Origin of the sequence: Streptomyces sp. NPDC086835 (genome assembly GCF_044745705.1) — a bacterium.
Taxonomy (GTDB): Bacteria; Actinomycetota; Actinomycetes; order Streptomycetales; family Streptomycetaceae; genus Streptomyces.
This window is the reverse complement of record NZ_JBIVAU010000015.1, coordinates 1-55,913: the sequence shown is the minus strand read 5'-3', so window position 1 is coordinate 55,913 and position 55,913 is coordinate 1. Positions and strand designations below refer to the sequence as shown.

Below are 55,913 nucleotides of genomic sequence, written 5' to 3'. Positions count from 1 at the left end.
GGTCGTGGCGGCGGCGTCAGTCCGCGGAGACCCGCTCCAGCTTATTGATCTGCTCGGTCACCAGGCTTTCCGGCAACTCGACGGACGCGCCGGTGCCACTGGCGGTGTAAAACAGCACGACGGTGGCACCGCTGCGCACGACCGCGATGGGTTCCGGTGATTTGCCCTTGGTTGTCAGCTGGAAGGCCACCGCATCGTCGCCCGCGTCAGGAGCGGTGATGGCTTCAACAGTGGTGCGTGCGGGCACACCGCCGTCGTAGGAGGTGCACTTTTCGAGAGAGGTACGGAGGTCGGAGAGAATGCGCTCGGCGTCGGACTGCTCGTAGGCCATGAGGCCAATGGTGGTGGCGGAGCCGGCCGAGGGGCCGGAGGTTGCGTAGGCCAGCTTGCCGACAACGACTTGGGGAGACGGGTCGAGGTGGGCGACACGAACGTTCTCGACCGGCTGGCAGGCGGCGGGCTCGGCGATGGAACGGCTGTCGGGCTTCGCAGGCGGCCAGTCGGTGATCTGGAAGCCGTCCGCGTCAGTGCCGGACAGCGCGGCGGACTTCAATCGGTCGGTGCTGAGGGCGTCGGCGGGGGCCTGGGTTGGGGTTTGCTTGGTCTTCGCGGATGCCTGCGGGGAGGAAGGGCTGCTCTTCGCTCCGGTGCCGTCGGCGGTGGTCCCGCCGTTGCCGCATCCGGTCAGGAGGGCCGCTGTGAGGAGCACTGACATCGTCGCCTTGACCCGCACTTGCTGACTCCTAGCTCTCGGCATTCGTTGGTTCGCTCTTACTGGGCGGGGAGAGTCGCGGTGGTATAGGTGAGACTATGTAATCTCATCGCGTAGCTCGGTGCGGGCCTGGAGAGCAACAAAGGCGGCCCGGGACGTGACACCGGTCTTGCGGTAGATCCGGGCGAGATGGGTCTCGACCGCATGGGGGCTGAGACAGAGCCGGGTGGCGATGGCGGGAGTGGTGATGCCTTCGGCGACCATGGCGGTGATCTCGCCTTCGCGCGGGAACAGGGACACGAAGCCCGGCCGGTCGCTTGCGACGGCGGACATGGAGGCGCTGATCTCGTCCGCCAGGTTGACCAGTTGCTGGGCTCCGCCTCCCACGTCGAGGTGCCGGGGGCGCTCCCACATGACAGGCGCGCTAGGGGGCGGTGACCGCAAGGGGCATCGGGGCTGCTGGCTTGTGATGACACGCTGTCACGTTCCTGTGGCCACGTCGCAATCGGTCGAGAGGCCGCTCGATGCTCAGCGGCACATCGAGGAAGCGCCCAAGCTCGGCTGATCCCGGTGAAGTCGACCGAGGGAAGGGCCTCTGCCGGGAAACAGTGGCGGGGTCGGCTCACCAAGCTGCAGCGGCCTTGACTACGGGCTGGCCGGTGCGGAGGGATTCGTAGGCGGCCAGGACGGTTCGAAGGGTGCGTAGTCCGGTCTCCCCGTCCGGATGGGCTCGCTGGCCGGTGCGGGCGGCAGTGAGGAAGCTGTCGAGCATGGCCTCGTTGAGATCGACGGCGGCGGGCTCCCAGCGGGTGGTGGCTTGGGTGGTGTCATAGCCGTCGAGGAGCGGCGGAAAGGCGTCGAACTCGACGACGGCGCGCTCCCCGACGCAGGAGAGAGTCAGGCCTCCCCAGGTGGGGTGGGAGGACGGGTGGCTCCAGCTGCAGTCGATGGTGGCCACGAGTCCGCGGGCGTAGGTGAGGGTGAGGAGGCCGGCGGATTCCACCCTTGGTTCGTCTTCGTGGTCCGGCGCGAGGTGGGTGTTGGCGACGGCGTAGACGTATGTGGGTTGTTCGCCGTCGAGGAGGACGTCCAAGAGATCCGCGATGTGCAGGGTGTGGTCCATGATCGCACCGCCGCCCGCGAGGGCCGGGTCGGCGAACCAGGGCCGTTCCAGGCCCGGGGGACGGGAGTTGTTGACGCCGTGAACACTCAGGAGGGACCCGAGGGAGCCATCGGCAAGAGTGTGGCGCAGTGCCGTGAATGCCGGGTGGAAGCGCACAGGGTATGCGGTCATGAGACTGACACCGGCCTGCTCGCAGGCGTCGATCATGGCGCGTGCGTCTGGTTCGGTGGTGGCTAGGGGCTTCTCGCACAGGATGTGTGCGCCTGCCGCGGCGGCCTGTTCGACGAGCTGCCGGTGGCGGCTGTTCTCGCTGGTGACGATGACGGCTTGGGGGCGCTCTGCGAAGACCTCGTCGTAGCCGGCCCTGTAGGTGACGCCGAGCTCATCCGCCAGTGCCTTGCCGCGCGTCGGGTCCCCGGGCGGGGCGTCGGGGTCGGTGGTGATGAGCTCGATGTCGCCACGGTCGCGCAGCAGCTCCACATACGCTGCGGCGTGCACATGAGCGAAGGACAGGACGGCGACCTTCATCAGTGGCTTCCTTCCATGAGCTTGGGCGGACAGTCGTCGTCGACCGCGACGGCCAGGCCGGTTGCTACGGACTGGCGGGCGGCTGCGGCGATGCGAACGGCTGCCACACCGTCGAGCGCGTTGACACGGGGGGCGCTGCCGCCCTGGAACGCGGCGGCGAACTCGCGGATCTGAGTGGCGAACGGGTCTTCACCGAAGTCGCCGGTGGGTACCCCGGCGGCTTCGGCGCCGGCTTGGCCGATCAGTCGCAGCGACGGGTGGGCGAGGGAGTCGTGGGTGAGGGTGCCGTTGGAGCCGGCGACGTGGAACGTGTAGCGGAACGGGGTCGCGGGCGGGCCCCATACGCCCAGGACCTGGGAGATCACGCCGGATGCGTGGGTGAGGGTGGCGCTGCCGGTGGCCACGGGCCCTTCGGAGGCGGAGGCGGGCGCGGTGAGGTGGCCGCGCTGGGTGGCGTGGATGGAGACGACGTCCCCGAAGAGCCACCTGGCGATGTCCATGTCGTGGAGCATCTGGTCGGTCACGATTCCGCCGGAGAGCGCTGGGTCCGAGAACCACGGACTCCATGTCGGATAGCGACCGGTACGGGTGAAACGGGCCACCGCGACGCGGCCCAGCGCACCGGAGTTGACGGCGTCGCGGAGCCGGACGTAGGCGGGGAAGAACCGTACGACGTGCCCGGGGTACAGCTGACGTCCCGCTTTGTCTGCGGCGTACGCCATCTCCAGGGCATCTGCCGGGGCGAGGGCCAGCGGTTTCTCGCACAGTACGTCCGCCCCCGCCTCGAAGGCGGCCAGAGCGATGTCGCGATGGGTGGCGGTGGGAGTGCAGATGTCCACGACCGTGGCCCACTCCAGCGCTTCCTCGAGGGTGGAGGCCTCGGTGACTCCGAAGTCTTCGGCGAGACGGGCGGCCTGGCCGTCCGTCGAGAAGACGCGCACCCGCGCGCCGAGGGCGATCCAGGCCGGCAAGTGGGTGCGTGCGATGAAGCCGGCGCCGATCATGGCTACGTCGAGTCTCTTCACGTTTTGGCCTTCTTGTCGTTGCTTTCCCGGGCCGTCTGTTCGGCGTTGATGGATCTGCGTACGTGAAGTAGGTGTCGGGGGGTGAGATCGGGAACTGTCCAACGCGCTCCGGCGCGGGTGAGATCGGCTGCGTCGGCGGTTGTGGTGACACCGACGATGTCCCGGACACCCGCGGCGGTGAGAGCTTGGATTCCCGAGGGCGAGTCCTCGAAGGCGAGGCAGTGCTCAGGCCGTGCCCGCAAGGCCGCGCAGGCCCTCAGATAGCCCTCGGGTGACGGCTTGCCGCAGGTGATCTCCTCCGAGGTGATGACGAAGTCCACCAGGTGGCGCACGCCGAGGACATCTTCAAGGAGGTGCTGGGCCCACTGCGCTCCGGCGCTGGTGACTACGGCCAAGGGGTACTTGATACGCAGTTGTCGGATGAGAGCGGCGGCGCCGCGCACGACCTTCACACTGTCGGCGTGCTCCAGGGTGAAGGCGGTCATGGTGGCGAGGGCGGCAGCCGGGTCCGTTCCTGTCCAGGGCCCTGGCACGCCCGTGATGATGTCGCTGGGCCGCCGTCCCATGTAGCGCTGTTCGTAGTCGGCGTCGGTCACCTCCACGCCCCATGTGTCGAAGAACGCCTGCCAAGCACGGCGGTGCACGTCTTCACTGAGTACCAGAGTGCCGTCCAGGTCCAGGAGGACCGCCTCACAGGGAGAGCTGGTGTCGAACGTCTGTCGCGAGCCCACGTCGGGGCGGGTCATGACGCAGCCCAGTTGAACATGAGTGCACCGGCCTGGATCGGACCGGTAACAGCCGGCGGCTGCGCCGATCCGGGCGGGCCGTCGAGCACGACCACAGGGCATATCGCCGACAGGCCGTGCGCTCGGACCGCGGCGGGGTCGAAGGTGATCACGCCATGGCCGACCTCGACCCGGTCTCCTTCCACGACATGCGTGCGGAAACCTGTTCCCTTGAGCCGCACGGTGTCGATGCCCACATGCACCAGAACGCCGATCCCGCCGGCGGTCTGAATGACGAACGCGTGCGGGTGCAGTTTGACCACTGCACCGGCGACAGGTGCCACGACATCGACGGGTCCTGTGCCAGAGAAGGGTTCCACCGCCAGTCCCGGGCCCACCATCTGAGCTGCGAAGACCGGGTCGGGCACCTTGCCGAGTACTGCAAGATCGCCGGACAGCGGGGCATGGACGGCGAGTCTCACAGCAGCTCCTTGATGTCTTCGGCCAGGCCGTCCGCCTCGGCGCCGACGACGACCTGCACGATGCCGGCCGAGACGAGGACCCCGAGAGCCCCTGCCTTCTTGAGGGCAGCGACATCCACGGCGGCCGAGTCGTTCACCTCGGTGCGGAGTCTGGTGATGCAAGCCTCGATGTCGGCGATGTTGCCGGCCCCGCCGAGGCCTTCGACGATCAACCGTGCTTTTGACATGGGTCCCCTCCAAATGGATCACCTTGGGAATGCATGCCCGACAGGGGGCAGACTGGTCATGACCAGATATAACCAGAAGGTACTTCGTCAGGCGTCCATCGCGCAACGACGACTCCGAGAATGTCGTGGACATGTCAAATCATTCGTGGATGTGTGCCCTTCCGCCCGGGGAGGGTCAAATCACCTGTCGGTGAGCGTCATGTGCAGCTGGTACCGGTCGGCACGGAACCATGAGAAGGCGTGCTCGATGGGCTGCTCGCCGCTGTAGGCGATCCGGTCGAAGGTCATGACGGCGGCGCCTGTGCGAACGCCCAGCAACGCTGCTGTCTCGGAAGAGGCCGGCCCGGCTCCGACCGTCTGCTCCGCGCGGGAGATGGGATGCCCGAAGCGCGTGGCCAAGGTGTCGTAGATCGAGGCGGTGAAGTCCACGCTGTCCAGCTCTGGAAGGGTCTCGGCGCTGTACCACGCATCCTCGACGGAGATAGGTGTCGCGTCGGCCAGTCGGAGGCGGCGGACATGCCATGCCTGCTGACCCTCGGCCATCTGCAGTGCCGTAACAGATGCGGGGGGAGGGGTGTCCTGGCCGATGGACAGGACGACGGTGCCCGGCTCCAGGCCGAGGCGGCGCATGTCCTCGTGGAACGAGGCCAGGCGCAGTTCGGAGCGGTAGGCCCGCTCGGCCACGAAGGTCCCGCGCCCGTGGACGCGGACGGCCAGGCCCTCGCTCACGAGCTGGCTGAGTGCTTCGCGTACCGTGACGCGGCTGACGCCGTGGTCGATGCACAACTGCCGCTCGCTGGGGAGTGCGTCCCCGGGTGACAGCTGATTGGTGCACATGTCGACCAGGATCGCGCGCAGCTGTGCGTGCTTCGGCACCATGCCCTTGGTGACAATCTGCTGTCCGGCCACTGCGACCCCGCTTTCCGTCCAGGGCGACGCGCCCCTACTGGTTATTACCAGTATGCATCATGCCTTCACCTTACCCCCGCCTCCGGCCGGACCGGACGGGGGAGTGGGCGAGCCCCGGCGGCAGTGCTGTCGTTCGCTCCGATAACGAGCGCCCCAGGCATTGACACCCGCGTGGCGGCGAGGTCATGCTGAAACTACTGGTCATAACCAGATGGTACCGGTCCTGTCCACTGACCGTTTCTGCCGTGCCGGGTTTCCGCCCGTCCCATCGGCTCCCTTCCTCCTGCACACCCCTTGAGGTCGTCATGAGCACCAGCACAACCCCGTCCACCGGCCGCCGACCTGGCTTGGCGGGCCTGCAGAAGCTGGGCCGCAGCCTGATGCTGCCGATCGCCACGCTCCCCGCCGCAGGTCTCCTGCTGCGGCTGGGGCAGGACGATGTCCTTGGCCGCTTCCCCGCCCTGCAGGACACCGCGCACGTCATTTCCGCTGCCGGCGGGGCGCTCTTCACTCACCTGCCCCTGATCTTCGCTGTCGGCATCGCCATCGGATTCGCGAAGAAGGCGGACGGTTCCACCGCACTGGCCGCCGTGGTCGGGTATCTCGTCCTGGAGGGCGTCTTCGAAGCGATGTCGCCGGTCGTTCTCGAAGGACAGAAGGACCCTGCCGGAGAGCAGGCCCTGGTCAACTTCGGGGTCCTGGGCGGCATCGTCATCGGTCTGCTGGCGGCGATGCTGTGGCAGCGCTTCTACCGCACCGCGCTTCCGCCCTATCTGGGCTTCTTCAGCGGACGCCGGCTGGTGCCCATCCTGACGGCCGTGACCGCTCTCGGCGTCGGCGTTCTGATGAGCTTGATCTACCCCCTGTTCAATGACGGTCTGACCTCGGTCGGCGAGGCCGTCGACAACAACAGCATCGTGGGCGGCGGAATCTACGGCACGGCGAACAAGCTGCTGATCCCCCTCGGCCTGCACCACATCCTCAACTCCGTCGTGTGGTTCATCCTTGGCGACTACAACGGTGTCCAGGGCGACCTGAACCGCTTCTTCGCGGGCGATCCCGAAGCCGGCATCTTCATGACCGGCTTCTACCCGATCATGATGTTCGCCCTCCCTGCCGCAGCCCTGGCGATCTGGCGCGAAGCCCGTCCCGAGCACCGCAAGGCCGTCGGCGGCATCATGCTCTCGGCCGGACTCACCAGCTTCCTCACCGGCATCACCGAGCCGATCGAGTTCTCCTTCCTCTTCGTCGCCTGGCCCCTCTACCTCGTGCACGCCGTGCTGACCGGCACCTCCCTCGCCCTGGTCAACGCTCTGGACATCCACCACGGATTCACCTTCTCCTCCGGGCTCATCGATTACGTCCTCAACTGGGGCAAGGCCACGAACCCCCTCCTGCTGATCCCCATCGGCCTGGCCTACGCCGCCCTCTACTACGTCCTGTTCCGGTTCGTCATCCGCCGCTGGAACCTGCGCACTCCCGGACGAGAGGAAGAGAACCCGGATTCCGCGCAGGAGCGACAGCCCGAACCTGCGGCCTGACGTCAGCCGCATACATCCCTGAGAACCGTCGAAAGGAACCGTCCATGGCGCAGCGCGTCGTCTCCATCGGCTCACGCAGCGGACTGCACGCCCGGCCCGCCGCCACCTTCGTCCAGGCCGCCGCCCAGGTACCGGTCCCCGTGACCATTGCCGCCGACGGCAAGCCCCCGGTCCCCGCCAACAGCCTGCTGGGCGTCATGACCCTCGGCGCCGGCTACGGCGACCAGGTCACCCTCACCGCAGAGGGGGACCAGGCGGAGGCCGTCCTGGAAGAGCTGGCAACCCTGCTGAGCGAGGAGCTCGACGCGTGAGCGCCGCCTCCACCACGATGACCGGCTACGGCGTCAGCCCGGGGCTGGCATGCGCCCCACTGATCCGCATGGCGCCGCCGGTCGTCACCGACCCCGCCGAAGCCCCCGGCGACGATCCGGCGCACGAAGTACAGCGCGTGTGGCAGGCCCTGGCCGAAGTCGCCGAGCAGTTGTCCGCGATCGGGGCGAGCGGAACGGGCGGCGCCATTCTGGAGGCCGGCGCCGCCATGGCCAGCGACGTTGCTCTGGTCCAGGCCGCCGCCCGGCACATCTGCGACGGCGTACCCACCGCCCACAGCCTCACCCTCGCCGTCGACGACTACTGCGGCCAGTTGGAGGGACTCGGCGGCTACATGGCCGAACGCGCCGCTGACCTGCGCGACGTCCGCAACCGGGCGGTCGCACTCCTTCTGGGCGTACCCATGCCCGGCATCCCCTGCCCCGGACACCCCTTCATCCTGGCGGCCGAAGACCTCTCGCCGGCCGACACCGTTGGCCTGGCCGACAGCGACGCGGTGGGACTGCTCACCGAGCGAGGAGGCCCGACCAGTCACACGGCCATTCTCGCGCGCAGCCTTGGTCTGCCCGCCGTGGTGGGATGTGCCGAGGCCGCCGCTCTGCCGGGCGGCACGCCTGTCATCCTCGACGGCCGGGCCGGGACCGTCGAAGCGCATCCCACCCCCGAACGCCGACAGCAGGCCCTGGAAGAACAGGCTCGAGTCCGGCAGCAGCGCCGCGCACACGGACCTGGACGCACGGCCGACCAGCACGCTGTCGCCCTTCTTGCGAACATCGGCACACTCGGCGACGCCTCCAGGGCAGCCCAGGAGGACAACGAGGGCGTGGGGCTGTTCCGGACGGAATTTCTGTTCCTGGACCGCAGCGAGCCCCCCACCATCGATGAACAGATCCACGCCTACACGCAGGTTTTCACCGCATTCGAGGGCCGCGCCGTGACCGTCCGCACCCTTGACGCCGGCTCCGACAAGCCCCTGCCGTTCCTGCGCCTTCCGCCCGAGGACAACCCGGCGCTGGGCGTTCGGGGCCTGCGCACCTCCACGGTCGTGCCCGGCATCCTCGAGACCCAGCTCAAGGCCCTCGTCGCAGCCCAACAACGCACCGGCGTGCAGATGAGGGTCATGGCACCCATGGTCTCCACCGTGCAGGAGGCCGCCGAGTTCGCCGACCTGGCCCGCAGCTACGGAGTACAGACCGTCGGCATCATGATCGAAGTACCAGCAGCAGCCTTGCTCGCGAACGATCTGCTGCAGCACGTCGACTTTGCCAGCATCGGCACCAACGACCTTGCCCAGTACACACTCGCCGCCGACCGCACCGCCCACACCCTCGCTCACCTCCTGGACCCGTGGCAGCCGGCCCTGCTCACCCTCATTGCCCAGGTGTGCAGCGCCGCCACGGCACTCGGCCGCCCCGTGGGCCTCTGCGGTGAAGCCGCAGCCGACCCGCTCCTCGCCCCCGTCCTGGTCGGGCTGGGCGTGAGCAGCCTGTCCATGGCCACACCGGCCGTCGCCGCGGTCCGTGACGCACTCACCCAGCTCACCTTGCAGGACTGCAAAGACCTGGCCGCGAGCGCGCTCTGCGCCAGAGAACCGGCCGCAGCACGCGCCACCGTGCTGCGGATGAGTGACGCCTTCCCCGCCACAGCGAGCGAACGGCAGGAGGCCTGACATGGAGGTGGTGCTCCTCCCCGACGCCGACGGGGCCGCCCGCACTGTCGCGGGCATCATCGAGCGCGCGATCGTCGACGGTGTGAAGACTCTGGGGCTGGCCGCAGGCTCCTCGCCGCTGAGCGTCTACCGGGACCTGATCCGCCGCCACCGGCACCAGGGGCTGGGCTTCGCAGGTATCGACGCCTTCCTGCTCGACGAGTACGTGGGACTCCCGCCCTCCCATCCCCAGTCCTACGCCCAGGTGATACGCCGCGAGCTGGTCGACCACATCGACCTCGACCCCACCCGGGTACACGCCCCGCAGGGCACGGCATCGGACCTGCAGCAAGAGGCCCGCCGTTTCGAGCGCGCACTCACCGCGGCGGGACCGGTCGGCGTGCAGATCCTCGGGGTCGGCGTCAACGGCCACATCGGCTTCAACGAGCCGGGCTCCTCCCTCGCCTCACGCACCCGGCTCAAAACCCTCACCGACGACACCCGCCGCGACAACGCGCGCTTCTTCGGCGGAATCGACCAGGTGCCCCGGCACGTCATCACCCAGGGGCTGGCCACGATCGGGGCGGCATCCCACCTCGTGCTGATCGCCACCGGTCCGCACAAGGCCCATGCGGTGGCCGCCGCCGTCGAAGGACCCGTCACCGCGCAGTGCCCCGCATCGATCCTTCAACTGCATCCGCACGTCACGGTTGTGGTGGACGAGCTCGCCGCCGCCCGACTGGAACAGCAGCCCTACTACCGCTACATCGCCCGACACAAGCCCCCCGGTCAGGGGTACTGATGAGCCGCCCCGCCAATGTCGTCGCCGTCGACCTCGGCGGCACCACCATCAAGGCCGCGCGGTTTAACCCTCAGGGGGTGGCCGAGGAGTCCCTGCGGCTGGCCACCCCGTCCTGCGAAGGGCCCGCAGCGGTTGTCGCTGCCGTTGTGCGGACCGCCGCTGCTCTCGTCCGTCCCGGTACCGCAGCCGTCGGCCTGTGTGCCCCAGGGCTGATCGACGCCGATGCGGGTGTCGTCCGGTACGCCTCGAATCTCGGCTTGCACAAGACGCCTCTCGCCGCAGCCGTGAGGGACAGGCTGCACCTGCCCGTCACGCTCGAGCACGACGTCCGCGCAGCGTGCCTGGCCGAGCAACGCCTCGGACTCGGCGCCGGCGTACAGGACCTGCTCGTCGTCGTCCTCGGCACCGGCGTCGCTGCCGGAATCGTCAGCAACGGCCGGATCGTACGAGGCGCCCAGGGTTTCGCCGGCGAATTCGGCCACATCCCCGTCCATGCCGACGGTGAGCTCTGCGCCTGCGGCCAGCACGGATGCCTGGAGGCCTACGTGTCAGCCAGTGCCCTGGTCCGCCGCTACCGCCGCACCGGGAACACCGCGCAGAACGCGGCCGACATCACCGCACGGCTGGACACCGACCCGCATGCCGCACGGCTGTGGGCCGAGGGAACCGACGCTCTCGGCAGGGCGCTCGTCACCTCGACCGTGCTCCTGGACCACCAGCACATCGTCCTGGCCGGCGGCATGAGCGCGGCCGGAGAAGCACTCACCGCCCCCGTCCGACGCACCCTGCGGCGCGGACTCACCTGGCGCGCCGCGCCGTCCGTCGACATCTCGCCACTGGGCGCGGATGCGGGCCTTCTCGGAGCGGCCTTGCTGGCCGCAGACCTCAGGGCTCCCGCCCTCCCGCAATGGACACATTGAAGCCACCACGCCGGGACAGCACACGCCGAGGATCGTCCTGCGGCCGGCAGCAATGGCGTCGCCACCGGCACGTGGACGGCGCATGAAAGGAGCAGGTCACGGTGTGGCCTCGAAAACGAAGCCAGCGGCCTCCCCAGCGGCTGCAGCCCGAGCTCGATGACTGGCCGCTGATCCGCGCCCTGACACATCTGGAAGCGCAGATCGCGGCCCAGGGCAACAACTTGGCCGAGTGCAACGACCGTGGCGCCCTCACCTACCCGATAGAGCAGGCACTGCGCGATCCGGGAGAGGACTGGGACCGGCGGATGCACCGCCTGCTCATCTTCACCACGCTTCCCGACGCGCACGTCCTGGCAGGCCAATGGCGCGCCTGGAATCCTGCCAGTGCCGACGCAATGCTTCTACAGGCCTTTGCCGACATCACCCGGGCACGAGCCGGCGGCGCCGGCAGCGATCTGGGCGCCACGGTCTCCCTGTGCCGGGATGCCGCTGAGCTGGCGCCGGCGGACCCTGCCCCCTGGGTCGGGCTGCTGAGCTACTACCGACTCCTGCGGGCACCCTGGGCCCTCGTTCACCCCATATGGACGGCCGTGAAGACGCGTGATCCGTGGAATCGCGAGGCTCACTGGCAGATGCTGCACTACGTCTCTCCGGAGGAATGCGGGTCCAACGTCCTGACTGTCCAGTTCACCGACTCGGTCGTTGCCTCTGCACCCTCGAGCTCCCCCGTAGCGGCTCTGAGCCTCACTGCCAGCCTCAACCGGTACCGCAGGGCTCTGGCAGCCGGAGGAATCACCGCGCTGACCGCCCGCAGGCACTGGGACCAGCCCCACGAACGCGTCCTCGTCGACCAGGCGCTGGCAACCTGGCCCCGGCCTGGCTTCCTGAAGCACGCAGCCGCACTCGCCGACCTGAACCTTCTGGCCTACGTGCTGACGAAAGCCGCACGCGTGCGGGACGCCTGGCCGGTCTTCGAAGCAACCGCGGCGATCGCCACCTCCTGGCCCTGGGAACTGGACGGCGATCCGCTGAAGGAGGTCCGGGAGTGGCACTCACGGGCACTACGAACCAGGAACCAGCGGTGACTCCGGTGACCAGTCCAAGCCGCTGGCAGGAAGGCCACAGGCGAGAACAGCCCCAAAATCGGCCGTGACCGCTGAATCCGCAAAGATTCCGCGCATTTAGTGCGATATCGAAATTGACAACCTCGCGCTGCGAGCTCAAACTGGTCATATCTGGTTATAACCAGTTGAGCCATCGGTCAGCGGACGTGACGACCACTTGTCTCATCCGCGGAAACGAGGTCGTGATGACTGCTCAAGCACTCCCTGAACTGGCCGAGCCGGTGCGACAGCTCACACCGAACGCATCCTGCAGGGCCACTGCCACCGACCAGCTCGGCGAAAGCCCTTGGCACGCCACAGCCGACTCGCGAGATCGACACCTCGCCCTGGGGAGTGCTGATGCCAAAGATGTCAGTCGAATTCGCCGCCTTGCGAAGGAATTCCTCGATGACCTGACAATGTCCCTGACAGCACTCGACGACGCCCTGCTCATCATCTCCGAACTCGTCACCAACGCAGTGCTCCACGCCGTTCCGCCGACCACGCTGCGCCTGCGCTGCACCCAGGAACACCTCCTACGGATCGAAGTCACCGACGGCGGCCCACGCCCCACCCCACCGGCGACAGCCGATCAGCAAGAGGAGCACGGCCGGGGCATGATCATTGTTGACGCCGTGGCAGTTCGATACGGAACGATTGCACACCTGGGCGGATCCACCTGTTGGGCGGAGCTGAACCTCTGATGGCGGTCGGTCCCGGCCTGCGTACCGCATTCACCGAGTTCCCGGTGAACTCCGAGCGCGCGAAGCGCACCACTGGCCTGCCCTCGACGAAAGCGGGCGGCTCGCTGGTACGGGTGCGGCGTGGTCCAGTGCCCGAGAGGTCAGCCCATTGGGCTGTGGGGGGTCAAAGCCCATCCCAGGACATAGCCCTCGAGTCGGCATCCCGCTACGGGCGCCCGTAGCCGACCTGCTGCCAGCAGCACGTGGGAGAGCCGGGCGCGCGGGGTGACCCCCGAGCGGGTCCTCACCGACAACGGCTCGGCCTACCGCTCCCGACCCTGGACCCAGGCCTGCACCGAGCTCGCGATCACTCCGAAGAAGACCCGGCCCTACCGGCCACAGACAAACGGCAAGGTCGAACGCTTCCACCGCCCCCACACCGCAACCGGCGGCAAACCGCCCGTCACCAGGTTGACCAACCTCCCTGGGCAGTAGAACTAGTTCACGGCGTTGCGCAGCAGGTTCCGCAGTTGCAGCGCCGTCGGCAAGGGGGTGGCAGGCAGCGCGATGTGCAGAGTGCGGCGCAAGGCGGGGTCGGTGAGGGGGCACAGGACGAGTTCCTCAGGCACCGCCCAGGCGGCCAGCGACGGCACCAGCGCCACTCCCAGCCCGGCGGCCACGTAGCCGAACTTCCCGGTCCACTCCGCGATGCGGATGATCCTCCTGGGAGCGAAGCCCGCCCGCGCGCAGGCGTCGGCGAGCATCGTGGGACGGTCGCCGTACGCGTTTTGCAGCCAGGCTTCGTCGCGCAGTTCGCGGAGGTCGATCGCCCCGGCGCCGGTCAGGCGGTGCCCACGCGGGAGGGCGACGAACAGTTCGTCCTCGCACAGCACGGTGGTCGTGACCCCGTCGGCCGACGGAAGCCCGTACGGATAGTCGCTGACGACGGCGATGTCCAGTGCCCCGTCCGTGAGCCGCCGCATCAGCGTGTCGGTCGGGCCCTCGACCGCGACGACCTCGACATCCGGCGTCGCCTCCTGAAGCGCCCGCAGGGCGGCCGGCAGCAGCGAGATGTTCGCCGTGGCGAACGCTCCTGCGTGCAGCAGCCCGCCGCGTCCCGCGCGCAGCACGGCCAGTTCCCGCTCCGCACGTGCCAGTCGGTCGAGCACCTCCACGGCGTGACGGTGCAGCGTCCGCCCCGCGGCATTGAGCCGTACACCCCGCGGCAGCCGTTCGAACAGCGGCCCGCCCGCCTGCTGTTCCAGCGTGGCGATCCGGCGGGACACCGCGGACTGCGTGTAGTTGAGCCGGACCGCCGCCTTGGTGAACGACCCCGTCTCGGCCACCGCCACGAGCAGCCGCAGCGCGTCGTTCTCGAACACGTTCCTCCCGCCGCCAGGGCCTTTCTCCGGCCCTGGACATCGTCCCCGACACATGCCTGCGACGCATGGATTCCATGCAATCCAGTCGCTGGTGACATTCCTTGCCGCGCCCTAGCGTCGTTCGTGCGGCGGCGCTGCGGAGGAGGCGGGCGCACGGCCGCTCCACCGACACGTGTGATCCGAGGGGGAGATGCGTGATGTTGCGACGAGGTGAAGAGGTGGGGCCGGTGGGATCTGTTGACCGGGGGGCCGCGCTCCAATTGCCGGTGATGCTCGCTGATCTGAAGGAGCTCGTCCGGTGCGAGTCCTTCTCGGGCGACCACGCCGCGGTGGCGCGCAGTGCCGAGGTGGTCGGCGCCATCGGTACGAGGTTGCTGGGAGCCGAGCCGGAGACGATAGTGATCGACGGGGTGACCCATCTGCGGTGGGCCTTCGGCACCCCGCGCGTGCTGCTGGTGGGACATCACGACACGGTGTGGCCCATCGGCTCGCTCAGGTCCCGTCCTTGGTCGGTGGCCGGCGGGATCGCCCGCGGCCCCGGGGTCCTGGACATGAAGGCGGGCCTGGTGCAGATGTTCCACGCGCTGGCCTTGCTTCCTTCCCCGGACGGGGTGTGCATCCTGGTCAACGGGGACGAGGAGGTCGGCTCCCCGACCTCCCGGCACCTGATCGAGGAAACCGCCCAGGGGTGCGTCGCCGCCTTTGTGCTGGAGGCGGCCGCGGACGCGAGGGGCGCGCTCAAGACCGCCCGCAAGGGCACCTCACGGTACGAAGTCGTGGTCCACGGCAGGGCCGCCCACGCGGGTCAGGAACCGCACAAGGGGATCAACGCCGCCGTGGAGGCCGCTCACCAGGTACTGGCCCTCGCCGGCATCGGGGCAGTCGCGGGCACAGCTCACCCCCTCATGGGCGCCGCGACCGTCACGCCCACCCTGCTGTCGGCCGGCAGCGCGTGCAACACGGTGCCCGCGACGGCAAGGGTGTCGGTGGACGTACGCGTACCGACCGCGGCGGCACAGGACCGGATCGACGGGCTCGTACGAGAACTCATCCCCCGAACGCCCGGTGCCCGGCTGGAGATTCTGGGCGGCCCCGGGCGGCCGCCCATGGAACCGGAGTCCAGCGCCGATCTGTTCGCCCTCGCCTCTCGCGTCGCCTCGGAACTGGGCCAGGCGCCCCTGAGCGCAGCCGCCGTCGGTGGCGCCTCGGACGGCAACCACATCGCGGCGTCGGGCTGTCCGACCCTGGACGGCTTGGGCGCCGTGGGTGATGGAGCCCACGCGGACACCGAGTACGTGGAGGTCGCACAGATGGTCCCCCGCGCCCGCCTGTTGGCCGAGCTGATGAGGAGGACCTTGCGATGAAGCAACCGACACGACACCTCGCGCTGGTGTTCACCGCGCTCACAGCCGCGGTGACCCTGGCCGCCTGTTCCACCGCTCCCGGTACGGCACCGGCCACTGAACCGACACCCACGGACACCACCACGACGATCGACGACCTGCTGACGCCGACGGAGAGCACCCCACCGACGCACTACCCGTCCGCCACCACTTCCGCGCGGACCGCCGCCAATGTTGCGCTCTGGTACGGGTCCGGAGGTGAGGAGCAGATCACCGGCGTGCACCGCCTGGCCGAGGAGGTCCACTCCCACCATGACGAGGAGATGTGGGTCATCGACTTCACCTGGTTCTTCGATGGCGTCCGCGAGGCCCAGGAGTACCCTCCCATCCCCGACCCGAAGACCCAGGCCGCCTGGTCGGCCGCCCTCAAGGACATCAGCGAGGGTGGCGGCGCCGTGTACGACGCGACGCGGCTCGGCACCGGAGACAGCAGCCAGAGCGCCGAGGAGGCCAGGCAGGTGGAGCGGGGCTGGAAGGAACTCGCCAAGGGCATCAAAGGCCTCAAGGCGGTCGAAGAACGGCTCGGCCGGACCTTCGGACTCGAACCGCTGACGGCTCCCTGAGAGGTCGCGCCTATCAAGCGGCAGGAGGACGGCCGACGACAAGGGACGCCGCAGTCGAACGGCGGTTCCGGAACCGCCAATTCACAGTCACGGTGATGACCTGCCCGAACAAACCGCCCTGGAGGTTGCCAACCGGTACCGGCCCGCGCAGGCAGGGGTGGGCGGGGACTGGTTCGACGTCATCCCCCTTCCCGGGGCACGGGTCTCCCTGGTGGTCGGTGACGTGGTCGGCCATGGGCTGCACGCGGCGGCCACCATGGGCCGACTGCGCACCGCCGTCCACAACTGCCCCCTGGGACTGGGACTGGGCGGGGAGCCCTTCGAGACTGCCGAGCTGCAGCTGACGGAGGAGGGATCCAGCCTGGTGCTTTACACCGACGGGCTGGTCGAAGACCGCAGCCGCGTCCATCTCGCCGCGCTCCCGCAGCCGCGCCAGGTGCCCCGGTGCCACCAGGTCGGTGCGCGCGGCAACGAGCAGCTGCACCGTCGGCGGCAGCCCGTCCACGTCGAGGCCGGTGATGCGCTCGGGCTGAAATGTCAGCCCGCACATGTCCACCAGCCGGTGCGGTGGCGCCTCGTCCGCCGGAACTCTGCTGTTACCGCCACCTGCGCCGACGCCAGCGGAGCCATGCGCCGTCGGATACGGTCCCCAGCTCCTGTGGCGCCACCATCCCCGCGCCCTCGTCCGACAGGAGCTGAGGCTCGAGCATCCGCCGGGCCTGGTCCTCGTCAACGTCGCTCTCCCGAGCCCACCGTTCAACGATCGAGGCGAGCTGCGCCTCGTACGCCTGGGGGTCCGACATCTGCATGCCCCGCCCTGTCCGGGCGAACACCGCCCAGTGATCCGCGTCGAAAGCCTCCGCGAGCCGCCAGAACGGCTCCGCGACCTCCCACGCAGGCGAACAAGCGATCCCGCCAGAACACACCAGAGTCGTGGCACGCGGGGGCCGCACATTCCGCTGCACCAGCCGATAGCCCAACGCGTTCGCTTCAGCCCTCCCCGCCCCATGTGCCGCCCGTGACCACGTCGAACCGACGCGGATCCGCTGTGTGATTCGCATCTCCACACTCTCGAGCCCAGGAAATGCACAAATTCAACGTATCAGCGGTAATGGCACGGGCCCTCGCTGCTGAGCCGAGCTCACCTGGGCGAACCTGGGGGCGCGACGGCAGTACCCTCATGGCGCCGACGCCCACCCGAAAGGATCAACGCCATGTCCGGGCCCCAGTCCGTGGACCGAGCGCTGGCCCTGCTGGACGCTGTGGCCGATGCGCCGGGACCGCTGAGCGCGAAAGCACTCGCACGGCGTGTGGGGTGTTCACTGTCGACCGTGTACCACCTGCTGGGACCGCTGACGGCGCGCGGGTATCTGATCCGGGGACCGGAAGGGTACGCGCCCGGGCCGCGCGTTCCCTTTCTGCACCGGTCCTTCCAGCGGCACCTGGGTGCCGGCACCGCGGTCGCCGCGCTGCTGCCGCACGTGCGACGTACCACCGGTGCCGAGGCCTACTTCACCGCATACCGCGGCGGATGCATCACCGTCATCGACACCACCGCCCCTCTCACCGACAGCCAGAACCCCTTCGTGCCCGGCCTGGAGACCCGGGCGCACGCCACGGCCCACGGCAAGGCCCTGCTTGCCTCGCTTTCCCGAACCGAACGGCGGCGCTACTTCGCCGGCCACGGGATGGCCCGCCTCACCGAACGGACGATCACCGACGAGGAACGCTTCGAGGCAGAGCTCGCGAGCGTCCGGCAGCGAGGTCTGGCGGTCTCCGTGGGTGAGGCGGACCCGGCCTACGCCTGTCTCGCCGTACCGCTGCCCCGCCGTCCGGACCATGTCCTGTCGGCCTCCCTTCCCCTCGCGGACTTCCAGCGCCGCCGGGGCGAGATCAGTTCCCTCCTCACGCTGGCCGCGGCTGCGTTTCCGGCAGCGTCGGAATGAGCCCGCCCGCAACTGGCCGCTGACGGTCGTGCGCCGCATCGTGGAGCCATGATTTTCATCGCCGTACGCTTTACCGTCCGTCCAGAGCACGCGGACGAGTGGCTGTCTCTCGTGGGTCCCTTCACCGAGGCGACCCGCGCCGAACCGGGCAACCTCTTCTTCGACTGGTCCCGCAGTGTCGACGACCCGAACAGGTTCACGCTGCTGGAGGCGTTCGCAGATGACGCCGCCGCAGCCGCCCACGTACAGTCCGGCCACTTCAACGCCGGGCTGGCCACGATGGCCGCCGCCATCGCCGAGACACCCGAGATCATCAATGTGACCATCCCCGACCAGCACGGTTGGGGCCCCATGGCCGAGCTTGCCCCGCAGGCGTAGCCCGGGCTCCTGGCGAAGGTGGAGCGCGGCAGCCGAGCGGACGAACGCAACGGTGGCATCGGCAGAGACTCGGCCCGGCACCGACCGGGCCAGGAACCCGAGCACCCCGTGAGCAGATCGGTTCCCCCTGTGCACGACCTGTTCGTCGGCGAACAGGTCGTGCACAGCCTCCACCTTCTCCTGGTCGGGGGAGCCCCTCCGGGCGGACAGCGGCTATCGGGCCAGATCACCCGCATACCGCCAGAAATGAAATACGACGCACGTCATGGCTCAGGAACGACCGGCCGCACACAGTGCCCACGGCACCCCACCATGTGCCGGCACCCAAACCACCGCCCCCGATCCCCCCGCCAGACCTCAACCGCCGCAGCGGTAGAGCTCGAGCAGCAGCGGGGAGGGGTGACCGCCCCTCACACCCCGCTGGAGTTCGTCCCGTCCCTCACGGCGACGCAGGCCGCCCCTCGCACCCGTCCGTGTCGTTGTTCGAGGCCGATTACCTGATCGGTGAACGCGCAGAAATCTATGTCGGCCGGAGTAGACATTGGGTGGTGGTGTGGTTATGGTTTCTCCCGTAACCAAGAAAGACCGCAGGGCCCGGCAGAGACGAACTGCCGGGCCAGCAGCACACGCAGTTGCAGTTCGCAGGACGGTGCGGTGACGGAGTTTCGAAGCCAGGGTTGTTGCAGGACGGCGACGGGACTGGTGACCGGACCGGGCGGCCCGCAGTGATCAGGGGCCGCCGTGAGCAGTACCGCAGTTAACGCAGTGGCAGTACCCGTAGTAAGTGCAGTTGGCAGTACCCAGCAGTGAGATCAGTGAGTGGTACCTCGGTGAAGGCGTCGGCTGCGGGCGCGCGCACCGGGAGGTTCGGCAGTGGGGTTCTGAGCCAGAGCAGATGCAGGATGGGCGACGGGGCTGGCTGCCGAAGTGGCGCTGTGAGAGGCCACCAGCAGTACAAGCAGTTCGCAGTAACAGCAGTTCGTAGTTCCCGTTTGGTAAGTGATTGATCCAGAGGGAAGAACGGAGGAGCCAAGCGCCATCAGGATCGCCCGGGTGAGCAGTACGAGGCCCGGGTACCGCAGGACATCGATAGCGAGGTGGTCTCCGGTCACGCATCCGCGATCCCCGCACCCCCGACAGCATCTCGGTCGGGTTTGCGGAAACAGTAGGCCGGCGCAGCATCAGGGCCGGCAGATGGTGTAGCAGTTCCTTCGGGGCCCGGGTGCCAGTACGGCACCCGGGCCCCTCCACGCGTTCACCAGAGAGGTGCAATGACAGCAGACGACACGTACGGCCGTCTCGATGACGACGATTACCCCGCCTACACGATGGGCCGGGCCGCCGAGATGCTCGGCACCACCCAGGGCTTCCTCCGCGCCATCGGCGAACACCGCCTGATCACACCGCTGCGCTCGACGGGCGGACACCGCCGGTACTCCCGCTACCAGCTGCGCATCGCCGCCCGTGCTCGGGAACTCGTCGATCAGGGGACGCCCATCGAGGCGGCCTGCCGGATCGTCATCCTCGAGGATCAGCTCGAGGAGGCACAGCGCATCAACACCGAATCCCGCCGCGTAGCCGAATCAACGAATCCAACGGCCGCGGCTTGAGTTGGGGCCGCGCATGCGGGCCTGCGGCGGATAGGCGCGCACCTGGTCCAAGGCGCGACGTGTACAGATTTGCTGTGGTGACAGCAGGTGCGGACGTGTACCGTCTGGGTCAGCTGTCGTGGTTCGGAAGTTCCCTTTGCCCACGCCTCGGCGTGGGCGTTTTGCTGTGCCGTGCCGCAGGAACCAGGGCGATCACCTCCGCCTTCCGCACGGTGTGGGAGGCGTTCATCGACTGGAAGGCATCAGACATGGCTACGGGAACTGTGAAGTGGTTCAACGCGGAGAAGGGCTTCGGCTTCATCGCCCAGGACGGTGGCGGCCCGGACGTCTTCGCCCACTACTCCGCGATCAACTCCTCGGGCTTCCGTGAGCTCCAGGAAGGCCAGGTCGTCACGTTCGACGTCACCCAGGGCCAGAAGGGCCCCCAGGCCGAGAACATCAACCCGGCCTGACCGCTCGCCGCAGCCGGCGGGATCCGAGGCGTACCGAAACAGGGTTGCGCAGCTGTTGCTGCGCGGCCCTGACCTGTGTCGAGAGTGGAGTCCGGCCAACGCACCCCGCGATAGGTCGACAGCAGTCGCATCGTTGCGCTCGCTACGTCTGCCGCATCCCGACCTCGGACAGTTGCTCGATCCGATCCGGCGTCAGCTCCGGCACGTTCATCACGCCTTCGTGCAGAGGTACGAAAAGCTGAACATCCCCGTTCTGTCCCTCGAGCCTGAGTTGTACGCGGGAACGGGCATCACCCCGCTGAATCCCACCTGACACGTCGCATCCAGACGCCGGCTCGCAGGAACGGCGGCGGCCGTTTCCACTGGGAACGGCCGCCGTTTGCATTCTCAGCGCGCGTTGCGCAGGTACTCGCGCCGGGCGGTGACCAGCGCCCGCCATCGGATGCGGGTGGCCTGCTCGCCGTCCAGCCACCGTGCCGCGGAGGGGACATCGAGGGCGAGACCGGCCATGAAGTGGGCGAGGTCGACGTAGTAGGCGTAGTTGCCGGACTGGGTGAGGTGGCGGAGTCGCGCAATGGCGGCCGCCAGTTCGTTGTGTGCGTTTCGGGCGGCGTGGTGGAAGCACGCGGCCAGTTCAAGGGTGGTTTCCACGGATGAGAGGCCAGCGATGCTGATCTCGGTGCGCAGGTGCGCGGCGCGGTCTTCCCAGTCCGCGTGCCTGCCGGCGTCGCGTACGAGCGCGGCGATCTGAGCGTTGATGCGCGACGCGCGAATGTTGACTCCTGACAGGAGCTGTTCTGCGAATTCAAGTTCGTCGTCGGTCTCGTCCGGATCGAGGAATGCGAGGGCAAGGGCGCGCATCGACTGAGCGGTGGCCGCCTCACCTGCTATCGAGTGCTGCTCCGCTTCGATGCGGCCGGCTTGGTAGGCGGCAGCCGCCCGTGCCATCTCACCCTGTACCCACCACACTTCCGCCCGTACCCGGTGGTGCCGCCCTTCCCAGCCGAGGGTCCGAGCAGCTTCGATGACGGTGGGAAAGTCGCCGACGAGGCGGCTGAGGTGGGCAAGGCCACGCTTGGCGGCCGGTGCCAGTGGGCCGCCCCCGGCAATGACGCGCTGCATGCCGAGGCGTGAGTCCTCGGTCCGTCCGAGGTCACGCTGGGCCTTGGCCAGGTAGTAGACGGCCATCTCGTGCAGGTCGGCGGGCAGCAGCCCGGTGGCTGCGACCGCGGCGAGCCGGTCGGCGGTGCGTTCCCGGTGCTCGTGCTGTCGCCGGGCGAGCGCGCTGAGCAATTCGACCAGGGCATCAGCGGCCGTCTCCAACGTGCTGGCGGAGTCAGTCCGGGTGGGTGGGGCGAGCGGCTCCCATACGGAGTCGCTCACGTAGCCCCACGCTGCCTCCGCGAGCCACCCCAGGCCGAGGCGGAAGTCGCGGGCGAGCAGCAGGCCTTGGCGTAGGCAGCTGACGAGCAGCATTCGGTCCCGTCCGGTACCCGTGGCCCACTGCTCGCCGAGCGCGGCGAGGGCACGTGTCGCGGCCTGGTGCCAGTCGCGCGGGGACCAGCGGTCGTCAGCCTGGTCGTCGGCGTTGCGCACGGAGGAGCGGATCAGGCCGTGCAAGTGGTAGGGCCACAGCCCGAAGGCGTTTTCGCGGACGAAGGGCCTCTCGATCAGCCGCATTGCCGGTGCCTCGTGGGTCATGCCCGCGACTCGGGTCGCCAGAGGGAGGTCGAAGGCATCCAGCAGGGCGACGGAGCGCAGGACGTGCCGCTCCTCGGGAGTCAGATCGGACAGAGTACGGGTGATCAGGGCGCCGAAGTCATGGTCGAAGTCGGCCGGGACCGGCTCACGGCCGGTGCGGCGGATCTCGAGAAAACGCATTACCGACAGGTCGAGGTAGAGCGGTAGGCCGTGGGAGCGGTCGGCGATGACCTGGCGGATCTCAGCGTTGATGAGGGGCTGGCCGTCGCGGGCGAGCCGGCGGACGAGGTAGTCGTCGCAGTCCTCGGGGGAGAAGTCCCCCACCAGCACCTGCCGGCCGCCGCTCCGTGCGACCCCGGTCGCCGCAGTACGGGCGGTCGGCACGACGGCGGAGGCGGCCAGACCGGGCCAGGCCGCCGGTCCGGTGTAGTCGAGCTGGCCCTGCAACCCAGGCTCGGCCCACTGCAGCCGGGAACGGCCGGTGACGATGAAGAACGCGTTGGGCATCAGCCACACGACCCGCTGGATGAGGCGCTCCAGGTCACGGTGGGTGCGGTCGCCGACGTCCTCGAAGGTGTCCAGCAGGATCACCGGCGTGACGCTCTTGTCCGCGGGGAGCTGGGCGAGCTCCCAGGCCAGCAGGTGCGGATAGAAGGACAGCGCCTCCAGATCGGGATCTGCCTCCAGCAGATCGGCGAGCCTCGCACACCCGGAGAGCGCGCGGACAGTCTGCCGCCGCTCCCGCAGCGCCCTCGTGAGGGAGCCGGCCACCGCACCAACCGCCGTACCCACACTTCCCGGCAGCAGCAGTGCCTGGGCGACGTCCGCCAGCGCGGCCTGCACCTGCTGCGGCATCGCCTTGCCGAACCGGCCGATCAGTCCGCCGCGGCGCAGGTACTCCTCCAACGACTCCCCAGGGTGCTGCTGCTCCCAGTAGCGCCGCAGCGCCAGGTCGAAAGCGGGCAGCGGGCGGCCTAGTTCGGCGAGCGCGGCCCGGATCGTCAGCACGAGCTGCTCGAAATCCGTGTTCGCGGAGCGGGCCAGGTCGATGCGTACGGGCAGGATCCGCTCGCCGCTCCAGGTGGGTTCGCCCCACTGAGCGGGCCGGTGCTCGGCGCCGGCGAGCGCGTTCTCGAGTTTGCGGGAGAGCGTGGTCTTGCCGATGCCGCCGACTCCGTGGAACACGATCAGGTTGTTGCGCGGGGCTTCGAGGTCCTCGACGTCGAAGCCTCGATCGGCGGTGTGCCGCAGGTGCTCGGCGAGCGCGGCCGCGATCAATTCCCACTGCAGTTGGCGGTTGGTGAACGCCTCCGCAGTGGCCATGCCCCGGTCGTTGCTGCTGAACAGCGCTCGCAGATCTCTTCCCGCCACGCCAACCCCCGCTAGATGATCAACCGGCCCCAACCTACGTCCTGCGGCGGGTCCTTCGGGGACAGCATCCCCTGACTGGGCGGCGCGTCACAGCGCGGCTTCCCGCCCTTCGCGTGGCCACTGGCCACGCTGCCCTGGGGGAGACGCCGGTAGGACAATGGCGAGTTCCCTTGCAAGATCAAATAAGGAGAGTGGTCGCCGTGTCCGACCCCGATATCCCCGACTTCTCCGGCCTGGAAGGCGTGACGAGCAGCAGGCCGCGGACATCGTCCGGGACGTGGTGCTCTGGTACACCACCCAGCTGGCTACTGAACGCAGGGCGCCGGTTCCCGACGAGGACCGGATCGAGGAGCTCAAACAGGCCCGGCAGGCCGCGCTAGCCGACCAATCGCAGCTGGCGACCGCCGACCCACAGGAGGCGGCCCGGAGGCGGCGGTACGGGCGGAGCCGCCGAGCGGCCCCGACCGCGTCGGCGGACGCCCCACCGGGGAGTGGCTGGACGTGCGTCAGGGCCCGGGCGGGCCGGTCAGTCGAGGGTGCCGGCGAAGCCTCCGCTTTCGGCCTCTACCGCCGTCAGCTGCAGCGTGCCGCGGTGCGACACCTCGACCTTGTAGAAGTCGGACCCCTTCGGCACGCCCTGGACGACGATGGCGAACTCGCACGTCTCGGTGATGCCGTACGTGTCGCCGTCCTCCCGCAGCAGGGTGGACGTGCCGAGTTCCCCGGTCGCGATCGTCTTCCCGGCCGCGTCGGACACGGTGACCGACGTGCCGGTGGCGATGTCGCCGGTGCCGTAGCAGGTGGAGTCGTCGAGGCTTCCCACGCTCCCACTGTCTGTGAGCTCGAACGTGCCGGTGAGGTCGAACGTCCCCGGTCCGTCGGGCTCCTGATTGGCGGTAATGGCCCACACGGCGCCGACGATCGCAGCTCCGGCTATAGCGCCCCCCGAGGGCGGCGAGCCAGGTTCGTGAGCGGTATGTCGTCTCAATCTGATTGACGTAGTCGCCCAGGTCATAGCTCTCTGAGCTGCGGTTCTTCATGGACTGAGAAGATGATCTTTATCGGTTGTAGGCAGGTTGCGCCATGGCGCGGGGCCTGTGACCTGCAGTTGACCGGCGAGGCGGGCTGCTCCAGCAGCTGACCAAGCGGCTGCTGGAGTCCGCCCTGGAGGGCGAGATCACCGACCATCTCGGCTATGACAAGCACGATCCCGCGGGGAAGGACGGCGGCAAGTCCCGCAACGGCACGCGCTCCAAGACGGTCCTGACCGAGGTCGGGCCGGTGGAGATAGCCGTGCCCCGCGACCGGGACGGCTCCTTCGAGCCGAAGATCGTCAAGAAGCGGCAGAAGCGCCTGACCGGTGTCGACGAGATGGTCATCTCGCTGGCCGCGAAGGGCCTGACCACCGGTGAGGTCCAGGCCCATCTCACGGAGGTCTATGGCGCCGAGGTGTCCCGGCAGACCATCTCCACGATTACCGACAAGGTCCTCGAGGGCATGGCCGAATGGCAGAACCGGCCTCTCGACGTCGTATATCCGGTGGTCTTCATCGACGTCATTCACGTGAGATCCGTGACGGTGCGGTCGCCAACCGGCCCATCTACGTGGCGCTGGCTGTTACGGTCGAAGGCCGGCGAGAGATTCTTGGGCTGTGGGCGGGCGACGGCGGCGAAGGTGCCAAGCACTGGCTGCACATCCACCGAAATCAAGAACCGCTGCGTCCAAGACGTGCTGATGCTGGTCTGCGACGGGCTCAAGGGCCTGCCCGAGGCAGTGGAGACGGTCTGGCCGAAGACGATCGTGCAGACCTGCGTGGTGCACCTGCTGAGAAACTCCTTCCGCTATGCCGCCCGCCAGGACTGGGACAAGATCGCCAAACTCCTCAAGCCCGTCCATACGGCCCCGACCGAGGAGGCCGCCCTCGAACGGTTCGCCGAGCTCGCCGACGCCTGGGGCAGGAAGTATCCAGCGATCGTGAAACTGTGGGAGAACGCGTGGGAGGAGTTCACTCCGTTCCTGCGGTTCGACACCGAGATCCGCCGCATCGTCTGCACGACCAACGCGATCGAGTCGGTGAACGCGCGGATCCGGCGGGCGGTCAAGGCCCGCGGACACTTCCCGAACGAGCAGGCCGCCCTGAAGTGTGTCTACATGGCGATCATGTCGCTCGATCCCACAGGCAAGGGCCAGGCCCGCTGGAGCATGCGCTGGAAGACCGCATTGAACGCCTTCGACATCACCTTCGACGGCCGGCTCTCAGCGGCCCGTCAGTAACCATCAACCACCCCAGTTACACCGCTCGTTTGACAGACCCGTTCGACCCTGAGCTGGGCAGAACGCTCTCCTCAGGATCGCAAACAGGCACCTCACTCATACGTGTGGGCGTGTCGGCCGCTCAGGAAACCGGGCAGCCGTGACGATCGCTTGGCAACGCCCGACGCGGGCCTTCTCCCGCGCCGCACGAAGGAGAACAGCACGATGGCTACCGGCACGGTGAAGTGGTTCAACCCGGAGAAGGGCTTCGGCTTCATTGCCCAGGACGGCGGCGGCCCGGACGTGTTCGTCCACTACTCGGCCATCAGCGCGACGGGATTCCGCGAGCTCACCGAGGGGCAGAAGGTGCAATTCGAGGTCACCCAAGGACCCAAGGGACCCCAGGCCGAGAACGTCACCCCCGCCTGACCCCTCCTGCGCCGACGCCCACGATCCAGCGACGCGGGGCGCCCGCACGGGCCCGCGCCGGGCCGTCAGCGGCCGGTCCGCCGGCATACCCCGCGCACGAGATCGCATCCCCCGTAGGAGGCGCCCACGGTCCTTGCCCCTCACGCGGAGACAGGGCCCACGCGCCGGCGAGGCTGGCCCGCTGTTCCCTGCGGGCGGAGGGCTGTAACTTCCCCGTCCGGCTACTGCCTTGAGCGGGGGCCCCTGGTCGAACCGGCTGGGTCCCGCCTCTCGTACGGGCCTGTGCCGGTCGGCAGGCTCAGTGGGTGGTGGGCAGCCGCGCGTCGAGGAGTTGCTCGGCCAGCTGGATCATATGGTCACCGGGGGCGTCGGTCCCCAGCGCGGCCGCCAGGACCTGTGCGCCGTCGAGGATGACCAGGAGCTTGCCGGCCGTGTCCTCGGGATCCGGGTCGCCGGCCTCGCGGAGCTGGTCGCGCATCCAGGCCTGCACTTCGGTCTTGTGCGCGACAGCGGCAGCGTGGGCCGGATGGTCCGTGTCGGGGAACTCACTCGTGATGTTGAGGGTGGCGCAGCCGCGGTAGCCCGGGACGGCCATGTCCTGGCGGGTGAGGTCGAAGAGGGCCCTGATCCTCCCGCGGGCGTCGAGCGCGGTGGCGGATTCGTGCAGGCGCTTCCACCAGTGCTCGTTGCGAGTGACGAGGTAGGCGGTGACCAGCTCGTCCTTGGTCGCGAACTGGCGGTAGAGGGTGGCGTTGGCCACGCCGGCGGTACTGATCACCAGATCCATGCCGACCGCGCGGACACCCCGGCCGTAGAAGAGTTCACCGGCGACCTCCAGGATGTGCCGTCGTGTCTCCTCCGGCGAGCGTCGTGCCACGGGGGACCTCCTCGGGTCGGGACGCAGGTTCGGTTCTGGCCGCCCCCATTATGAGACGGAACGTTCTCACTGGCAAGGCTTGACAAGAGAGAACGTTCCGTCTCATTCTCAGAGAGAACGTTCCGTCTCAGACGGACGGCTCGACGGGATTCTCTGCCCCGTCGCGGACTATCGAGGGAAGACAGCATGTACATCGACTTCACCGGCCGAACTGCTTTGATCACCGGTTCGACGCTGGGCATCGGCCTTGGCACCGCCGAGGCGTTCGCCCGCGCCGGAGCCCGCACCGTCCTCAACGGCCGTGACGAGGCCCGCCTCGAAGCGGCGGCCGACGGCATCCGCGAGCGTGTGCCCGGCGCCGACATCGTGACCGTGGCCGCCGACGTGTCCACGGCCGAGGGCGCTCAGGCGCTCCTGGCAGCGGTGCCCGAGGTGGACGTCCTGGTCAACAACACCGGCATCTTCGCCTCCACCCCGGTCCTGGAGATCCAGGACGAGGAGTGGCGTCGCTTCTTCGAGGTCAATGTCCTCAGCGGCGTACGGCTGGCTCGCCACTACATGCCCGGAATGATGGAGCGCGGCTTCGGCCGCATCGTGTTCGTCTCCAGCGAGACGGCCATCGACACACCCCTGGACATGGTCCACTACGGCGTGACCAAGACCGCCCTGTTGGCGGTGGCCAGCGGCCTGGCCAAGGCCGCGGCCGGCACGGGCGTCACCGTCAACTCCGTGCTGCCCGGCCCCACTCACACCGAGGGCATCGAGGAATACATCACCGCCCTCATCCCCGAGGCGGAGTCCTTCGACGCCGCGCAGCGCGAGTTCATCTCCCGCTTCCGCCCGACGTCCCTGATCCAGCGGCTGATCCGGCCTTCCGAGGTCGCCGACCTCATCCTCTTCACCAGCTCCGACCGGGCCTCGGCCACCACCGGCGCGGCACTGAAGGTCGAAGGAGGCACCCTCACCTCCCTCACCCCGTGACGCACAACGACACACCCGGCGGGCTCCCGCCGTCGGGTGTGCCACCCAGGAAACGCCGACCTCAAGTCTGCTGCGTGACCGAACGATTTACAGTCCCTCGGGTGGTCAAAGAACCTCCGGTCTACAGGGAGCCCAAGCGCTATCGTCGTGATCGCGAAGATCAAGAGACGGGGGAGATGAGCAGGAGAGGCAGGCTGCGACGATGGGCCGTTACCGCGGCAGGAGTCACGCTGGCGGCAACGGCGTTAGTCGCCTGTGGAGACGGCGGCTCATCGGATGCGAAGTCGTCCGGCAAGTCCGCAGAACCATCCCATGTGACCTCCAAGGAGCCGAGCCGTCCCGGGTTCGACCCGCCCGTGCGCTTTGACGGGCCTGCGGTCGAATTGCCGGATGCCGCCCAGCCGAGTACGACGAGCGGGGAGGAATCACGGCCGGCAGTCACGCTTGCCGACGGGGTTGCGTACATCACGGCCGAGGACGGACTGGCAGCGATCGACACCGGGACCGGGGAACCGCGGTGGGAAGTGGATACGAAGCACGCCGCGGACCCGGGCGGTTTCGGCAGCAATCGTGTCGCTCCTCTGGTCGCGGCTGACGGCAAAACCGTGTACGCCGCCTGGAACAGGGAGGCGGAGGGCGAAGGGACCATGCCGGACCGATCCGTGATCGAGGTGCTGGCCGTCGAGACGGCCACCGGTAAGACGGCCTGGTCGGCAGAGATCACATCGGCTCCCAGTTCCACCGGGCTCGCCGCCGTTCCCATCGGGGCCGATGAGCTCCTCGCGCCGCAGGTCGTCGGAGTGGATGCCGGCGCAGCGTTCGTCACCGCGGCCGACACCACGTATGCCGTCGATCCCTCCGCGGGCACCGTCCGCTGGAAGAAGGCCGATTTTCGTGCGCTGACCTTCGCCGACGGTGTCGTCGCCGGTGGTGAGAGGACGGGGTACGCCGAAGGCAGGCTGGTGGGACTGGCTGCCGCCACGGGCGAACAGCAGTGGACGCTTGCGGATGCGCGGCAGCCCGCCACAGCGGCACCGCGGTTGCTGAGCGCAAACCTCGATGACAAGACACTCGTCGTGGACGCGGTCAGCGGCGAGCGGCGGGTGACGCTCGATGGCGCGGGCTGGCGGTGTCGCCACGACGCCCGGTCCCTGGTCCTGTGTTCCAAGTACGGGTACGGGGCGGCAGACCGCGGGATCACGGTGTTCGACGCCGCTTCGGTTCAGAAGCGGTGGGCGTTGCCCGACGATTCCGGACGGGTGGTGCCCAAGGTCACCGGCTTCTGGCACGGCGCCGTGTACGGGGAAGTGGGGGACGAGCCGATCGTCCTGGACGGCAAGACGGGACAGGACCGACAGACGTCTGGCGGCGCAGCTCCGTACGAAATCGATCGCTACGGCGGTGTAGAGGGAACCACGTTCCATCGAGCCGCAGGCTGACAAGAGTGGATCCCGGAGGTGCCCCTTCTCTTACGTGCCGACCTCGGGATCGCTCAGCCACGCCGTCGGCCTTCCCCGCTGTAGTCGGCAGGAACACTCGGATCAGAGGCTGCGCGGGCCGGGTCAGGAGGGGGACGACGCTCCTTCCCGGGTGCTCTGGTAGTCGCCAATCGGGCCGCGTCCTATTCGGGCGTCAGCCGCCTGACGTCAGCGATCGGATTCCGGCCCCGCCGGTTCGCATCGAAAGCCAGGTGGCGCGCGGGGCGTCACTGACGCCGCGCCATCCGAGCGTGCTCGGGGGGCGGCTCGAGGACGAACTTGCCCGCGTAGGGGGCTCGTACAGGGAGTGCAGACGACGGACGCGCGTCGCGGCCGTAGGCGGAGCGCAGCGCCGCCTGGGCGTCTTCGTAGGTGACGGTGTCGGTGGCGATGATGAGCTTCATGCCCTGCCCCAGCTGGCGGGGAGCGTGTCGAGCGCGGCCGCGAGCACGGCGAGTTCAAGGGGCCCAGTCGGCGCCATGATGCGAATGCCGGACACTCCATGGGCCGCACCCTGGAATAGCCGGACGGCGACGCCGTGCCGGGCCAGGTGTTCGAACACGGGACGCGGTTCGGCGAGGTGCACGAAGCGGTAGTGGATGCCCGTGTCCTGGACCTGGTCACCGAACCGGCCGGAGAGGACCTGGTGCATGAGGCGGGCGTCAGCCTTATAGGACCTCTAATAGGTTCCGACCCGGCAGCGGACTGAGTACGCGTGCTCATCACAGGCCCCGGCACGGGCTGTGACACTGGCGGCACCACCGATCCAGAGAGGTACCCCACCATGCCGCAGCACCGCGCACTTCCGTACGTCGTACTGACCGGAGCGGTCGCGGCCGCACTCCTGCTCACCGGATGCGGGTACCAGGAGAGGGTCTGCCTGTCCGACCACTACCCGGTCCTCGCGGTGAACAACACCGGCGGCGACTGCGTCTCCGACGGCGAGGAGCCCGGAGAGGGGTGGGCCCGCTACCCCGAGGGCATGGAGCCCCGGTACCTGGGCGACAAGTGGGACCGCTACTGGTCCGACAAGACCCTCGACGGCAAGGGCCGGGTCGTTCCCCAGCCCAGCTGACGGCACGGCCCCGGTCCCGGCCCGGACGCCGGTGTGACGGGCGGACGACCAGGCCCAGTCGGCGTCCGCCGCAGGGGGGGGGGCACAGGCGGACGGCCGCTCCCCGCACCGCGGCCTCCTCGGCTCCCGCCGCTCCGGTGCTGGCACGGAACTCCAGGCCGTCCGCGTCCAGTCGGCGGTGTGCTGGGGACCGGGCCAGGAGTCGCGGTGGGCGGCTACGGCACATGTCCTCGCCACGGCGAGCGGAGCTCACCCCTCCGTGTCGTCGGCGGCGAAGACGTAGGACCGCCAGTTGCCAACCTGCCCGTAGGTGATCTCCGGGTTGTGCCAGTTCACGGCACCGCCATCGCGGCCCGCGAGCCCGGGTGGGCGGGGTTCATGGGAGAACATTGGCACCATGCACCTCGTGCCGCACGAGCGGGAAGTGGCGGAGCAGCAGGCCCAAGAGATCCGTCAGATTCCGGGTCACGATCTCGCCACCGGCCACGTCGTCGGCGGAGGCTTCAGCAGGCGTGTCAGCTCTGCGGCGCTGGACCCGTTCGACGGACTGCTCCACGTGGTTGAGGACCATCAGATGACGCGCCGCGGTTGGATCTCGGACCCAGCACCCGAGGGAAACACTCATGGCCAACGCGACCTACGTCGGACCGAAGCCTCCAGGCACCGAACTACCCCTTCTCGGGGTCTGGCGGCAACCCCCACGGCCGCCCACGCTCCGCCACCGTCGCCGTCCACCGCACCGGCTGACCGGGCCGCGGAAGCCGGCGGTGGGGGAGCACCCGGGCACGGTCCGGCGTCTACGGGACTCCAGGGGCCAAGCACCGTGCTCCCGGGCCGAGTTCCACACGCGTCCGACCGCCCAGGTGTTCGTGAGAACCCGGAACGGAGGCGCGACCGGCCACGTGAAGAAGGCGGCTCGCTCGTTCGGGCCATGCCGGAAGGCCGACACAGACAGCAAGTGATCGGCTGACTCCAGCGCCAGTGCACCGAACGAGTGCTCCCGGCGCAGACGGAAGAGTACTCGAGGGCCGACTTCATCACTCGTGACGCTCGTTCATCAAGCCGTACCGCATGGACGCTGCCTACGACGGCGAACCGGCCATGACTGATCCGCGCGAACGCTTCGTCACCACTGAGGGAGCACCGCACTGGGCCTGAGCGACACCGCGTCGGTGCCGAGTACGCAGGCAGTGCTCCTGCTCGCCGGCGGCCAAAGGAGTCAGCCGGCGGAGGGTTCGGGATCAGCGGGGACGGCGGCGTCGTCGACGACGGCTTGGGGATCTCGGTGGGCAGCTTGCCCTTCTCGATCCGGTCAACCACGGGCCTGGTGTACGCGCGATGGGCCGTCTCCCGTCGCGCCGCACGCAGCGGCTAGGAGCCCATGATCAGCTCAAGGAGGTCACGCAGGTCCCGACGCTGATCCTGGGTGAGCGCGATGAGCGGATCGCGGGCGAACCGGAGCCGCTCCCGCAGCTCCCGGGCGGCCGATGCGCCGGTCTCGGTGGTGGCCAACAGCTTGACGCGCCTGTCGTCGGGGTCCGCGTGGCGCTCGACCAGGCCGCGGCTCTGGAGCCGGTCGATCACCGACGTGAGGTTGGAGGGCTGGGCGCCCAGGCGCTCCGCGACCCGCCGCATCGGAAGGGGCTGCTCGTCGAGCGCGAGGAGCGCCTTGACCTGCTGGGGAGTGAGGCCGTGCTGCGCGGCTGCGGCCTCGTACTCACGCGTGTAGCGCTCTGTGACCCGAGCGAAGAGCGAGATCACCTGCGCGGTGAGCGGATCGGCTGCGCGTGTCATGCCGCACACACTAACGGAACCTATGGCCAGATACTGTCCTATGCAATAATAATTATCGAACATAACCTTCTCGCCACAGGGAGAAAGCCCCATGCGACAGCGCACTCTCGGCACTGCCGGCCCCGTCGTCTCCGCCCTGGGCCTCGGCCTGATGGGCATGTCCGAGTTCTACGGCACCACCGACGACGCCCAGTCCCTCGCCACCATCCACCGTGCACTCGACCTCGGCGTCACCCTGCTCGACACCGCCGACGTCTACGGCGCCGGCCACAACGAGCAGTTGCTGGGCCGCGCCCTGGCCGGCCGACGCCGTGACGAGGCCGTCGTCGCAACCAAGTTCGGGTCCCGGCTCGACGACGGCACCTTCGTCGTCGACTCCTCCCCGGAATACGCCGCACGAGCCGTCGACGCCTCTCTGGCCCGGCTCGGCCTCGACCACATCGACCTCTACTACCTGCACCGCCGCAACCCCGACGTACCGATCGAGGAAACCGTCGGAGCCCTGGCCGACCTCGTCAAGGCAGGCAAGATCCGGCACATCGGCCTCTCCGAGGTCAGCGCCGACACCCTGCGCCGGGCCCACGCCGTCCACCCCGTCGCTGCCCTCCAGAGCGAGTACTCCCTGTGGGAACGGGGTCTGGAGGACGAGATCCTCCCGACCGCACGTGAGCTCGGCATCGCCCTCGTCCCGTATTCGCCCGTCGGACGCGGCTTCTTGACGGGCACCATCACAGACACCAGCGACCTGGCCGCCGACGACTACCGCCGGTTCGACCCGCGGTTCCAGGGCGAGAACCTCCGCCGCAACCTCCGCCTGGCAAACGGCGTCCACGCCCTGGCCGCCGAAGCCGACATCACCCCCACCCAACTGGCACTCGCCTGGCTGCTGCATCAGGGCGACGACATCGTTCCCATCCCCGGCACCAAGCGCATCGCCTACCTGGAGGAGAACGCCGCAGCTGCCGATGTCCGTCTCGACGCCGCCCAGCTCAAAACCCTGGACGAGGCCCTGCCCCGAGGAGCCGCCTCCGGCCTTCGGTACCCCGAACCGCTCATGCACCGCGTCAACATCTGACAAGCCCCACCATCCATCCACCCACTCACCCACCCGTACAAGGAGTACGACCATGTCCGCGACCGACGGCATCGCCCAGCTCCGGGCGCAGCTCGACCACAAGAACACCGCCAACCGGGCACGCGCCCAACTGCACCGCTGGTACGCGTTCTACGAGCGGGACACCAAGCACTGGGACAACCAGTTCGACCTGCTCACCGACGACATGGAGATCATCCGCGGCGTCGGCCCGGAGGGCGGCATCGAAATCGGCAAGGACGCCTACCGGCGCAGCGTCGAGGCCTTCCCCACCGGGCAGGGCCACGGCCACCACATCAAACGGTTCCAGCTCCTCCCCATCGGTACCACGGGCCAGTGGCTGCTCAGCGTGGACCTGCACTACCACAACCGCTCCGAGCAGGGCGACGAACGCGCCGGAGCCCTCCACTACGCTATGCAGCTCGCCGAGGACGGCTCCCTCCTGCCCAAGATCAGGCGCGTCGTCGTCGAACTCGACGACATCCTCGACGAGCCCTTCGAGGACGCCTACCCGATCAATCGGGCAGCCGGCCTGGTCCACTACTGGCTCGCGCTCCTCGAAAGCCGCGACCCCGACACCGCCCCCCTGCCCGAGATCATCGCCGACGACGCCGTGTTCCACCTCTCCGACGGACGTACCCTCGACGGCCTCGCGGAGATCTCCACCTGGTACGCGGACCTGCCCGGCCTCGTACACGCGACCCACCACGACGTCGAGAACCTCAGCGTCCGTACCGATGACAAGGGCCACCTGCTCGTCTCCATGGACCTCGCCTGGCTGGGCATCGACACCAAGGACCAGCCGGTCCGCACTCGTACCCACCACGAGTGGACCGTGGCAGACGGCGACGGCCGCTTCCCCGTCCTGCGTGAAGCCCGCATCACCCGGCTCGAAGTCGCGGACTCAGCGACGTAGCGAGGCGCACTCCGAGGGTTCCGCGGGCTCGCAGCTCGCTCAGATCTTGCAGATCGACGCCGGGCAGTGTGTCGAGAAGGTGGTCGGCCTGGGCGGCACGGAGGTGCGCGGGAGCCTCGGGGCCTGTGCCTAGGTTGCGGCGATTGGTCACATGATCATCGTACGGGCGGGCCTCAGCGCTAGCGGCGCTGTTCGTACCTGTGTACTGCGGCCACCGTTCCCCCTGGCGGAAGCGCCCACCTGTGTACCGGTCCGTCCAGGTGACTTCCGTCGTGGCGACCGCCCGACTGGGCGGCGGTAGGTGGGACAGTGGCTGGGTTAACTCCAAGCGCCTCTTTGGGGTTGCTGAGCGAGAGCCCCCGTAGTGGCCATCACATCCCGCTGCGGGGGCTCTGGCTTGTCTGCGGTGTTGTTCACCGGAGCTTTGCCGGTCCGGCCTCTGCGGGCATCGCCCGGCCGCCCGTCGGATCGGCGCCTGGTGGCGGGTGTGCCCATGGCTCGGAAAGCCGGCCCGGTTACCGCGGTTGTTCTCCGGCCTTCACCGCCACCCGCAACGCCGCCACCATGCGGCAGCTGGCCGCCGACGAACAGACGTCCCGGCGCGTCGCGCGCGAGGGCAGGGGGCCAAATGAGGGGCCACGTGAGGGGCCGATCAGGGGGCCGAATAGAGGGCCGATTGAGGGGCCACCCCTGCAACGGCTCTGGCGCGTCATGCCTGGTCAGCCTGGCCTTCCGGGCCGACTGGGAGCCGACTTCCCCTCTGCGGCCTGCGGGAGATGATGGCGGGCGGTCTGGAGCGGCACGGGAGCTTCTCTGCGACGCCGACGCCGACGCCGACGCCGACGCCGACGCCGACGCCGTCGTCGTCGGCGGTCCGAAGGACGCGTAGCCCGGCCCGCTCGCGGCCGGGCCGGTGTCATGCACTGTCTGTCACGTCAGCCGCGAACCTGTGAGGCGGAGTTCTGCCCGTGCTTCCGCACGCCCTGGTGCAGCCCTCCGGTGCGCAGGACGATGGAGTCGTGGGCGAGCAGAACGAGGACCAGGAGCACGTCGCCGACCCGGTGCGGCCGCTGCTCAGTGCGGCCCGAGCCCGGGAGGTGACGGCGAGGCTGCGGGAGGCGATGGACGATGTCCGACGCTCGGTGGCGGTACTCGCCGCTCGGGTCCGGGACGCGCCCGCGGCCCGCGTCTGGGCGCCGCTCGGTTACAACGACTGGGCGTCGTTCTGCGAGACGGCGTTCGGCATCTCCCGTGCTCAGGCGTACCGACTGCTGGACGTCGCCCGCTCCCTGGCCGCGATCCACGACGCCGTCACCGCTGGCACCGAGACGTCTCGCACGCGAGACAGCGACCCGGCCGCCGTGGCCGCGCTCGCTACGGCCTGTCCCAGCGCGCCCTGATCGCCGTCTCCGGCCGCACGAACGACGTCGCGGAGCCTGACCCGCCGACTCGCCGCACTCGCCCACAGCGGCCTCGACGCCCTCGACGAGGCTCGAGAGATCGCTCATGAACGCGCCGAGATCGAACGCGACCGAAAGGAGAAGGGTCTGTCCGGATCGGCCAGCACCTCATGAAACGCGTTGAGAGCGGGCGGCGTGAACGTGCATGAAACCGGTCCGATGAAGCATGCGTGGACCATGGAGTGTGTGATTTTTCAGGAGCAGCCCGGCCGGGCGCGCCGGGTCGACTGTGGGCAGGCCGGCGGGGAGTGCCACGCCGCGCTGAAGCGGCTGCGGGAGCTTGGCGAAGGCGAGTTCGGGTGGCTGCACCTGGACGATCCCGCGCAGCCTGAATGGGAGACACTGGCCGCGGAGCTGGGGTTGCATCCGCTGGCGGTGGAGGACGCGGTACAAGCCCATCAGCGCCCCAAGTGCGAGCGGTACGACGATGTGCTGGCAGTGGCGCTGAAGACCCTGTGGTACATCGAGGAGGCCTCGGCGGTTGAGACGGGACAGGTGATGGTCTTCCTGGGACCTCGCTTCGTGCTGACCGTCCGGCACGGACCGGTCGATCCCACCGCCGACGTTGCCCGTCGGCTCGCGGCCGATCCCACCACGGTGGCGTTCGGGCCCGCCTCCGTGCTGCATGCGGTCCTTGACGTGGTGGTGGACGCCTACAGCGACGCAGCCGGCAAGGTGCGCCAGGACCTGACCGAACTGGAGCGGTGCGTCTTCTCCTCCGCCCGCGACGACGTCACCGAACAGATCTACTCCCTCAAACGGGAAGTACTGGAGTTCCGCGACGCGGTGCAGCCCCTGGTGCCGGTGGTACAGGGCTTCATCGCTCCGTCCGCGCCATGGCCGCAGGAAGCTGTGCCCTACTTTCGCGACGTGGCCGACCACCTGCACCGCACCGACACAGAAGTCCGCTCCCTGGACGAGCTGCTCAACTCCGTGCTCAACGCTCACCTGGCCCGGGTGGGCACCTGGCAGAACGAGGACATGCGCCGCATCTCCGCCTGGGCCGCGATCCTCGCCATTCCCACCATGGTCGCCGGTGTGTACGGCATGAACTTCGAGCACATGCCCGAACTGAACTGGAGCTACGGCTACCCGGTGGCCGTCGGCATGATGGCCACAGCGGCAGGCTGCCTCTACCGGGCCTTTCGCCGCAACGGCTGGCTATAACCCTCACCCTCCCGGCAGTTGAAGACAGCCACGAAAGGCAACCCGAACCTGGGGAACCAGCCCGCCGGAAGGAACCTCGTGGTTTGTCGCCGCCCTCCTCATACCTCCCCTGATGCTGTGCGCACTCCTGGCTCTCGGACGCTACGCAGAACGCATGCTGGGCGAGCCCAGCGAGCCCCAGCCCAGGCACGCCTCACACAAACGCCACCTGCACGCCGTACCAGAACCCGTCCCACTTCCCCCGTCCGCCCCAGCACAGCACACCGCCCCACCGGCCACAGCAAGGGCCGGCACGCTGCGTGACGACGTCGGCCCGGCGTCTGCCCAAAGCACGCAACGGCTCCTCAACTGGCGCGGGGCCAGGCGAGCTGACGGTCGCCTGGAATCGCCCGACAGTCAGCCGGATCGTCCAGCACACGCCACAGCCAGATCAGGAAGACGATGACCGCTGCCAGGTTGCCCTGCTCTCGTCGTAGCTGGAGAAGTTCGCCACGTACAGCGCGAACAGGGCAGAGGCGATCAGTGCCTCATCCGGACCTGGCTGCCTCGTGTCCGGGCTGTGGCCGTAGTCTGCTTGCCATGGTCGACACCCACACTCTTGCGCCTCGTGACGCCTTCGAGATGCTGATGGCCGGCAACCAGCGGTTCGTCGCCGGTTCGCCGGAGCACCCGAACCAGGACGCCGCTCGCCGTACCGAGGTTGTCCCGGCCCAGAATCCGTTCGCCGTGCTCTTCGGTTGCTCCGACTCCCGGCTGGCCGCCGAGATCATCTTCGACCGTGGGCTGGGTGACCTGTTCGTGGTCCGCACCGCCGGACACGTCGCGGGCTCGGAGGTGCTGGGCAGTATCGAGTACGGGGTGAGCGTGCTCGGCGCACCGCTGGTCGTGGTGCTGGGACATGACGCGTGCGGGGCGGTCGCGGCCACCCGCTCCGCGGTCGAGGACGGCACGCCGGCCGGGGGCTACGTGCGGGACGTGATCGAGCGGGTGACCCCCAGCGTGCTGGCCGCCCGTGCGGCCGGGCATACCGAGGACGCTGATTTCATCGCCGGGCACATCCGGCACACCGTCGACCTGCTGCTGGACCGCTCCCGCGTCCTCGCTCAGGCGGTCGAAGCCGGGCAGGCCGCGGTGGTGGGGCTGTCGTACCGGCTGGCCGACGGCACGGCCCGCCTGGTCACCGCCCGCGGCCTTGAGGTACCCGCAGACGCGGTGTCGTGATGCCGGGTGCTCAGCGTTCCTGAAGATCCGGCACGTCGATGCCGGTGGAGGGCCGGGGTCCCGCGGCGCGGCGGAGCCGGTTGGCGATCGCCACTCCCAGCCCCTCCTCCGCCGGCAAGGACACGACGATGAGGTCGCACCCGCGCTGATCGAGCTCGCGCAGGAACCCGTACAGCCCGCGCGCGTAGGAGACAATCGAACCGGGGACTTCCACCACGGCATGCGCCTTCACCGGGGCGCCGGCGAAGGACGGGGGAAGGAAAACGCCCACCTGGTGCCCCAGCTCCTGGGCGAGCTCCGCTTCGGCGACGACCTTCTCGGGCTCGACGAGGACGACCCGAGCCCGAGGCGCGTAGTGCGACGGATGCTGGCCCGGCACCCGAACCCGGCTCGTCGAGTGGACCGCAACCGGGCGCCCCAGCACCGCTTCAAGGTCCTCGCGCGTCACCCCGCCGGGCCGAAGGACACTCGGGGCATCGCCCGTGGCGTCGACGATCGTCGACTCGACGCCCACCTCGCAGGGGCCGCCGTCCAGCACGAAGTCGACGGCATCACCGAGCTCCGCACGGACGTGGTCCGCCGAGGTGGGGCTGACCGAGCCGAAGCGGTTGGCGGACGGGGCCGCTACACCGCCGCCGAAAGCAGACAGCAGCGCGAGCGCGACGGGGTGGTCGGGCACCCGCACGGCCACCGTCTCCAGCCCACCCGTCGCTTCGAGGGGCACCCGGCGACCGCGCCGCAGGACCAGCGTCAGCGGCCCCGGCCAGAAGCGTTCGGCCAACAGCCACGCGGTCGCGGGCACGCCCTCGACCCAGCCGCCCAGGTGCTCAGCGCCGCCGACATGGACGATCAGCGGGTGGGAGGGCGGGCGCCCTTTGACCTGGAAGATGCGCGCGACCGCGGCGGCATCCTCCGCGTTGGCGCCCAGGCCATAGACGGTCTCGGTCGGGAAGGCCACCAGGCCTCCGGCGCGCAGCACACCGGCTGCCTTCTCGATGTCACTGCTTCTTGCCGACACGCTCGCAATCCTAATCCCCGGGTAAGTGACGGTCCGGACAGTCAGGAGCAACCGGGCCATTTGAACAGCAGGGCCGTCAGCGGCCCCTTGTCAGGGCCCGGCCCACAGCACATCGTCGGCTATCGCCAGCACATCGCCGATCAGAGCCAACAGTTCAGTCTCGTCGTTCTCGATCCGGCGGGACAGCAGCCGCTCGCCCTCCGCGTTGATCACCACGACATGGTGGTGCGTCTTGCCGATGTCCACCCCGGCCCAGATCTCGGGCACATCCCCTCCCGCCAGCTCGCCTCACATTGATCCGCGGACGACCTCGCCGGCGTTGTCCTACAGCAGCGATCGAGTCGCGTATCCCAATCAGCGGTCGAGTCGTCACGGGGCTCCGGGTGGCCAAGTCCCGTAAGCCATCCAGCGGCTCAGCACTTACAGCCATGCCCGGAGCCCCCGGGCCCTCCGATCCTACGAATGATCGGTCAGACCCATGTCTAGAAAGGTAGGACAGCACTCACGGTGAGCGACTTCTCGGACTCTGCGATCACCTGTGAGGCCCGCCGAAGCCGTGGGGTGAAACGCCCTATCTGTCTGTGAGGCCTGTGAGGTGGGGACCCTGTTTTCCCAGCCTGGGGCGTCTGTGTCAGGCGAGGTCCCGGCGGCGGCCCACCGGGACCGCGAGCAGATACAGCGGCGGCAGGAGCGCGGCCGTGCACACCGCCCACAATGCCGCGTGCGTCCCCGCGTACGTGGCGAGCAGGCCGGCGGTGAGGGCGCCGAGCGGCTGGGCGCCCCAGGAGACGAAGCGGACGGTGGCCATGACACGGGCGAGGAGCTCAGGCGGGGACTCGGTCTGGCGGTGGGTGCGGGTGGCGATCGACCCGATGACGACGCCGAAGGCGAAGCCGGCGTTACCCAAGGCGAACCAGTACGCGTCGGCTGCGGACGTGGTCAGCGGGGCCAACAGGGCGGCAGCGCCACCGGCCAGCGCGGTCCCGACGAGCCCCCGGGCGGTGCCGAACCGCCGGGTCAGTCGGACCGCCACGGCGGATCCGGCGAGCGCGCCGATTCCGTCCATGGCGAGCACCACGCCGAGCTGTACGGGCGTCAGTCCGGCCTCACGGACCAGGTAGAGGGGTGTGAGGGCGACCAGGGCGGCGCAGACGAAGTTGGTGGCGGTGGCCCAGAGCATGCAGGGCAGCATCACTGGGTGCCGCGTCACGTACGTCCAGCCCTCGCGGATCAGCCGGAGGGCGCCGTCGCCGGTGCGGGCGGCGGGACGGCGCTCGGGGAGCGTACGCAGCAGCACGGCTGAGAGCAGGTAGCTGCCCGCGTCCACGAGGAGCGCGCCGACCGGGCCCGCGGCGTGCACGAGGAGGCCGCCCCCGGAGGGCCCTCCGGTTTCGGTGACGGCGTGCGTGCCGGACATCAGGCTGTTGCGGGCGGCGAGCTGCCGGTCCGGGACGATGGCGGGCAGAAAGGTCGAGTTGCCGATGTCGAAGAGTACGGTCGCGGCGCCGGTGACCAGAGCGGCGAGTAGCAGGTGCGGATAGGTGAGCCGGTCAAGCCACCAGGCGAGCGGGAGGGATCCGACGGCGGCGAACCGTACGAGATCGAGGGTGACCTGGAGGCGGCGGAGCGCGACGCGCTGGGCGATCACTCCTGCCGGGAGGCTGAGCAGCAGCCAGGAGATCTGTCCGGCGGCGGCGAGCAGGGCGGCCTGGAGCGCGGTGGCGTCGAGAACTGTGAGGGCGACCAAGGGTAGAGCGAGGGCGGTGACGGCGGTGCCCGCGTTGCTGACGGTGGCAGCGGCCCAGTAGCGCCAGAAGACGGCCGGAGGCGAGGTCGCATGGTGGGTACTGCGGCGATCGCGCTCCGGGACCGTCGGTGTCTCGCTCATGCGACGCCCACCCTTCAGTGAGTCTCTTATGGGAACTTACATTGTTTGCGACTCAGTTCCTATCCGGAACTGACTACATGGCGCAAGATGGCTTCGAAGGCCGGACGTTGTATCCGCAAGACAGGAGAGCCATGGGCAGGTCGGTACCCGAGCGGGACGCCGCCTGTGCGATCGCGCAGGCGGCGGCGGTGGTCGGCGACTGGTGGAGCCTGCTCCTGATTCGGGAGACCGCACGCGGGCACCACCGGTTCGACGCGCTTCAGGAGGAGCTGGGGATCTCCCGGAAGGTGCTGACCGAGCGCCTTGCACACCTGGTGGATGCGGAGGTCTTGGAGAAGGTTCCGTATCAGAGCGGCCCGGTGCGGTACGAGTACCGGCTGACGGAGAGCGGGCGGGGGCTGCTGCCCGTGCTGCTCTCGATGCAGGACTGGGCGGACCGCTGGCTGCTCGGCGACGGCTCGCTGAGCGGCACGGCTGACGAGGAGAGTGCGGAGGCGCTGCGGGTGGCGGGCCTGGTGGGCGAGTCGCTGCCGCGCCTCGAACTGCCGGGACACCGGGACGGTGAGCAACTGGACCCGGTGGCCGAGGCTGCGGCCACCGTCCTGTTCTGCTACCCGGCGACAGGTCACCCGGGCCCGTTGCCGGACGGCTGGGCCGACATCCCGGGTGCCATCGGCTGCACGCTGGAAAACCGGCTGTTCCGGGACGCGTACGACGACTTCCGCGCGGCGGGCGCCGAGGTGCACGGCGTGAGTACTCAACGCCCGGACGAGCAGCGGGTGTTCGCGGTCGAGGAGGGCATCCCCTTCACCCTGCTCTCAGACGTCGACCTGCGCCTCGCCGCCGCTTTGCGGCTGCCAGTGTTCCGCGCCGGGCAGACACTGCGGCTGAAGCGGGCGGTGCTGGTGGTGGACCGCGAACGCGTGGTGCGCCAGGCGCGCTTCCCGGTGACGGACATCCCGGGGGCAGTGTGCGAGGCGCTGGCGGTGGTACGGCGGGTGGCGGCGGGGAGCTGAAGGGCGCGGGCGCGGCGACGGCCCTGGACATGTCCGCCGCGTCCGTCACGGCGACAGTCACTCCCACCCGCCAGCCGCCCCCGAGCCGCTCGTGCTGGCGCTGGAGTATGGGTGACGTCCGGTTACCGGATGGGCTCCGCGTCCTCGGGGCGGCCCGTTCCGAGGCTCCGTCGCGGAGTCAGCGATGCGGTGGGGCGCACTCCGAGGGTTCCGCGGGCTCGCAGGTCGTCCAGATCTGGCAGATGGACGCCGGGCAGTGTGTCGAGAAGGTCGGCCTGGGCGGCAAGGATGCGTAGCGGTGCGCACGAGTGGGTCCGCTGTCTGAGGTGGCTGCCGTGCCTGCGAAGCAGCAGCTGGAGCGGCGGCGGGGCTGACTCGAGCGCCACCCACAGCGGCCGTGCCGATACCGAACTCGGCATTCTCGTGCAGAGAGAACGCAGGCCGTCTGGGCCTTGTCGGAAGCGGCCGTCATGGCGGAAGAGCCTCCCAGGAGTCGTGCGGAGGAGTGCTCCCGCCGCCCGGCCGGCATCCGCCCGCGCTAGGCGCGTTGAGGGCCGCGCTCGTGGGTCCTGGTGATTCGGCGCCGCCACCTCAACCCCAGGCCAGCGCTGGCGGTCCGGGTCCTGCCGCGCTCATCGCCTTTGGTGTGGTGCTGTCGACCGTGGCGAGGTCTTGGAGGGTCTGGGCGTAGGTCACTGCGCGCGCAACCGGGGACTGCGGCCACTTGCCGGGCAATCCGCCGCAATCACCCACCGCACGCACCACGTCCGAGCACGGTAACTGCCCCAGCTTGTACGAGGTTGAGGAGACCGGCGACATTGTCGTCCAGGGTGACCGGCTCACCGACCCCGAGCACCTGGCCCAGCTCCGTGACGTCGGCGAGCATGAGACGTTCGTCGTCCCCCGCGAGTTGCTCACCCACTTCGCCCCCAAGAAGTGACCGTGCCCGCCCTGGTCCCCTTCGAGGAGGTCACTCACCTGTTCGCCGACTTCGCGCACACGGCGTTCCGTCTTGAGACCCGCCGCGGGGTACGCCACCGACCGAGCGGGGGAACGGTTCCAGGCGTTCATGCGCGGCGTCGACCCGCAGCCCGAGCCGGACCACCCGTGGAACGTCAACGTGCGCGCCAAGACGGCGGTCGGCGCCCGGTTCTCCCGCGTCCGCATCGTCGACGAACCACCTACCGACGGGCAGCGGTTCCTCATGGCGACCGCGGCCGGGAACGTGGCGGCCGGCGAGGACATCCGCATTCTCACCCGCGCCGAGGCCGAGCAGCTCGAACTGCCCGACTACGACTTGTGGTTGTTCGACTCGCGCACCGTGGTCCGCATGCACATCGACGACACCGACACCACCATCGGCGTCGAGGTCATCGAGGACGAGGCGCAGGTGCTCGCCGCCTGCCGCGCCCGTGATGCCGCCCGGGCTGCGGCAATCCCTACTGCTGAGGTCTGGGCACAGGTACGTTCGTCCGTGTGAGCACGGACTTCCAGAGTGCAAGGATCGCCCTCGGCACGCGCCTGCGGGAGCTGCGCGTCGAGGCCGGCCTCACCGGCAAGGAACTCGCCGAGCGCCTTGCCTGGCAGCGGTCGAAGGTGTCGCGGCTGGAGACCGGGAAGCAGACAGCCAGTGCTGCGGACCTCATGGCGTGGGCGGCGGCAGTCGGCGCTCCGAGCCAAGGCCCGGACCTTGAGAGCCGCCGACGCGGACTGGAGTCGCAGCAGCGTTCATGGCGCCGGCAGCTGTCCGCAGGACACCGCCCGGTGCAGGACCGCTACGTCGTCGAATATCAGCGGACGGCCACCATGCGGGGCTACGAGGCCACCGTGATCCCCGGCCTGTTCCAGACGCCTCAGTACGCCCGCCACCTCCTCGTCCAGAACGCCGCCCTTATGCGCTCCCCGCGCGACACCGACGAGGCCGTGGCCGCACGCATGCGCCGCCAAGAGGTGCTGTACGAAGTCGGCAAGCTGTTCCGCGTCCTGATCTGGGAGGGCGCCCTGCATGCCCTGATCTGCCCACGAGAGGTGATGGCCGGGCAGCTGGACCGGCTCGTCGGCCTGATCGGCATGAGCACGGTGGAGCTCGGCCTCGTCCCGCTCGGCGCCCCCATGCCTCTCACCCCGAAGCACGGATTCTGGATCTTCGATGAGGAACGCGTCATCGTCGAGACCATCAACACCGAGCTTCAGTACGACTCGGCCGACGACGTCGCCCTGTACGGCCGGGTGTGGGACCAGCTGGCCGAGGCAGCCGCGTACGGTCCACGGGCTCACCGGCTGATTGCCCGGGCGCGGGCACAGGTGCAGGCCGCGTAAGCAACCCGCCTCAACCTGCCGCCCTATCGCGCAGTCCTGCGTGTCAGCGGTCACGCAATTCCCCACGATCCACACGATCAGCGCCACGTAATTCCCCACCCTCGTGGTCACGTTTCCCCATGGGGACGGCGGTCGTGTCTGGACGTGGTGGAGGCGCAGGCTGGGGACCGGCTCACTGAGTGGGCGTTAGCTGTAGTCGTCGGCCTTCCGCACCTCGCCGAAGCGCGGGAAGATCCGCTCTACGGTGAACTCGTGCTCGTCCGCGGTCAGTCCGGACATCGCGTCGGCTACGAACTCCAGTTGGTAGCCGTGGTCCGCCGCGGCCCGTGCGGTGGACTCGACGCCCATCGTGGTGACCAGCCCGGCGATCACCAAAGTGTCCACACCTAGATTGCGCAACTGCTCGTCCAAATGGGTTCCATAGAACGCGCCGATGGTGCGCTTGACCACCACGATGTCGCTGCCGTGTACCAGGCCGTCCGCGAAGTCGCTGCCCGGCGGCTGCTCAGCGACGTTCGGGCGCTCCACTCGAACCAGTACCACTGGCCGCCCGCTCGCCCGGAACGACTCGGCCAACTCACGGCAGCGTGTGAGGACTTCGTGACCGGAGTGCGGGGCGAGGGGGAGGGCGATGATGCGCGGCATCAGGTCGATGAGGATCAGTGCGGAGGTCATGATGCCGATCGTAGGGCCTGCCGGTGCACAGGCAGCCAGGCCCCGCTGGCACCCGTTGTGTGCTCGCTGCACAGACGGCGCCAGCCTCGGCCCGGGCACCGTATCAACCGGGAGACTGGGGAATTACGTGACGTTTGCCCTGGGGAATTGCGTGACCGTCGACACTGCGCAATCGACCGCCCGGGAGAGGCAGGCGTACTGGGAACCTCGCCCCTGCACGGAGACCAGTCATGACGACCTCCCGCGAACAGCGGCCCCAAGCCGACGGAACGCGAACTCCGCGCGCTCACCACGACGAGCCCAAGCCCTCCAGCAGACTCAGCAGCAGCCCACGCGTGCCCTCCAGCAGGAGAGCGCGCCCGTCAGGAACTCCGGCGCGCCGAGGGAAAAGCAGCGCCAGGCAGAGGAACTCGCCGCCCGCGTCCAGGCACGGGTTGATGAGCTCGCCGACGAACTCGACAGGCTACGTACCGGCGCCACCGACTACCAGGCCGATGCCGTACTGACCGGAGACGCTCCCGGAAGCGCCCGCGTTGCCGTATCCGTTGATTCGAACGGTGATGACATCGACCAGGCTTTGGTACGCGCTGCCATCAACGACCAGGACGTCGAGACCCTGCGGTGCATCACCGACAACCTCGCCCAGGATCCTGGCGATGAGAGGACCGCCTGCGCGAAACGGCCCCGCTGGTGGGCGGGGTCGTTTTCGTCGGGGCCGACTCAGTGTGCGTCCCAGTCGATGCGGCGCCGCTGAGGGCGGGGCGGCTCGCTGCCGGTACGCAGCGCCCGCATGAGTGCCGCGCGGTCCCGCTTGTGTGCTGCCGCTGAAGCCGTGTCCGGCTGCCGTCCTTCAGGAAGGGGGTCAACCAGGGCTGCTCCGCGTACTGGATGGAGGTGCGCGGGGCGGTCGTGGACCCGTTTCACGCCCGCTTCGGGGTGCCCTGGCCCCAAGTCCTCCGTCACTCGAGCCGGTGCCATGCGGTGACCTGCAGTTTTTCGGCGTCTCGTGGGTGAGGTCCCGTGATGGTGTGGAGAGAATCTTCGCCGCGACTGCGTTGCTTCTGGGCGGTCCCTGCTTGTTGCCTCCATGCCCGTGCCGTTCGCTGCCCGTTCGACGGCAGGCCTCCGGCGGGCCCTGCTCGCTTCTTGTCCGGCCTCCGGTGGCGCCAGGGAACCGGCCTGGGGGCGCGCGGCCAGCGGGCGGTACGCCCTGTTGCCGCCTTGAGCAGGGCCGTAGCGTCAGAGGACGTGCCAGCTCGGCACCCGCCGGGCAGCGAAGAGCGGGGAGCGCCCATGGAGCGACGCAGCCTTCTCGGTACGGGGTTGCCCTGACGGCCGCCGTGGTCCTTGCCCGGCCGACGGTGGTGTGGGCCGCCCCGCGCCGCGGCAGCTCGCTTCCCAGGCGGCCGTCAAGCAGGGCCGTACGGGAGACGCGGGCGCCTACGCGGAACGGGCGGGCGCCGTGGCGCGCCGCACGGGCGATGCGTCGGTGCTGGCGGCCGCGGCTCGCGCGGCCGCGACCCCGCTGCGCCGCACCGGCCGGGGTCGCGCTGACCGCTGCCTACCCGCCGCGAAGGCCCACCAGCCGTTCATCGCCCAGGAGTCCTCGCCTTGGCCGAGCAGGCCACCCGCCGTCTGACCGACGGGCTCAGGTGCCGGGCTTGCGCCCGTACACGTAGACGTCGTCGCCGTTCTTCAACAGGTTCCAGTATGCCTTCGCGTCCGCGGAGCGCATGTTCACGCAGCCGCCGGAGCCGGGCGGGTTCCACATGGACTTGGTCGTGGAGTGGAACGCCTGTCCGCCGTCGAAGAACTGGGAGTACGGCATCCGCACGTTGTAGAGCGTCGACCAGTGGTTGATGTTGCGCCAGTAGATCTTCTTCGCGCCGGTGCGGGTCTCGGTGCCGTTCTTGCCGGTGCGCACCGGCACCGGGCCGTACTTGAGCGTCCGGCCGTCCTGGATCCAGCTGAGCTGCCGGGTCAGGTCGACGCACGCGATCCGGCCCTTGTTGGTCGGGCACTTGCCCGCCTTGTTCGGGTTGTTCCCCGCCGCACGCTGCGCGAGCATCGTGTTCATCGTGCGCCAGGTGATCGGGCCCGCGTAACCGATCGTGGGCGTGATGCCGTGCTTGGCCTGGAAGGCGCGGATCGCCTGGCAGTCGGTTGCCGACTGGCGCCCGTCGACCGGGCGGCCGAGGAACTTCTCGACCTGCTTCTGGTACGGACCCGTCGACGTGGTGCACGACGCGGCGTGCGCGGTGCCGCTCCCGAGCGCCACGCCGAGCGGGAGCAGCATGCCAGTCAGCCCGAGCAGCACTCCCGTACGTCCTATTCTGCCCCTCATGTCCCCCAACTCCCCTTCCCATCCCCTCCGGTTGGGACGGTCTGCCGGTTGAGACACGCGAAAGGGAGCGGTAGTTGCACGGACGGGGGACGTATTCGCGACGTATTCCGGGCGGTCCCCCGAAAGGTGTGACCCGCGCCGTTACGCGGCCGTCGCGAGGCGCCGCTCCTGGGCCCGCGCCGCGTGCGTCCCGGACAGCGTGACCGACACGACGCCGAACACCGCCAGGAGCCCGAGGGCCACCGTGCGTGTCCCGGACGACGGCCGGCACCGGGAGCTGTCAGCGGCGCAGTGCGTGCTGTACCGGGTCGGGATCCACCACGAGCTCGGAGACGTCGATGTGGCGCTCGCGTACGCCGCTGAGCTGGAGCCGGCTGCCCTGCCCACGCCCGAGCGCCGGCCCGTGCCGCGACCGACACCGCCCGTGCGCTCCTCGACGCCGGTGACGCGGCCGCTGGTGGATCGTCGAGACGGTGACCGTCCCGAGCAGGCTCTCGATGTAGTCGCGGTGCCGGTCGATCTCCGGCCAGGTCACCTGCCTGAGCCTTCTGTCGATGAGCCCGGGGAACCACTCCTTCCGTTTCCCTTCTCACAGTGACGCCGGCAGGAAGCCTGCCTGGGTGGAACGTGCTCCACGGCGCTGTGCAGGGGCCGCCCGCATCATGCGCTGCGATCAGCCGGTTGTCAGGCGCTGATGGACGCGCGCCGGATCGCGGCGAGCGCGTGCGTCACGTCGTCGTCGGTCGTCGACCAGTTGCTCACCGAGATGCGCATGACGCGGCGGCCGTGCCAGGTGGAGCCGCTGATCCACGCCGTGCCGTCGTCGAGCAGCCGCGTCAGTATCCGATCCGTGCGTTCGTCGTCGCCGAACTCGGCGCAGACCTGGGTGAATACCACGTCGTTGAGGACTGTCGCGCCGTCGATCCGGGCGATGCCGGCGGCGAACGCGGAGGCGTGCCGGCACAGTCGCTCGACGAGGTCGGCCACACCTGACCGGCCGAGGGACCTGAGGGCGGCCCACACGGGGAAGGCTCGGCCGCGGCGGGAGAGTTCGGGGACCTTGTCGATGGGGTCGCCGCCCTCGTCCTGGATGAGGTAGTCGCCGTGCAGGCCCATTGCCGCCCGGAGCGCGAACGGGTCGCGCACGACCGCGAGGCCGCAGTCGTAGGGGACGTTCAGCGTCTTGTGGGCATCCGTCGCCCAGGAGTCGGCGTCCGCGCACCCCGCCGTCAGGTGCGCGTGCATCGGGGAGGCGGCCGCCCACAGTCCGAAGGCTCCGTCGACGTGCACCCACGCATCCGCCTGGCGGGCGGCCCCGATCGTCGCGACGAAGGGATCGAAGGCACCGGAGTGGATGTCTCCGGCCTGGAGGATCACGATCGCGGGGCTCTGCCCGCCGACCGCCAGAGCGTGCCGCAGGGACTCGGGCTCGATGCGCCCTTGATCGTCCGCCTTCACCGGTTCGGGTCTGCCGAGCCCGAGGTAGCGCAGCGCCAGGTCGACGGCCATGTGGCGGTCCTCGCCGACGATGACGCGTACAGGTGGCCCACCCACGAGTCCGTCGCGGGCCACGTCCCAGCCGGCGCGCCGCAGCACAGCGTCGCGCGCGGCAGCAAGGCAGGTGAAGTTCGCCATCGTGGCACCTGTGGTGAAGCCGACGGCACTGCCGACCGGCAGGCCGAGCAGATCGAGCAACCACGCACTCGCGACGTCCTCCACCGCCGTGTACGCGGGCGAGACGGCGCGCATCACACAGTTCTGGTCCCAGGCACTGACGAGCCAGTCCGCGGCCAGGGCGGCCGGTTCGGTGCCACCGACCACGAACCCGTAGAAGCGACCACTGGGAAAAGCGGTGAGCCCCGGCTCACCGGCTGTGGCCAGCAGGTCGACGACATCGGCGGGTGTGCTCGGACGGTCGGGCAGTTCGGCACCGAGCGCGCGCACGATCTCGTCGATCGAAGCGCGGGCGGGAACCCGGCGATCGGAAAGGCTCGCCAGCCACCGGAGGGCATGGCGGTATGCCTGTCGGAGCGCCGCTTCGCGCGCGTCCATACCTCGGACTATGAGACAGCCCCCGCGGCGGTGCAAGCCACGACCGGCACGGAGCCTTCGGCCCGCCGACGGCGGATCGGGGCGCGGCGATGTGCCCGGGGTGGTTTGCTGCCGCCGTGTCATCGAAAGGATCTTTCGCCGGTCCGTCGAGGGCGTCGCCGACCCCCTACGCCCCGAGGCGACCGGCACCGGCTCCTTGTTGCGGGGAACCTGGGAATCCGGGCCACGAAGCACCCTTGGGCTCCCGGCCAGGGCGGTTGTGCTCCGGCACAGTGCTGGGGCCGGGTGGAGTGCCGGTCGACCCATGGGGATGGCGGATGAGTTCCTGGCGGACCCTGACGGCCGCTGGAGGCAGTTCCGGTCCATGGGAGCAGCAGTCCTCGGATGCGTGCCCTGGCTGGATGATCAGACGCTCCTGAGCGCCATTGGCCGCTTTCCGTCCGCTTGCGTTGTCGTTACGAAGCAGGAGCTGAAGAAGCGTGGCAAGGAAAAGTTCGAGCGACTCAAGGAGTACGCGCAGCAGGGCAACGGCTTTCCCGCCGATGTCTTTGCCGAGATGACCGAGCTGGTCAGAGATGTCGGTTCGGATGAGCGACGCCCCAGCGGAGTCATCCGTGCTGCTGGGTGACATCGGCGTCGACTGGGCCCGGGTGCTCTTCGGCGATGCCGATGCCCTGAATGCCTGGCAGCACGACAAGCCTGTGGACGGTTTGGCCGACGTCGCGTTCTGGGGTGCTGCCGCAGAGGAAGCCGCCGCGATGTTCGCAGCACCGGAACTGGGCGAACCCGGCGAGGACGGTGTCCGCGGGTGGACTGGGCTGGCGGTGGCGGAGGCGATGGAGAAGGCTCGCGCTGTGCAGAGCTGGAAGGAGGAGACCGGGCGCCGCATGATGGTGGACTTCCGGCCCCATTCCCATCACTGGCAGGTCATGCGACAGATTCGCGCCTCTGAAGTCGAACTGTGGATGTCGGCGACGCCCGACTGCTCTGCGCGATGACGAGCTGGGGCGACGGCTACTTCCCTGTGTCGGCCGACCTAAATGGGTCGGGCGCTGTGGTGGCGGTGCGGGTGAGCTTCTCCGACGCGACTGCGTAGCCACTCTGCTTCCGTGGAGGCCGGGGTAGTGAGGGGCGTTGACCCTGCCGTAAGACGTTGGATCAGGCGCAGGGTGAGGCCGGCGTCCCGCGGGCGTGTGGATGGGCCGTGCTCTGCCCGCGGTCGGCCTGACCCCCGGGCAGACGGTGACCGAGGGGCAGATGCGCAACCTGTTCGGCGAGGGCCGCCAAAGTAGGGGTGTCGCACAGCAGCTGGGCAGCAGCGTTCGCGAGTGGAATGCGACGGGGTCAGCCAGCAACTTCACCACCGGAGGAGGCACCGTCGGCGAGACCGTATCGCGGTCGAGTGAACTCACGTAGCACACCTGAGTCCTTCGTCGATGCGGGTGCGCAGGGAGCGCAGCGCCTGCCTGAGCTCTGCCGGTTCGATGTCTGTGACGTCAGCGTCGAAAGTCAGGAGCAGTCCTGCCAGCCCTGCCCATGACCATGCACCGAGCGTGAGTCGGCAGCTGGAGTCGGTGTCGTGCTCGACCGTCGACCCGCCGGGAGCGAACCGGGCGACAATGGGCGCAGGCAGCGCGACGAGCGCCGACCCGCAACATGGCCATTCCGCCAGGGTGTCGCCGCGGTCGTGCGTGCTCATGACGAATGCGACCGGATCGCCATGCGGGACGTCGCGGCGGTTGAAGGTTCTCCCCGTGGGCATGCGTGGTTCGAGGCGGTCGACGCGCATCGCGCGCCATCGGTCCGCGTCCGGTTCGAATGCGACGAGGTACCACCGTGCCGCCCACACGACGAGGTCGTGTGGTTCCAGCGTGAGCGTCGCGGATTCGTCCCCGCCGGAGTAGTCCACGCAAACGACGTGCTGTCGGTTGATGGCGCCGCCGATGACGCGGATGATCTCGGCATCGATGGGTGCTGCGAGGAATTCCCAGTAGTTGCGCGCTGCGGAGACGCTGAACGACTCGGTGCGGATGCGGCTGCGGGCCGGCATCGCTTGCTGCAACGTGGCCAGGGCGCGTGCCGAGTTCTCGCGGATGCCGGAGAGGATCGTGGGGACGGTCTGGAGCGCGACGGCCGCGGCGACTGCTTGGTCCTCGTCGAAGACGACCGGCGGCAAGCGGGTGGCGCGGCCGAGCCGGTAGCCTCCGCCCACCCCGCGCACGGCCTCGATCTCGTACCCGAGCTCTCTGAGCGTGTCGATGTCGCGTCGCACGGTCCGAAGGGAGACTCCGAGCCTTTCAGCGAGCTCCTCGGCGGTCAGGGTGGCGCCGATACCGAGGATCGACAGCAGCCTGAGCGTCCGCGCGGTGGTCACAGCCATGATCCCGCCCCCCGGGAAAGCGGTCATTCGACGGCAACTATAACTGTGACCCTGGTCGGCATGACCGCTCCACAAACATCCCGAGAGGGCACACGCGCCCCCGACGCTGCCCCAGCACCTATCTCCGGCGCAGGCGCGAACCTGGCGCTCCTGGTCGTGCTGTTCAGTTCCTTCATGGACCTCGTCGACGCGACGATCGTCACCGTCGCGGCCCCGGCGATTGCCCGTGATATGGGAGCCGGCGACGCTCAGATCCAATGGACGATCGCTGCCTACACCCTCGCACTGGGCGCCGGACTGATCACTGGCGGACGGCTTGGTGACCAGTTCGGCCGCAAGCGCCTGTTCATGATCGGGCTGGTCGGGTTCATGGTCACCTCCGCGCTCTGCGCGCTCGCCGTCACTCCGGGGATGCTCATCGGCATGCGCGCCGCGCAAGGACTGACCGCGGGGATCATGGTCCCGCAGGTGTTCGGCGTAATCCGAGCATCGTTCGCCCCGGCAGAGCGCGCCAAGGCATTCGGCGCCTACGGGGCCGTCCAGGGGCTCGCCTCGGTCGCAGGACCACTGCTGGGCGGACTCCTCGTCGAGGCCGACCTGTTTGACCTGGGGTGGCGCACCATCTTCTGGATCAACGTCCCCATCTCGATCCTCGCCCTCGTCGTCGGGGCGAGGGTCTTGCCGGAGTCCCGTTCCGCCTCTACCGCGCGACTGGACCTCGTGGGTGCCCTACTGGCGGCCTCGGGCATCCTGCTCCTCCTGCTGCCGATCATCCAGACCGAGACGTGGGGATGGACCCCGACCAGCTACGCCCTCCTGGCGGCCGGAATCATCCTGCTCACGATCTTCCTCGCATACGAGCGCCGCCTCGCCAGCTGTGGGGGCGAACCCGTCTTTGATCCGGCCCTGCTCAGAAATCGCGCTTTCGCCATCGGCCTGAGCGCATCCGTGCTCTTCTTCGGCGGTATCGGATCGTTCTTCCTCACGCTGTCGGTCTACCTTCAGCTTGGCACCGGCCGGACCGCGTGGGAGACCGGCTTGGTGATCCTGCCCTATGCCCTCGGCTCGATCATCACCTCAGGACTCGGCATCGCTCTCGCCGCCAAGGCGGGCAGAGCCCTGCTGATCACCGGCTCGCTCACCATCGCGGCATCTCAGCTCGTGCTCTTGGCCGTCATCAGGCACGGCAGCGACCCCGGATTCTGGCTCCTCGCGCTCGGCCTGTTCATCGGCGGCCTCGGACTCGGCCTCGCCGCACCCATCCTCGTCAACGTCGTGCTCGCCGGTATCCCCGGACGCAATGCGGGCGCGGCAGGCGGCGTCCTATCCACCGTCAACCAGATCGGCGGATCCATCGGCATCGCCGTTCTCGGAACGATCTTCTTCACCGCCGTCACCGGATCGACGACTGACGCACCAGGACCGGCCGACTACGGTCACGCGCTCAGCATCGTCCTCGTCGTCACCGCGGTGCTCTACCTCGTGGCGGGACTCGTGATGCTCGCGCTCCCGAAGGCCGCGGCCGAGCACGTCGACCAGTGAACCAAGGCGGGAGGCAAGCACACCGCTTGTCCGGTCAGCTCGGCCTGGAAAACGGTCAACTCCAGCTCGTGGACCGACATGTCCCACAGTCAGCACCATGCTGACGCAAGCGAGACCAGCCGATCGGCGCGCATGCGAGAACCTCATCGCATACATGACCAAGGGTGTCCTGGTTTGTTGGAAGGCTCGTGACCACCGGCGTTGACGATGGCGGCTACCGCGCCGATGAGCGCACGCACTCCCAGTGAAGCAAACGGAGCTGATGGGGCAGTGAGTGAACGGCAGTCAACCCGATGATGTGGTCGGTGGAGATGGGGATTCAACCAGGGTGAGCTCGTCTCCGGGCACACCCTGACCCTGTACATCTCGGGCAGACCGTGATGAGCAGCGGTGGCCGCACAGTTGGCGCTGAGCCTCGACAATCTGGAGGCCGTGTTCGGCGAGGTCGGCATATCCCTCGCGAACCTCGTCCGGCTCAACGTCTACACGACCGACGTCGATCTGCTGTTCCAGCACTACGGCGCGTTGGCGGCGACGGGATTGCTGCCCGTCCTGCCGGTTCTTCCGGTCCTGCGGATCTGCGTGACCTGACGACCGTAGAACGCGAACAGGTCAGATTCCGTCCTAGATGCCACCGGGCGTACCGGCTCCGAGGCGCCTCCCGCGGCGCGACCCCGGACGCGACCGGACGGACGCCGACCCACGGTGCGCGAGCGATGGACGAGCCGGTAGCCGTCCGGGTCTGCGACCGTCACCCCGGGGCTAATGCCGCGCGGTGCGACGCGCGGCGCGCGCATGAGACGGGGCCGGGGAGCGCGAATCGGCAACCATGAACGCAGGTGTCCCAGCGATGGACACCCGCGCGGTGGGAGGAGGCGTTCGGTGGAAGCGGTAGAACGGGACGAGCGGCGGTTGGCGGCCCGCCGTGCAGCGGCGCGGCTTGCCGCCGAAGGCGTTAGGGCCGTCGCGATCAGCTGGGTCGACAACGCGGGCATCAGCCGGGTCAAGACAGTGCCCACCAGCAGACTGCCGCAGGCCGCGCACCGCGGCGTCGGAATGTCCCCGGTGTTCGACGTCTACACCTCCGACGACGCCGTCACCACATCCCCGCACATCGGCGGCCCCGACGGCGACCTACGGCTCCTGCCCGACCTGGACCGGCTCACGATCCTGGCGGCGCAGCCGGGCTGGGCCTGGGCCCCGGCCGACCGCTATGACCAGAACGGTCTCCCGTATCCGGCGTGCCAGCGGCACTTCGCCCGGCGCATGGTACGGCTGGCCGAAGCGCAAGGCCTGGAAATGCGTATGGGCTTCGAGACCGAATGGGTGGTCCTCAAGGATGACAGCACCGAAGGCCATGCCTGCCGGGGTCCCGCCTACGGGCTGACCCGGGTGGCCGAGCTGTCGGACTATCTGCTGGCGGTCCACGACACGCTCGCTGCGCAAGGCGTCGAGGTTCTGCAGCTCCATCCCGAGTACGCACCCGGCCAGTTCGAGGTCTCCACCGTCCCGGCCCATCCCGTTCGCGCCGCCGATGAGCTCGTCCTCGTCCGCGAGAGCGTGCGGGCGGTCAGCGTGGCACATGGCCTGCGTGCCTCCTTCGCGCCGGTGGTCGTCGCCGGACAGGTCGGCAATGGCTGCCATCTGCATCTCAGCCTGCGCCAGAACGGGCGGAACCTGCACCGCGACCCCACCGCTGCCCACGGCCTCGCAGCCACGGCGAACACTTTCCTCGGCGCCGTCCTGGATGCCATGCCAGCACTGTGCGCCATCGGCGCCCCTTCCCCTGCCAGTTATCTGCGCCTGCTCCCCTCCCATTGGGCGGGTGTCCACCGCTGCTGGGGCATCGAGAACCGCGAGGCCGCGCTGCGTCTGGTGCTCGGCGAGCCCGACGACCTTGATGGCGGGCACGCCGAGCTCAAGCCCTTCGACGCCGCGGCGAATCCGTATCTCCTGGTCGGGTCCGTCATCGCGATGGGTCTTCAAGGCCTCGGCGACGGCGGCCCCGCGCTGCCCGCCCCCGTAAGCGGCGACCCCGCCGGCCGCGGCGACCAGGAGCGGCTGCCGACCTCGCTCGGCGAGGCGCTCACCCACTTCGAACGGAACAGAACGCTGCGCGACGCACTCGGGGAGGCATTGTACGGGGCAGCGCTGGCTGTTCGGCGCGCCGAGGCGGAGGCGCTGGCCGAGCACACTCCGAAAGCGCTCGCCGAGGCCACGCGATGGCGCTGGTGACCGGGCGCCGCGGCGCGTCCCGTCGGACGCGACCGGGCAGGCGCTAACCCCAGGTGCGGGAGCACAGGACGAGCCGGTAGCCGTCCGGGTCGGCGACCGTCACCCCGTGCTCGTCCCAGTACGGATTGTGCGCGCG

55 protein-coding genes and 6 pseudogenes are annotated in these 55,913 nt (G+C 69.1%); 36 read left to right on the top strand and 25 right to left on the bottom strand.

The window, feature by feature from the left end; translation table 11 throughout:
* Positions 1-16: 16 nt before the first annotated feature.
* The 8 genes from ACIPJI_RS33760 to ACIPJI_RS33725 all read right to left on the bottom strand — a co-directional run bounded on the left by ACIPJI_RS33760 (position 17) and on the right by ACIPJI_RS33725 (position 5,731).
* Positions 17-733: a hypothetical protein gene (locus ACIPJI_RS33760; RefSeq protein WP_402250682.1), complete on the bottom strand. Its 717-nt coding sequence runs from the start codon at positions 731-733 to the stop codon at positions 17-19.
* A 75-nt stretch (positions 734-808) separates the two neighbouring features.
* On the bottom strand, positions 809-1,126 hold the full coding sequence (locus ACIPJI_RS33755) for a helix-turn-helix transcriptional regulator (RefSeq protein ID WP_402250680.1): 318 nt from the start codon (positions 1,124-1,126) through the stop codon (positions 809-811).
* A gap of 208 nt (positions 1,127-1,334) precedes the next feature.
* Positions 1,335-2,363: a Gfo/Idh/MocA family oxidoreductase gene (locus ACIPJI_RS33750; RefSeq protein ID WP_356622428.1), complete on the bottom strand. Its 1,029-nt coding sequence runs from the start codon at positions 2,361-2,363 to the stop codon at positions 1,335-1,337.
* Positions 2,363-3,388 (bottom strand): Gfo/Idh/MocA family protein, encoded by a 1,026-nt coding sequence (locus ACIPJI_RS33745; protein WP_402250679.1) that lies wholly within the window; start codon positions 3,386-3,388, stop codon positions 2,363-2,365. The genes ACIPJI_RS33750 and ACIPJI_RS33745 overlap by 1 nt, the downstream gene beginning before the upstream one ends.
* On the bottom strand, positions 3,385-4,134 hold the full coding sequence (locus ACIPJI_RS33740) for an HAD family hydrolase (RefSeq protein WP_402250678.1): 750 nt from the start codon (positions 4,132-4,134) through the stop codon (positions 3,385-3,387). The genes ACIPJI_RS33745 and ACIPJI_RS33740 overlap by 4 nt, the downstream gene beginning before the upstream one ends.
* Positions 4,131-4,595, bottom strand: a complete 465-nt coding sequence (locus ACIPJI_RS33735) for a PTS glucose transporter subunit IIA (protein WP_402250675.1) — start codon at positions 4,593-4,595, stop codon at positions 4,131-4,133. The genes ACIPJI_RS33740 and ACIPJI_RS33735 overlap by 4 nt, the downstream gene beginning before the upstream one ends.
* Positions 4,592-4,822, bottom strand: coding sequence for a glucose PTS transporter subunit EIIB (locus tag ACIPJI_RS33730; protein ID WP_356622432.1), 231 nt, complete (start codon positions 4,820-4,822; stop codon positions 4,592-4,594). The genes ACIPJI_RS33735 and ACIPJI_RS33730 overlap by 4 nt, the downstream gene beginning before the upstream one ends.
* Positions 4,823-5,002: 180 nt before the next feature.
* The gene (locus ACIPJI_RS33725; protein ID WP_402250673.1) at positions 5,003-5,731 is read right to left on the bottom strand and encodes a GntR family transcriptional regulator; all 729 of its coding nucleotides are present in this window, start codon (positions 5,729-5,731) and stop codon (positions 5,003-5,005) included.
* A 305-nt stretch (positions 5,732-6,036) separates the two neighbouring features.
* On the opposite strand from ACIPJI_RS33725, the gene ACIPJI_RS33720 reads away from it, so the two are divergent.
* The 8 genes and pseudogenes from ACIPJI_RS33720 to ACIPJI_RS33685 form a co-directional block, all read left to right on the top strand.
* Positions 6,037-7,272: a PTS transporter subunit EIIC gene (locus ACIPJI_RS33720; protein WP_307711158.1), complete on the top strand. Its 1,236-nt coding sequence runs from the start codon at positions 6,037-6,039 to the stop codon at positions 7,270-7,272.
* 44 nt (positions 7,273-7,316) lie between these two features.
* Entirely contained in the window at positions 7,317-7,583 is a 267-nt protein-coding gene (locus tag ACIPJI_RS33715; RefSeq protein ID WP_307711159.1) for an HPr family phosphocarrier protein, read from the top strand.
* Positions 7,580-9,271 carry a phosphoenolpyruvate--protein phosphotransferase gene (gene ptsP, locus ACIPJI_RS33710; protein WP_402250670.1) on the top strand — a complete coding sequence of 564 codons (1,692 nt, stop codon included), beginning with the start codon at positions 7,580-7,582 and terminating at the stop codon, positions 9,269-9,271. The genes ACIPJI_RS33715 and ptsP overlap by 4 nt, the downstream gene beginning before the upstream one ends.
* A 1-nt stretch (position 9,272) precedes the next feature.
* A complete protein-coding gene (gene nagB / locus ACIPJI_RS33705; protein WP_356622436.1) occupies positions 9,273-10,052 on the top strand; it encodes a glucosamine-6-phosphate deaminase in 780 nt (259 codons plus the stop codon).
* Positions 10,052-10,972 carry an ROK family protein gene (locus tag ACIPJI_RS33700; protein WP_356622437.1) on the top strand — a complete coding sequence of 307 codons (921 nt, stop codon included), beginning with the start codon at positions 10,052-10,054 and terminating at the stop codon, positions 10,970-10,972. Before nagB ends, ACIPJI_RS33700 begins: the two co-directional genes overlap by 1 nt.
* A 101-nt stretch (positions 10,973-11,073) precedes the next feature.
* Complete coding sequence (locus ACIPJI_RS33695) at positions 11,074-12,057, top strand: hypothetical protein (protein WP_402250668.1); 984 nt, start codon at positions 11,074-11,076, stop codon at positions 12,055-12,057.
* A 224-nt stretch (positions 12,058-12,281) separates the two neighbouring features.
* Positions 12,282-12,779, top strand: a complete 498-nt coding sequence (locus ACIPJI_RS33690; RefSeq protein ID WP_402250667.1) for an ATP-binding protein — start codon at positions 12,282-12,284, stop codon at positions 12,777-12,779.
* A gap of 261 nt (positions 12,780-13,040) precedes the next feature.
* Positions 13,041-13,253: pseudogene (locus tag ACIPJI_RS33685) on the top strand (IS481 family transposase); the annotation flags it as partial.
* A 2-nt stretch (positions 13,254-13,255) separates the two neighbouring features.
* Here the strand turns inward: ACIPJI_RS33685 and ACIPJI_RS33680 are convergent.
* Positions 13,256-14,140: a LysR family transcriptional regulator gene (locus tag ACIPJI_RS33680; protein WP_402250665.1), complete on the bottom strand. Its 885-nt coding sequence runs from the start codon at positions 14,138-14,140 to the stop codon at positions 13,256-13,258.
* Positions 14,141-14,409: 269 nt separating this feature from the next.
* Between ACIPJI_RS33680 and ACIPJI_RS33675 the strand changes: the two genes are divergently transcribed.
* From ACIPJI_RS33675 to ACIPJI_RS33645, 7 genes and pseudogenes are all read left to right on the top strand, one after another.
* A complete protein-coding gene (locus ACIPJI_RS33675) occupies positions 14,410-15,504 on the top strand; it encodes a M20 family metallopeptidase (protein ID WP_402250714.1) in 1,095 nt (364 codons plus the stop codon).
* On the top strand, positions 15,501-16,106 hold the full coding sequence (locus ACIPJI_RS33670; RefSeq protein WP_356622440.1) for a hypothetical protein: 606 nt from the start codon (positions 15,501-15,503) through the stop codon (positions 16,104-16,106). Before ACIPJI_RS33675 ends, ACIPJI_RS33670 begins: the two co-directional genes overlap by 4 nt.
* Positions 16,107-16,206: 100 nt before the next feature.
* Positions 16,207-16,509: pseudogene (locus tag ACIPJI_RS33665) on the top strand (PP2C family protein-serine/threonine phosphatase); the annotation flags it as partial.
* A gap of 811 nt (positions 16,510-17,320) precedes the next feature.
* Positions 17,321-18,052 carry an IclR family transcriptional regulator C-terminal domain-containing protein gene (locus ACIPJI_RS33660; RefSeq protein ID WP_356622441.1) on the top strand — a complete coding sequence of 244 codons (732 nt, stop codon included), beginning with the start codon at positions 17,321-17,323 and terminating at the stop codon, positions 18,050-18,052.
* Between the two features lie 48 nt (positions 18,053-18,100).
* Positions 18,101-18,430: a putative quinol monooxygenase gene (locus tag ACIPJI_RS33655; protein ID WP_356622442.1), complete on the top strand. Its 330-nt coding sequence runs from the start codon at positions 18,101-18,103 to the stop codon at positions 18,428-18,430.
* Positions 18,431-19,701: 1,271 nt separating this feature from the next.
* The gene (locus tag ACIPJI_RS33650) at positions 19,702-20,040 is read left to right on the top strand and encodes a MerR family transcriptional regulator (RefSeq protein WP_356622443.1); all 339 of its coding nucleotides are present in this window, start codon (positions 19,702-19,704) and stop codon (positions 20,038-20,040) included.
* Between the two features lie 248 nt (positions 20,041-20,288).
* Complete coding sequence (locus ACIPJI_RS33645; RefSeq protein ID WP_008735947.1) at positions 20,289-20,492, top strand: cold-shock protein; 204 nt, start codon at positions 20,289-20,291, stop codon at positions 20,490-20,492.
* 387 nt (positions 20,493-20,879) lie between these two features.
* Here ACIPJI_RS33645 and ACIPJI_RS33640 read toward each other — a convergent pair whose 3' ends face one another.
* The gene (locus ACIPJI_RS33640; protein ID WP_402250662.1) at positions 20,880-23,564 is read right to left on the bottom strand and encodes an ATP/GTP-binding protein; all 2,685 of its coding nucleotides are present in this window, start codon (positions 23,562-23,564) and stop codon (positions 20,880-20,882) included.
* Between the two features lie 526 nt (positions 23,565-24,090).
* Complete coding sequence (locus tag ACIPJI_RS33635) at positions 24,091-24,474, bottom strand: hypothetical protein (RefSeq protein ID WP_402250660.1); 384 nt, start codon at positions 24,472-24,474, stop codon at positions 24,091-24,093.
* Positions 24,475-24,686: 212 nt separating this feature from the next.
* Here ACIPJI_RS33635 and ACIPJI_RS33630 point away from each other — a divergent pair.
* Together ACIPJI_RS33630 and ACIPJI_RS33625 are read left to right on the top strand one after the other, a co-directional pair.
* Positions 24,687-25,838: pseudogene (locus tag ACIPJI_RS33630) on the top strand (IS256 family transposase); the annotation flags it as partial.
* Between the two features lie 204 nt (positions 25,839-26,042).
* Entirely contained in the window at positions 26,043-26,246 is a 204-nt protein-coding gene (locus ACIPJI_RS33625; protein WP_356622445.1) for a cold-shock protein, read from the top strand.
* A gap of 298 nt (positions 26,247-26,544) precedes the next feature.
* Here ACIPJI_RS33625 and ACIPJI_RS33620 read toward each other — a convergent pair whose 3' ends face one another.
* Positions 26,545-27,123, bottom strand: coding sequence for a TetR/AcrR family transcriptional regulator (locus ACIPJI_RS33620; RefSeq protein ID WP_356622446.1), 579 nt, complete (start codon positions 27,121-27,123; stop codon positions 26,545-26,547).
* 186 nt (positions 27,124-27,309) lie between these two features.
* On the opposite strand from ACIPJI_RS33620, the gene ACIPJI_RS33615 reads away from it, so the two are divergent.
* Positions 27,310-28,104 carry an SDR family oxidoreductase gene (locus tag ACIPJI_RS33615; RefSeq protein WP_356622447.1) on the top strand — a complete coding sequence of 265 codons (795 nt, stop codon included), beginning with the start codon at positions 27,310-27,312 and terminating at the stop codon, positions 28,102-28,104.
* 314 nt (positions 28,105-28,418) lie between these two features.
* The gene (locus tag ACIPJI_RS33610; protein ID WP_402250658.1) at positions 28,419-29,543 is read left to right on the top strand and encodes a PQQ-binding-like beta-propeller repeat protein; all 1,125 of its coding nucleotides are present in this window, start codon (positions 28,419-28,421) and stop codon (positions 29,541-29,543) included.
* 266 nt (positions 29,544-29,809) lie between these two features.
* On the opposite strand, the gene ACIPJI_RS33605 is transcribed toward ACIPJI_RS33610, so the two are convergent.
* Entirely contained in the window at positions 29,810-29,986 is a 177-nt protein-coding gene (locus tag ACIPJI_RS33605; protein WP_402250656.1) for a hypothetical protein, read from the bottom strand.
* Complete coding sequence (locus ACIPJI_RS33600; protein WP_356622449.1) at positions 29,983-30,234, bottom strand: hypothetical protein; 252 nt, start codon at positions 30,232-30,234, stop codon at positions 29,983-29,985. The genes ACIPJI_RS33605 and ACIPJI_RS33600 overlap by 4 nt, the downstream gene beginning before the upstream one ends.
* 132 nt (positions 30,235-30,366) lie before the next feature.
* Here ACIPJI_RS33600 and ACIPJI_RS33595 point away from each other — a divergent pair, with 132 nt between their 5' ends.
* Positions 30,367-30,657 (top strand): SCO0607 family lipoprotein, encoded by a 291-nt coding sequence (locus ACIPJI_RS33595; RefSeq protein ID WP_356622450.1) that lies wholly within the window; start codon positions 30,367-30,369, stop codon positions 30,655-30,657.
* A gap of 249 nt (positions 30,658-30,906) precedes the next feature.
* Here the strand turns inward: ACIPJI_RS33595 and ACIPJI_RS33590 are convergent, their stop codons facing one another.
* Complete coding sequence (locus ACIPJI_RS33590; RefSeq protein ID WP_402250654.1) at positions 30,907-31,047, bottom strand: hypothetical protein; 141 nt, start codon at positions 31,045-31,047, stop codon at positions 30,907-30,909.
* A gap of 981 nt (positions 31,048-32,028) precedes the next feature.
* Complete coding sequence (locus ACIPJI_RS33585) at positions 32,029-32,451, bottom strand: MarR family winged helix-turn-helix transcriptional regulator (RefSeq protein WP_402250652.1); 423 nt, start codon at positions 32,449-32,451, stop codon at positions 32,029-32,031.
* A 91-nt stretch (positions 32,452-32,542) separates the two neighbouring features.
* Between ACIPJI_RS33585 and ACIPJI_RS33580 the strand changes: the two genes are divergently transcribed.
* The 5 genes from ACIPJI_RS33580 to ACIPJI_RS33560 all read left to right on the top strand — a co-directional run bounded on the left by ACIPJI_RS33580 (position 32,543) and on the right by ACIPJI_RS33560 (position 38,308).
* Positions 32,543-33,526, top strand: a complete 984-nt coding sequence (locus ACIPJI_RS33580; protein WP_402250650.1) for an aldo/keto reductase — start codon at positions 32,543-32,545, stop codon at positions 33,524-33,526.
* A gap of 52 nt (positions 33,527-33,578) precedes the next feature.
* Positions 33,579-34,460 (top strand): nuclear transport factor 2 family protein, encoded by an 882-nt coding sequence (locus ACIPJI_RS33575; protein WP_402250648.1) that lies wholly within the window; start codon positions 33,579-33,581, stop codon positions 34,458-34,460.
* 968 nt (positions 34,461-35,428) lie between these two features.
* On the top strand, positions 35,429-35,860 hold the full coding sequence (locus ACIPJI_RS33570; RefSeq protein ID WP_402250646.1) for a hypothetical protein: 432 nt from the start codon (positions 35,429-35,431) through the stop codon (positions 35,858-35,860).
* Positions 35,861-36,097: 237 nt separating this feature from the next.
* On the top strand, positions 36,098-37,087 hold the full coding sequence (locus ACIPJI_RS33565; protein WP_402250712.1) for a magnesium and cobalt transport protein CorA: 990 nt from the start codon (positions 36,098-36,100) through the stop codon (positions 37,085-37,087).
* 579 nt (positions 37,088-37,666) lie between these two features.
* Positions 37,667-38,308, top strand: a complete 642-nt coding sequence (locus ACIPJI_RS33560) for a carbonic anhydrase (RefSeq protein ID WP_402250644.1) — start codon at positions 37,667-37,669, stop codon at positions 38,306-38,308.
* A gap of 10 nt (positions 38,309-38,318) precedes the next feature.
* On the opposite strand, the gene ACIPJI_RS33555 is transcribed toward ACIPJI_RS33560, so the two are convergent.
* The 3 genes and pseudogenes from ACIPJI_RS33555 to ACIPJI_RS33545 all read right to left on the bottom strand — a co-directional run bounded on the left by ACIPJI_RS33555 (position 38,319) and on the right by ACIPJI_RS33545 (position 41,214).
* Positions 38,319-39,326, bottom strand: coding sequence for an L-threonylcarbamoyladenylate synthase (locus ACIPJI_RS33555; RefSeq protein WP_356622462.1), 1,008 nt, complete (start codon positions 39,324-39,326; stop codon positions 38,319-38,321).
* A gap of 99 nt (positions 39,327-39,425) precedes the next feature.
* Positions 39,426-39,593 (bottom strand): annotated as a pseudogene (locus ACIPJI_RS33550) (transposase); the annotation flags it as partial.
* Between the two features lie 364 nt (positions 39,594-39,957).
* Positions 39,958-41,214: an MFS transporter gene (locus ACIPJI_RS33545; RefSeq protein WP_356622463.1), complete on the bottom strand. Its 1,257-nt coding sequence runs from the start codon at positions 41,212-41,214 to the stop codon at positions 39,958-39,960.
* A gap of 131 nt (positions 41,215-41,345) precedes the next feature.
* On the opposite strand from ACIPJI_RS33545, the gene ACIPJI_RS33540 reads away from it, so the two are divergent.
* From ACIPJI_RS33540 to ACIPJI_RS33525, 4 genes are all read left to right on the top strand, one after another.
* Positions 41,346-42,230: a winged helix-turn-helix transcriptional regulator gene (locus ACIPJI_RS33540; protein ID WP_402250642.1), complete on the top strand. Its 885-nt coding sequence runs from the start codon at positions 41,346-41,348 to the stop codon at positions 42,228-42,230.
* A 724-nt stretch (positions 42,231-42,954) separates the two neighbouring features.
* Positions 42,955-43,170: a hypothetical protein gene (locus tag ACIPJI_RS33535; RefSeq protein ID WP_402250640.1), complete on the top strand. Its 216-nt coding sequence runs from the start codon at positions 42,955-42,957 to the stop codon at positions 43,168-43,170.
* Positions 43,171-43,242: 72 nt separating this feature from the next.
* On the top strand, positions 43,243-43,710 hold the full coding sequence (locus ACIPJI_RS33530) for a DUF6879 family protein (RefSeq protein ID WP_402250638.1): 468 nt from the start codon (positions 43,243-43,245) through the stop codon (positions 43,708-43,710).
* A complete protein-coding gene (locus ACIPJI_RS33525) occupies positions 43,707-44,549 on the top strand; it encodes a helix-turn-helix transcriptional regulator (RefSeq protein ID WP_356622467.1) in 843 nt (280 codons plus the stop codon). The genes ACIPJI_RS33530 and ACIPJI_RS33525 overlap by 4 nt, the downstream gene beginning before the upstream one ends.
* A 186-nt stretch (positions 44,550-44,735) precedes the next feature.
* Here the strand turns inward: ACIPJI_RS33525 and ACIPJI_RS33520 are convergent, their stop codons facing one another.
* Positions 44,736-45,224 (bottom strand): isochorismatase family protein, encoded by a 489-nt coding sequence (locus ACIPJI_RS33520; RefSeq protein ID WP_356622468.1) that lies wholly within the window; start codon positions 45,222-45,224, stop codon positions 44,736-44,738.
* A 151-nt stretch (positions 45,225-45,375) separates the two neighbouring features.
* On the opposite strand from ACIPJI_RS33520, the gene ACIPJI_RS33515 reads away from it, so the two are divergent.
* Positions 45,376-45,978 carry a hypothetical protein gene (locus ACIPJI_RS33515; protein WP_402250635.1) on the top strand — a complete coding sequence of 201 codons (603 nt, stop codon included), beginning with the start codon at positions 45,376-45,378 and terminating at the stop codon, positions 45,976-45,978.
* Between the two features lie 612 nt (positions 45,979-46,590).
* Positions 46,591-46,863: a hypothetical protein gene (locus ACIPJI_RS33510; protein ID WP_356622471.1), complete on the top strand. Its 273-nt coding sequence runs from the start codon at positions 46,591-46,593 to the stop codon at positions 46,861-46,863.
* 9 nt (positions 46,864-46,872) lie between these two features.
* Here the strand turns inward: ACIPJI_RS33510 and ACIPJI_RS33505 are convergent, their stop codons facing one another.
* From ACIPJI_RS33505 to ACIPJI_RS33495, 3 genes are all read right to left on the bottom strand, one after another.
* The gene (locus ACIPJI_RS33505) at positions 46,873-47,520 is read right to left on the bottom strand and encodes a L,D-transpeptidase family protein (RefSeq protein WP_189477121.1); all 648 of its coding nucleotides are present in this window, start codon (positions 47,518-47,520) and stop codon (positions 46,873-46,875) included.
* Positions 47,521-47,848: 328 nt separating this feature from the next.
* Positions 47,849-48,103 carry a hypothetical protein gene (locus ACIPJI_RS33500; RefSeq protein ID WP_402250719.1) on the bottom strand — a complete coding sequence of 85 codons (255 nt, stop codon included), beginning with the start codon at positions 48,101-48,103 and terminating at the stop codon, positions 47,849-47,851.
* Between the two features lie 149 nt (positions 48,104-48,252).
* Complete coding sequence (locus ACIPJI_RS33495; protein ID WP_356622475.1) at positions 48,253-49,620, bottom strand: pyridoxal-dependent decarboxylase; 1,368 nt, start codon at positions 49,618-49,620, stop codon at positions 48,253-48,255.
* A 388-nt stretch (positions 49,621-50,008) separates the two neighbouring features.
* On the opposite strand from ACIPJI_RS33495, the gene ACIPJI_RS33490 reads away from it, so the two are divergent.
* Both ACIPJI_RS33490 and ACIPJI_RS33485 read left to right on the top strand, forming a co-directional pair.
* Positions 50,009-50,248, top strand: coding sequence for a hypothetical protein (locus tag ACIPJI_RS33490; RefSeq protein WP_402250633.1), 240 nt, complete (start codon positions 50,009-50,011; stop codon positions 50,246-50,248).
* Positions 50,235-50,618 (top strand): hypothetical protein, encoded by a 384-nt coding sequence (locus tag ACIPJI_RS33485; RefSeq protein WP_402250631.1) that lies wholly within the window; start codon positions 50,235-50,237, stop codon positions 50,616-50,618. The genes ACIPJI_RS33490 and ACIPJI_RS33485 overlap by 14 nt, the downstream gene beginning before the upstream one ends.
* A gap of 410 nt (positions 50,619-51,028) precedes the next feature.
* Here the strand turns inward: ACIPJI_RS33485 and ACIPJI_RS33480 are convergent, their stop codons facing one another.
* Positions 51,029-52,000 carry a helix-turn-helix transcriptional regulator gene (locus ACIPJI_RS33480; RefSeq protein ID WP_402250630.1) on the bottom strand — a complete coding sequence of 324 codons (972 nt, stop codon included), beginning with the start codon at positions 51,998-52,000 and terminating at the stop codon, positions 51,029-51,031.
* A 45-nt stretch (positions 52,001-52,045) separates the two neighbouring features.
* Between ACIPJI_RS33480 and ACIPJI_RS33475 the strand changes: the two genes are divergently transcribed.
* The 3 genes and pseudogenes from ACIPJI_RS33475 (at position 52,046) to ACIPJI_RS33465 (ending at position 55,777) form a co-directional block, all read left to right on the top strand.
* Positions 52,046-53,542 carry an MFS transporter gene (locus ACIPJI_RS33475; protein WP_402250628.1) on the top strand — a complete coding sequence of 499 codons (1,497 nt, stop codon included), beginning with the start codon at positions 52,046-52,048 and terminating at the stop codon, positions 53,540-53,542.
* Between the two features lie 293 nt (positions 53,543-53,835).
* Positions 53,836-54,133, top strand: a pseudogene (locus ACIPJI_RS33470) (RidA family protein).
* Positions 54,134-54,424: 291 nt separating this feature from the next.
* Positions 54,425-55,777, top strand: a complete 1,353-nt coding sequence (locus ACIPJI_RS33465; RefSeq protein ID WP_402250626.1) for a glutamine synthetase — start codon at positions 54,425-54,427, stop codon at positions 55,775-55,777.
* 43 nt (positions 55,778-55,820) lie between these two features.
* Here ACIPJI_RS33465 and ACIPJI_RS33460 read toward each other — a convergent pair.
* Positions 55,821-55,913, bottom strand: a pseudogene (locus tag ACIPJI_RS33460) (VOC family protein); the annotation flags it as partial.

Bases quoted from the DNA above. Each gene is read 5' to 3' on its own strand.
- ACIPJI_RS33565 (WP_402250712.1), top strand. From the start codon at position 36,098: ATGGAGTGTGTGATTTTTCAGGAGCAGCCCGGCCGGGCGCGCCGGGTC.
- ACIPJI_RS33690 (WP_402250667.1), top strand. From the start codon at position 12,282: ATGACTGCTCAAGCACTCCCTGAACTGGCCGAGCCGGTGCGACAGCTC.
- ACIPJI_RS33670 (WP_356622440.1), top strand. From the start codon at position 15,501: ATGAAGCAACCGACACGACACCTCGCGCTGGTGTTCACCGCGCTCACA.
- ACIPJI_RS33480 (WP_402250630.1), bottom strand. From the start codon at position 52,000: ATGGCTGTGACCACCGCGCGGACGCTCAGGCTGCTGTCGATCCTCGGT.
- ACIPJI_RS33625 (WP_356622445.1), top strand. From the start codon at position 26,043: ATGGCTACCGGCACGGTGAAGTGGTTCAACCCGGAGAAGGGCTTCGGC.
- ACIPJI_RS33595 (WP_356622450.1), top strand. From the start codon at position 30,367: ATGCCGCAGCACCGCGCACTTCCGTACGTCGTACTGACCGGAGCGGTC.
- ACIPJI_RS33605 (WP_402250656.1), bottom strand. From the start codon at position 29,986: ATGAAGCTCATCATCGCCACCGACACCGTCACCTACGAAGACGCCCAG.
- ACIPJI_RS33655 (WP_356622442.1), top strand. From the start codon at position 18,101: ATGATTTTCATCGCCGTACGCTTTACCGTCCGTCCAGAGCACGCGGAC.
- ACIPJI_RS33700 (WP_356622437.1), top strand. From the start codon at position 10,052: ATGAGCCGCCCCGCCAATGTCGTCGCCGTCGACCTCGGCGGCACCACC.
- ACIPJI_RS33585 (WP_402250652.1), bottom strand. From the start codon at position 32,451: ATGACACGCGCAGCCGATCCGCTCACCGCGCAGGTGATCTCGCTCTTC.
- ACIPJI_RS33740 (WP_402250678.1), bottom strand. From the start codon at position 4,134: ATGACCCGCCCCGACGTGGGCTCGCGACAGACGTTCGACACCAGCTCT.
- ACIPJI_RS33730 (WP_356622432.1), bottom strand. From the start codon at position 4,822: ATGTCAAAAGCACGGTTGATCGTCGAAGGCCTCGGCGGGGCCGGCAAC.
- ACIPJI_RS33645 (WP_008735947.1), top strand. From the start codon at position 20,289: ATGGCTACGGGAACTGTGAAGTGGTTCAACGCGGAGAAGGGCTTCGGC.
- ACIPJI_RS33575 (WP_402250648.1), top strand. From the start codon at position 33,579: ATGTCCGCGACCGACGGCATCGCCCAGCTCCGGGCGCAGCTCGACCAC.
- ACIPJI_RS33540 (WP_402250642.1), top strand. From the start codon at position 41,346: ATGGGCAGGTCGGTACCCGAGCGGGACGCCGCCTGTGCGATCGCGCAG.
- nagB (WP_356622436.1), top strand. From the start codon at position 9,273: ATGGAGGTGGTGCTCCTCCCCGACGCCGACGGGGCCGCCCGCACTGTC.
- ACIPJI_RS33675 (WP_402250714.1), top strand. From the start codon at position 14,410: ATGCTCGCTGATCTGAAGGAGCTCGTCCGGTGCGAGTCCTTCTCGGGC.
- ACIPJI_RS33580 (WP_402250650.1), top strand. From the start codon at position 32,543: ATGCGACAGCGCACTCTCGGCACTGCCGGCCCCGTCGTCTCCGCCCTG.
- ACIPJI_RS33615 (WP_356622447.1), top strand. From the start codon at position 27,310: ATGTACATCGACTTCACCGGCCGAACTGCTTTGATCACCGGTTCGACG.
- ACIPJI_RS33495 (WP_356622475.1), bottom strand. From the start codon at position 49,620: ATGGACGCGCGCGAAGCGGCGCTCCGACAGGCATACCGCCATGCCCTC.
- ACIPJI_RS33590 (WP_402250654.1), bottom strand. From the start codon at position 31,047: ATGTTCTCCCATGAACCCCGCCCACCCGGGCTCGCGGGCCGCGATGGC.
- ACIPJI_RS33650 (WP_356622443.1), top strand. From the start codon at position 19,702: ATGACAGCAGACGACACGTACGGCCGTCTCGATGACGACGATTACCCC.
- ACIPJI_RS33505 (WP_189477121.1), bottom strand. From the start codon at position 47,520: ATGCTGCTCCCGCTCGGCGTGGCGCTCGGGAGCGGCACCGCGCACGCC.
- ACIPJI_RS33755 (WP_402250680.1), bottom strand. From the start codon at position 1,126: ATGTGGGAGCGCCCCCGGCACCTCGACGTGGGAGGCGGAGCCCAGCAA.
- ACIPJI_RS33715 (WP_307711159.1), top strand. From the start codon at position 7,317: ATGGCGCAGCGCGTCGTCTCCATCGGCTCACGCAGCGGACTGCACGCC.
- ACIPJI_RS33560 (WP_402250644.1), top strand. From the start codon at position 37,667: ATGGTCGACACCCACACTCTTGCGCCTCGTGACGCCTTCGAGATGCTG.
- ACIPJI_RS33600 (WP_356622449.1), bottom strand. From the start codon at position 30,234: ATGCACCAGGTCCTCTCCGGCCGGTTCGGTGACCAGGTCCAGGACACG.
- ACIPJI_RS33660 (WP_356622441.1), top strand. From the start codon at position 17,321: ATGTCCGGGCCCCAGTCCGTGGACCGAGCGCTGGCCCTGCTGGACGCT.
- ACIPJI_RS33520 (WP_356622468.1), bottom strand. From the start codon at position 45,224: ATGACCTCCGCACTGATCCTCATCGACCTGATGCCGCGCATCATCGCC.
- ACIPJI_RS33750 (WP_356622428.1), bottom strand. From the start codon at position 2,363: ATGAAGGTCGCCGTCCTGTCCTTCGCTCATGTGCACGCCGCAGCGTAT.
- ACIPJI_RS33545 (WP_356622463.1), bottom strand. From the start codon at position 41,214: ATGAGCGAGACACCGACGGTCCCGGAGCGCGATCGCCGCAGTACCCAC.
- ACIPJI_RS33720 (WP_307711158.1), top strand. From the start codon at position 6,037: ATGAGCACCAGCACAACCCCGTCCACCGGCCGCCGACCTGGCTTGGCG.